This is a genomic window from Alicycliphilus denitrificans (genome assembly GCF_044792555.1).
GTDB lineage: Bacteria > Pseudomonadota > Gammaproteobacteria > Burkholderiales > Burkholderiaceae_C > Alicycliphilus > Alicycliphilus denitrificans_A.
On sequence record NZ_CP126238.1, the window covers coordinates 3,967,501 to 4,023,875 of the forward strand.

Here is a 56,375-nt window from a genome sequence, read left to right on the forward strand (position 1 = left end):
TGCGCCTCGGGCCCCATGCAGATGGCGGCGGTGATGGCGCTGAAGTTCAGCGCGAAGGCGCCAAAGGGCGCCAGTACCAGGGTTGCCAGGCCGGTCATGCTGATCAGGCGCGACACCGGCAGCTGGTAGCCGGTAGCGCGCATCACGGCCACGCCCGGCAGGTTTTGCGAGGCCATGGTGACGATGAACAGCGGCAGGGCCAGACTCATCAGCGCCTGCACGCTGAACTGCGGCGCGGTGAACACGGGGACGGCCAGTGCCAGGTGCACGGCGGACCAGCGCATTTGTCCGTTGAGCGCGGCCCAGGCAATGCCCACCGCCAGCGTGACCACGACGGCGTAGCGTGGCAACAACCGGCGCGCCAGCAGGTAGGCCAGCAACATCAGCAACACCAGCGGCAAGGCGGTCTGCAGGGCGGCAAAGGCCTGCATGCCAAAGCGTGCCAGCACGCCAGCGAGCAGGGCCGAGGCAATTTCCATGGGAATGCGGTTCATCACCCGCTCGAACCAGCCGGTGATGCCGGCCAGCGTGATCAGGAGCGCGCAGACCATGAAGGCGCCCACGGCCTCGCCCATGGAAAAGCCCCCCGCCAGCCCCGCCGTGGCCAGCACCGCTGCGCCCGGCGTGGACCAGGCCACCATGACCGGCTGGCGCAGGATGAGCGAGGGTACGAGCGAGCACAGTCCCATGCCCAGGCCCAGGGCCCACATCCAGGAGGTGATCTGCTCGGGCGTGGCGCCGAAGGCCTGGGCCGCCTGGAACACGATGGCCACGGAGCTGGTGAAGCCCACCAGCACGGCCACGAAGCCGGCCGTGGCGGCAGACAGGCTCAGGTCTTTGAAAAACTGCATGGCTGCGGATTGTGGCAACCCTGCCGCGACGGCACCGACAGGAACACTTCAATTTTCATAGCTTATAGCGCTTATGGACCAAGGATTAAAGCCGAAAAACATCTCAAATCTCCACCTTGGAGCCCAGCTCCACCACGGCATTGCTGGGCAGATTGAGGAATTCCGCCGCCGCGCTGGCGCTGTGGTGCATCTGCGCAAACAGCTTTTCGCGCCACAGCGCCATGCCCTTACCCAGCGTGGGTGTGACGATGTCGCGCGACAGAAAGTAGCTGGTCGTCATGGGGTTCAGATCCACGCCGCGCCCTTCGAGCAAGGATAGAGCCTTGGGCAGGTCATAGTCGTTCTTGAAGCCATAGTTCACGCTCACGCGCCAGCAGTCGCTGCCCAGGGCCTCGGCCTCCAGGCGTTTCTCCATGCCGATCCAGGGCACTTCATGGTTGTGCACGGTGACAAAGAGGTTTTGCGCATGCAGCACCTTGTTGTGCTTGAGGTTGTGCAGCAGGGCATTGGGCACGATCCCGTCGCGGGAGGTGAGAAACACCGCCGTGCCTTCGACGCGTGTCGGCGGCGCGATGAACAAGGCGCCCAAAAACTCCTTCAGGTCCAGCGCCGTATCCTGCAGCGCCTGGGTCAGCAGGGCGCGGCCGTCGCGCCAGGTCACCATCAGCAGGAACACCGCGCCGGCAATCACCAGCGGGAACCAGCCGCCATGGATCAGCTTGAGCAGGTTGGAGGACCAGAACAGGATGTCCACCGTGAAGAACAGCCCCGTGGCCCCCAGGCAGACCAACAGCGGCAGCTTCCAGGCATAGCGCACGACGAAGAAGGTGAGCACGGTGGTGATCAGCATGTCGGTGGTCACCGCAATGCCATAGGCCGCGGCCAGGTTGCCCGAGGAGCGGAACATGCCCACCGCCAGCACGATGAGCACGAACAGGCCCCAGTTCACGAAGGGCATGTAGATCTGGCCCTTGTCGTGCACGCTGGTGTGCAGGATCTGCAGGCGTGGCAGAAACCCGAGCTGTATGACCTGCTTGGTCACGCTGTACGCGCCCGAGATCAGCGCCTGCGAGGCGATCACCGCCGCCGCCGTGGCAAGCGCCACCAGCGGCAGCGTGGCCCACTCGGGGGCCAGGTTGAAGAACGGGTTCTTCACCGCCTCGGGGTCGGCCAGCAGCAGCGCGCCCTGGCCAAAGTAATTGAGCGTGAGCGCGGGCATGGCGATGGAGAACCAGGCCAGGCGGATCGGGCGCTTGCCGAAGTGCCCCATGTCGGCGTAGAGCGCCTCGCCCCCCGTCACGCACAGCACCACCGCACCCAGGATGATGAAGGTGATACCCGGGTTGTGCATGCCAAAGCCCCAGGCGTAATGCGGCGAGATGGCCCACAGAATCTCGGGATGCTTGGCAATGTGCAGCAGGCCCAGCCCAGCGATGGTGAAGAACCACAGCAGCATCACCGGCCCAAAGAACTTGCCTATGCCCGCCGTGCCCTTTTTCTGCACGGCAAACAGCGCGAACAGCACCAGCAGCGTGAGCGGGATCACGTACTTGGCCATCTCCGGCGACATGACCTCCAGGCCCTCCATCGCCCCCAGCACGGTGATGGCCGGGGTGATGACGCCGTCGCCATAGAACAGACAGGTGCCGAAGATGCCCACCAGCAGCATCCAGTGACGCAGCCTGGGCCGGTCGGCCACGGCGCGGGACGCCAGGGTGAGCATGGCCACCAGGCCGCCCTCGCCATTGTTGTCGGCGCGCAGCACCAGCACCACGTACTTGACGGAGACGATGACGGTGAGCGTCCAGAAGATGAGCGAGAGCACGCCATACACGTTGTCATGGGTGAACTGCACATGGCCGGTGGCGAACACCTCCTTGACGGTGTAGAGCACGCTGGTGCCGATATCACCGAAGACGACGCCGATGGCGCCAACGGTCAAGCCCGGGAGCGAGGATTTCGAGTTTTGCACGAACTGTCCCCGGTCGCAGCCAAGGGATCCTGGTAGGTAGGGTTGATGATTGTGCGCTGGCCCGGGGCGCCCTGTATAGCAGCAACGGCGGGGCAGCCGCCGTGGTAGCGGGGCTCAGTCGTAGACCTCGGCCTCCGGGTCCGTGGCCTCCAGCTCATAGCTGGCGGCCAGCATGGCCAGGCGCGCGATCACGCCATACATGTAGAACCGGTTCGGCGCGCTCACGCCCGGGCGTACGCCGGGCTGCGGCAGCTGGGTGCTGTGCTCGAAGGCCAGCGGCACGAAGCTGGCGCCGGGGGCGTTCAGGTTCTCTTCCACACCGCGCTCGGCATGCATGCGGTAGAAGCCCCCGACCACGTAGCGGTCCATCATGTAGACCACGGGCTCGGCCACGGCCTCGTGCACACGCTCACGCGTGAGCACGCCCTCCTGCACGATGACGTCATGCACCACCTGGCCGTCCTTGATCACGGCCATCTTGTTGCGCGTCTTGCGGTTCAGGTCTTCGATCTCCTTGGCGTCGTGCACCGTCATGATGCCCATGCCATAGGTGCCGTTGTCGGCCTTGACGACGGCGAAGGGCTTCTCCTTGATGCCGTATTCCTTGTACTTGCGCCGCACCTTGGCCAGCAGCACATCCACGGCGCTCGCCAGCGCCTCCAGCCCCAAGCCCTCGTTGAAGTCCACACCCTCACAGTGGCCGAACAGCGGATTGATGAGCCAGGGGTCTATGCCCAGCATCTTGCCAAAGCGCTTGGCCACCTCTTCGTAGCTCTTGAAGTGGCGGCTCTTCCTGCGCACGCTCCAGCCCGCGTGCAGCGGCGGCAGCAGGTACTGCTCGTACAGCTCTTCGAGGATGCCCGGCGCGCCGGCCGACAGGTCGTTGTTCAGCAGGATGGTGCAGGGGTCGAAGTTCTTCAGCCCCAGGCGGCGCTTGTTGCGTATCACCGGCTCCAGCGTCACCGTCTCGCCATGGGGCAGCGTGACGGTGGTGGTCTTCTTGATGTCCGGGCTGATGGAGCCCACGCGCACATTCAGCCCCGCCATGTTGAAGATGCGCACCAATTGCGCCACGTTGGCCAGATAGAAGGTGTTGCGCGAATGGTTCTCCGGGATGATCAGGAGGTTGCGCGCCTCGGGGCAGATCTTCTCGATGGCCGCCATGGCCGCCTGCACCGCCAGCGGCAGCATTTCGTCGGTGAGGTTGTTCCAGCCACCCGGAAACAGGTTGGTGTCCACCGGCGCCAGCTTGAAGCCGGCATTGCGGATATCCACCGAGGTATAGAACGGCGGCGTGTGCTCCATCCATTCCAGGCGGAACCAACGCTCAATGGCAGGCATGGAGTCCAGGATGCGCTGCTCCAGCTCGTTGATCGGGCCCGTGAGTGCGGTGACGAGGTGGGGAACCATAAAAAAACCTGATGATGCGGTCAAGCGCCGCATTGTAGGGACGCCGCGCCCGCCGCTACGTACGTAGTTCAACGGCGCCAGAACGCAGGCGAGAGCAGCGCCATGAAGCTCAGGATCTCCAGCCGCCCCAGCAGCATGGCCAGGGTGCAGACCCAGACCTGGAAGTCGGTGAGCACCGCGTAATTGGAACTCGGGCCGATCGTGCCCAGCCCCGGCCCCATGCAGTGCACGCTGGCGAGCACCGCGGAAAACGCCGTCAGCGGATCGAGGTCGGTGAGCAGCAGCACCATGCTCAGCACGATCACCGTGGCGCCGTAGACCAGCATGAAGGCCATGACCGAGAAAATCATGCGGCTGTCCACCACGCGAGCGCCCAGCAGCACCGGCTGCACGGCGCGCGGGTGCACCAGGCGCGTGAGCTCGCGGCGTGCCTGCTGCACCAGGATCAACACGCGCACCATCTTGATGCCCCCGCCCGTCGATCCGGCGCTGGTGGCCACACCCGACAGCAGCAGCATGAACACCGGCGCAAACACCGGCCAGGCCAGGTAGTCCTGCGTGGCGTAGCCCGTGGTGGTGGCTACCGACACCACGTGGAACAGCCCATGGCGCAGCGCAGGCAAAGGCTCGTACACGCCCTTGGCCCACAACAGCAGCGCCACCAGCAGCCCCCCGCCGATCAGCGCCGTCATGGTGGCGCGCACCTCGGGGTCGCGCCAGAAGCCCTGCCAATGGCCCTTGCGCAGCGCCACGAAGTACAGCGTGAAATTGCAGCTGGCAATCAGCATGAAGAACACCGCCGCCGCCTCCAGCAGGGGCGAATCGAAGAAGGCGAAACTGCTGTCGTGCGAGGACAGGCCGCCCAGGCTCACGGTAGTGAACATGTGCATGACGGCATCCATGGGCGCCATGCCGCCGGCCCAGAAGCACAGCGCGCACAGCACGGACAGCGCCGCGTACACGCTCCACAGGCCCTTGGCCGTCTCGGTCATGCGCGGGGTCAGCTTGGTGTCCTTGATGGGGCCGGCGGCCTCGGCCTTGAACAGCTGGCTGCCGCCCACCCCCAGCAGGGGCAGGATGGCCACGGCCAGGATCAAGATGCCCATACCGCCCATCCATTGCAAAAAAGTGCGCCACACGTTCACCGACAAGGGCAGCTCGTCCAGCCCCGACAGCACCGTGGAGCCGGTGGTGGTCAGGCCCGAGACGGCCTCGAAATACGCATGCGTGAACGAGATCGGCCGCCCGATCTGCGCCAGGGCCAGCCACAGCGGCAGGCTGGCGCACAGCGGCAGCAGCACCCACACCAGAGTCACCAGGATCACGCCATGGCGCGGCTGCAGCTCCTGGCGGTAGCCGCGCATGAGCCACCACAGCAGCAGGCCCGCGCCCAGGGTCAGCGCAATCGACCGGGGGTAGACCTGCCACACCGCCTCCCGCTGCCACCAGGACACCGCACCGGGCAGCGCCATGGCCAGCGCAAACATGCACATCAGCATGCCCAGCACGCGCAAGACGGGGAGTAAATCGCGCATGGCCCGCTGGCTCTAGAAAAACGTGGCGCTGACGCGGAACAGCTTTTCCACCTCGCGCACCAGGCGCTTGTGCGGCAGAAAGAACACCACATGGTCGTTGCTCTCTATCACCGTGTGGCTGCGCGGGATGATGACCTCGGGCTCCTGCTCCTGTGCCGCTGGCGCCTCGCCCTCGGCCGGCGGCGGCGCATCCGCATCGGGCAGGCCGCGCACGATCAGGCCCATGTGCACCTGGGGCGGCAAGGGCAGTTCCTCCACGCGCCGGCCCACCACGCGCGAACTCTTCTTGTCGCCGCGCGCCACGATCTCCAGCGCCTCGGCCACGCCGCGGCGCAGGCTGTGCACGGCCTGCACGTCGCCGCGCCGCGTATAGGCCAGCAGCTCGCCGAGCATGGCCTGGGCGGGCGACAGCGCAATGTCGATCTGCGTGCCGTGCATCAGCTCGGCGTAGGCCTGGCGGTGGATCAGCGCCAGCACGCGGCGCGCGCCCATGCGCTTGGCCAGCAGGCAGGACATGATGTTGTTCTCGTCGTCGTCCGACAGGGCCAGGAAGAAGTCCACCTCCTCGATGCCCTCCTCGGCCATCAGATCCTCGTCCGAGGTCTCGCCCTGCAGCACCAGCACCTCTTGCGGCAGGCTGGAGGCCAGGGCCACGCTGCGCTGCGCATGCGGCTCGACGACCTTGATGTGAAAGCGCTCCTTGTGCTCGGCCAGCGTGCGCGCCAGGCGCTCGCTGACCACGCCGCCGCCGGCCATCATGATGCGGCGCACCTGGCGCGGCGGCTGGCCCGGGCGCAGGCGCAGCGCCGCCAGCACCTGGGGCACGCGCTGCACCCCCGCCAGGGCGAACACCTCGTCGCCCGGCTCGATGCGCGTGGTGCCGTCGCAGGGCACGAAACGGTCGGGCTCGTCGGGAAAACGCCGGTAGATGGCGACGATGCGCACCGCCACGTCCGGCATCTGCTCGCGCAGCTGCCGGATCTCCTGGCCCACGGCCGGTGCGCCGGCACGTGCGCGCGTGGAGATCAGGCAGGCGCGCCCGCCGGCAAACTCGCGCACCTGCAGCGCGCCGGGGTATTCCACCAGCTTGGCGATGTAGCGCACCAGCGAGTCTTCCGGGCACAGGATGTGATCCACCGCAAAACCCTCGCGCGACAGCAGCGCGCTGCCGTCCTCGAAGCCGCTGGTGCGCACGCGCGCAATGCACTGCGGCACGTTGAACAGCATCTGCGCCACCTTGGCGCAGACCAGGTTCGTCTCATCCTGCGCGGCGCAGGCGATGAGCAGATCGGTATCGCGCGCGCCGGCCTCGGCCAGCACCTTCGGATCGATGCCGCTGCCGACCACGCCGCGCAGGTCCAGGCGCGCCTCCAGCTCGCGCAGGCGCTCGGCGTCGGTGTCGATGACGGTGATGTCGTTGTGCTCCGACACCAGGCTGGCCGCCGCGCTCTGGCCCACGCGGCCGGCGCCGAGGATGATGATCTTCATGGAGGCCCGCGCCGCTGGCGTGCGACAGCCAACCGTGCCAGCGTCATTGCGGCGCAAGCCGCAATCCACGCGGCTGGCCGTGCCACTGGATCCCGGCCTGCGCCGGGATGACGGCGCCTGCCATGCGTGCCATGAATCACTGCCGCACCTCGCCCTCGCCCAGCACCACCCACTTCAGCGAGGTCAGCCCCTCCATCCCCACCGGCCCGCGCGCGTGGAACTTGTCGGTGCTGATGCCGATCTCGGCGCCCAGCCCGTACTCGAAGCCGTCGGCAAAGCGCGTGCTGGCGTTGACCATCACGCTGGCCGAATCCACCTCGCGCAGAAAGCGCTGGGCGTGGCGGTGGTCGGTGGTCAGAATCGCCTCGGTGTGGTGGCTGGAATAGCGGTTGATATGCGCAATCGCCTCGTCCAGCCCCGCCACCACCTTGATGCTGATGATGGGCGCCAGGTATTCCTCACTCCAGTCCTGCTCGGTGGCATCCACCAGCTTTGCTCCTGAAACGCCAGCTAACAACGCTTTGCTCTCGGCGCAAACCCGCATTTCCACGCCTTTTTCGGCAAAGATGGCGCCGATGCGCGGCAGGAACTGCGCCGCCACGCCGCGCGCCACCAGCAGGCTTTCGCTGGCGTTGCAGGGGCTGTACTTCTGCGTCTTGGCGTTGTCCACCACGCGCACGGCCAGGGCGATGTCGCAGGGCTCGTCCACGTAGCTATGGCAATTGCCGTCCAGGTGCTTGATCACCGGCACTTTGGCGCCCGCGCTGATGCGCTCGATCAACCCCTTGCCGCCGCGCGGAATGATCACGTCCACGTACTCGGGCATGGCTATGAGCCGGTCCACCACCTCGCGGTCGGTGGTCTGCACCAGCTGCACGCCATGCTCGGGCAGGCCGGCCTCTTGCAAGGCCTGCACCACCAGGCGCGCCAGTGCCTGGTTGGAGGCTATGGCCTCGGAGCCGCCGCGCAGGATGCAGGCGTTGCCGCTCTTGATGGACAGGCTCGCTGCCTCGATGGTCACATTCGGCCGGCTCTCGTAGATCATGCCGAACACGCCGATGGGCACGCGCATCTGGCCCACGCGGATGCCGCTGAGCTGCTGCTTCATCCCGATGATCTCGCCAATGATGTCGGGCATGGCCGCCAGCTGCTCGCAGCCCTGGGCGCAGGTCTCGATCACCTGGGGGGACAGCTTCAGCCGGTCCACCATGGGCTCGGCCAGGCCGGCGGCGCGCGCGCGCGAAAGATCCCGCGCGTTGTCCACCTGCAGCGCCTGCACGTTCGCGCGCAGCAGCCGCGCCAGCGCCAGCAAGGTCTTGTTTTTGATAGCTGCCGGTGCCCGCGCCATAAGTGCTGAGGCCGTTTTTGCCTGTAAACCAAGCGACTGGGTGTATTCGGCGATGTTCAGAGCGTTCATGGGCGCGATTTTGACGCAGAACGCCACGCCGGCGCTGGCGCCGGGCTCTCAGCCCACGCGCCGCAGCCGCACGCGTGCGCCGGGCTCGGCGCGCACATGCTCGGTGCTGATGTAGCGCAGCGTGCCGCCGCCGTCCACGGCGCGCGCCTGCAGCGCCAGCTCGGACAGGGGGCCGCCCGCCGGGCCGGCCCAGTCCAGGCGGAACGTGCTGGCTGCGCCCGGCAGCGGCGCGGCCAGCTTGGCGACAAACTGCGCCAGCAGCGGCGCGGCCGCATCCTGGCACGCGACGTCGCGCAGCTCCACCGTGAGCGTCAGCTCAGCCCCGCCCGGCGCTGCGTCGCTGGGCCAGAGCACCTGTCCTTCTAGATGTGGCATCGTTGCGGCCTGGGCTGCTGGATTGGGTTGAATGGAGCCTGCGCCGGCGCCGCCCGGCAGCCAGCCGGTGCAGCGCATCCGCATGCGCCTGCGTGATGGGCAGCCCCGTGCGCGTCTCCACGAACAGCCATTGTCCTGCGGGATTGACCTCCAGGAAATAGTAGTCGCCGCGCGCATCCTGCTTCAGGTCGATCGCCCCATAGACCAGCCCCAGTCGCCGCATCAGCGCGCGCAGGCGCTCGGCCAGCGCGGCCGGCAGCTGCACGGCGCGCATCTTCGCCTGGCCTATCACCATGCGCATGTCCACCGGATAGTCGCTGTCGCGCGCGTCGATCTCGGCGGCAAAGATGGCGTCGCCGATCATGGTGACGCGCAGGTCCACGCCCCGGATGCAGCGCTGGAAGATCACCGGCGCCAGGCGCACCAGATCCAGCCGCGCCAGGTCTTCCTCCTCGACCAGCCGCGTCTCGCGCCAGTCCTCGATGCTCGCCAGGAACGGCTTGAACACCACGCCGGCGCCGCGCTGCGCCGCGCAGAAGGCGCGCGCGGCATCGGGCGAGGTGGTCACGCAGGTGGGCGGCAGCGTCAGCCCCACGGCGGCGGCCTGGGTCCACTGCAGGGGCTTGCGGTGCGCGGCGTCGTCGGCGCCGCGCGGGTTGATCCACGGCGCGGCTATCGAATCGAGCATGCCCAGCACGGCCTGCTCCGTCTCGCTGTGGGCAAACTGGCGCCGGTCGGCCGGCCCCACCGCCGGGTCGATCTCAAAGGCGCGCACGCGCCGCCACCACACGGCGTCCACCGCCGCCAGGTCGATGGGCGGCCCGCCCAGCAGGCGCAGCGACGGCGGCGCCTGGCCAGGCCAGTCGAAGGCCACCGGGCACCGGCCGGGAAAGTCCGACAGGTCCAGCCGGTGCACCGCCTCCCCGGCGGCGGCCAGGCGCTCGCACACGGCATCCGTGTGCTCCTCGCCCGGGTAGGAGACGACCAGGATCATGCCGGCCCCTCGCCGCCTCCCATGGCCTGCCAGGCCTCCAGGGCCTGCTCCAGCTCCTGCGCCAGCGCATCGGCCATGGCCTGGGCCTCCTGGTGCGCGGCGGCCAGCTGCTCCAGCTGCTCGGCCGCCTGCTGCAGCGCATCGCCCTGGCCGCCCAGCTGCGGCTGGCGGCTGGCCCCGGCCAGCACGAAGGGCGCGGCATAGTCGCCCCGCGCCGGATTGACCAGCGGGCCGGGGCCGGGGCCGATCGGATCCCTGCCAACCTCCTTGACCGTGACCTGATCGCGGATCGGGTCCTTGCCAACCTCCTTGACCGTGTCGCTGATCGGATCCTTGCGCACCTCCTTGACCGTGTCGCGGATCGGGTCCTTGCGCACCTCCTTGGCCGTGTCGCTGATCGGATCCTTGCGTACCTCCTTGATCGTGTCGCGTATCGGATCCTTGGCAATCTCCTTGACCGTGTCGCGGATCGGATCCTTGGCAATCTCCTTGACCGTGTCGCGGATCGGATCCTTGGCCACCTCCTTGACCGTCGGCCCCACATTCGGGTACATGGCCCGCACACCCGCAATGTCGCCGGCCGACAGCCCCGAGCGCTGCCCCATGGTCACGCCCGGCGGCAGCGCCACGCGCGGCACCAGCGTCGGCTGCCCGTTGGTCGAGAAGGCCGTCGCCGGGTAATGCATGATGGAGCCGAAGTCGTACGCGCCCAGGTCGTCGCCGTCCTGAATGTGCTGATTGAAGTTGTGCTGCATCGCCGGGTCGATATTGGCCCAGTTGACCTGCACGAACTGGTCGCGGTCCTCCCGGCTCTGCTCATGCCACAGGCCCACGGCATGGCCGATCTCGTGGATGGCATTGCCCAGCGTGCAGCCCGCGCCCAGCGTGATCGCCTGGGCGCCGCCGCGGCGGCCGACGAACGACGAGCAGCCGCCGCCGGGCACGAAGCGCACAAAGTCCGGAAACTGCGCGGCATTGGCCGCCGTGCGCAGCACGAAACGGATGGCGGTGTTGGCCTCCCAGTGCGCGATGGCGTCCGTGACCCGCGCCTGGTTGGGCAGGGCCGCATCGATCTCGTAGGGCACGCGGCCATTGGCCCAGCGGAACTGCACGCCATCCGGACTGGTAATGCCCACCGAGAACAGCACCAGGTTGCCCGACTCGTCGGCCTGCATGTCGGCCATGCTGCCCAGCACGATGTCGCCCTCGAAGATCGCCTGGCCATCGACATCGGCATAGTGCAGCCACTTGCCCGTGGTGCTGTTCAGGCCCCTGAGCCCCACGAAGGCCGTGCCCGCCAGCGGGCCCGAGCGGCATTCACATGGATCGTTGCCGGCGGATTTGTCGGGCTTGTCGGGCTTGTCGGGCTTACCGTTCTTGCGCGTTGCCATGATCAACCTCCTTCAGGCTTGTGTCCCAACACATAGTGCGCACCCACACAGCTGGCAAGCGCCTGGATACGCCCGGTTTGCCGCGACGGCAGGCCGCGGCAGGCCAGTTTCACGCGGGTAATTCGTTATCTCAAGCCGACATAGGTAACACCGCTGCAACAGGCGTATGCGGCGTTACTTGTCGCTGAACTTTTTGGCACGGTCCCATCCAGCCGCGCCGGCCAGGCAACTATTGCTTGGGGAAACCAGGCCGGCAAGCCACAGCTGCCGCCCCGCCTGCGGCAACGGCAGCTTTTTGCGCCGGGCTTGGAAAGCGTCGGCGGCCAATCGACCGCAGCAGTCCATTTTTGGCTTCGTCGCTCCAAGTCCGACAGGCTTAGCGCACGGCCGGCTGGCCCAGCCGGCACAGCTGCAGCGCCAGGCGCGACAGGGCCTGCCAGCCGTCGGTGGGCCAGTCGGGGGCCTTCAGGCCCTTGACGATGCCGTCCACGATGTGGGCCGAGCGCAGCAGGCGCGCCAGCTGCGCGTCGCTGGCCTGGGGCAGCAGGCGCTCGTACAGGCGCTCCTTGTTGCCCCAGATGCGGTTTTCGCGCAGTGCCATGGGCAGGGGCTTGCCGGCGTTCATGGCGTCCTTCACGCGCTTCAGGGCGCGGATGTCCTCTGCCAGCGCCCAGTGCACCAGCACCTCGGCCTCGCCCTCGGCCTGCAGGCCGTCGAGCATGCGCTGGGTGCGCGCCACCTGGCCGGCGAGCACGGCCTCGGACAGCTTGAACACGTCGTAGCGCGCGACGTTGAGCACGGCGGCCTCGACCTGCGCCCAGGAGAGCTCGCCCGCGGGGTGCAGCAGCGCAAGCTTTTGTATCTCCTGGTGCGCGGCCAGCAGGTTGCCCTCGACGCGGTCGGCAAAGAACTGCAGCGTGCGCTGGCCCTCCTCGCCCGCGGCCACGCGCTGGCCCTGGGCGGCCAGGCGCTGGGCGATCCATGCGGGCAGCTGGGCGCGCTCCACGGGGTCGATCTGCACGGTGGCGCCATGCGCTTCCAGGGCCGAGAACCAGGCGCCGGTCCTGGTGGCCTTGTCCAGGCGCGGCAGCAGCACGATGGTGAGGGTGCTGTCGTTGCCATCGGCCGCCTGGGCGATCTGCTGCAGCGCGGCAGCGCCGTCCTTGCCGGGCTTGCCCGAGGGGATGCGGATTTCGATGATCTGCCTGTCGGCGAACAGGCTCAAGGACCCGCCCGCGGCGAGCACGGCGCTCCAGTCGAAATGCGCGCCGGCCACGGTGAAGCTGCTGCGCTCGGTGTAGCCCTGGGCGCGCGCGGCGGCGCGGATGGCGTCGTGCGCCTCCTGCTGCAGCAGCGGCTCGTCGCCGTGCAGGGTGTAGAGCGGGCGCAGGCCTTTGTGCAGCTGGGCGCCAAGCTGGTTCAGCGGAATTTGAGCCAAATCGGCCTCCAACCCTTGTTCATCAAGCGCAAGGAGCTATCAGTAAAATAGCATCTCCAGTGCGTCACTGGGACTTTACAGCCGCCAGCCGGCGCATCAGCTGCTGTACCAGCTCGCTGCGCATGTTGCGGTACAGCATGGCCTCTTCGCCCTCCTTGGACAGGGCGATGGTTTCGTTGTAGCTGATGTCGCGCTGCTGCAGCAGCTCGGTCTCGCCAATCCATTCCTGGCCCTGCTGGCCGCGCAGGCGAAAGCGCAGGCGCAGGCGCAGCTGCAGCTCGCGCACCTGGCCGGCGGCGCTCAGGCCCACGGCGACACGCTCCTGCTGCTCGGAGAGCAGGTCCAGGATGGCCTCGGCCTGGGTCATCTGGGCGGCATCGGTGATCACCGTGAGCTGGCCGCCCGAGGCCTGCAGCTGGCGCACCAGCTCGCGTGCCAGCAGCGAGCCACCGGGGGCCTGCACGTACAGCGAGCGAAACGCGAACTGCGGCATGCCGCGCAGGCGAAAGCCGCAGGCCGCCAGCGGCGCGGCGCCCAGGGCCATGAGCAGGCTGCGTTTGCGCATGGCCTAGAGCACCACGTTGACCAGGCGCCCGGGCACGATGACGATCTTCTTGGGCGCCTTGCCTTCGGCGAACTTGTGCAGGTCGGGGCTGGCCAGCGTGGCCTGCTCGATGGCGGCCTTGTCGGCCGTGGCCGGCACGCGGATGGCGCCGCGCAGCTTGCCGTTGACCTGCAGCATCAGCTCCAGCTCGTCCTGCACCAGGGCAGCCGGGTCCACCTGGGGCCAGGCGGCGTCGAGCAGATCACCCAGCGCGCCGGCGTAGCCCAGGTCCTGCCACAGCGCGTGGGCGATGTGCGGCGTGGCCGGGTAGAGCACGCGCAGCAGGATGCCGAAGCCCTCGATCAGCGCCACCTGGGCGCCGGCGCTGTCCATGGCCTTGAAGTCCTCCAGCGCGTTGATCATCTTCATCGCGCCCGAGACCACGGTGTTGTACTGCATGCGCTGGTAGTCGTAGTCCACCTGCTTGAGCACGGTGTGGATCTCCAGGCGCAGGGCCTTGGCCTCCTTGCCGAACTGCACGTTTTTCAGGCTTGTAGCGCCCGCCAAGCTTGCGCTGACAGCTTCCTTATCGATAGCAGACAGCTTGACGCCAAAGTTCCACACGCGGCGCAGGAAGCGGTAGCTGCCCTCCACCGCCGCGTCGTTCCACTCCAGCGTCAGCTCGGGCGGCGCGGTGAACATGGTGTACAGGCGCGCGGTGTCGGCGCCGTATTTCTCGATCAGGTGCTGCGGGTCGACGCCGTTGTTCTTGGACTTGGACATGGTGCCCACGCCCTCGTAGTCGATGGGCGTGCCCACGGGCAGCAGGCCGTCGCCGCTCTCGGCGGGGTTCTTGAGCTTGGCACCGATGATCTTGCCGTCATCGCCCAGCACATGCTCCACGTCGTGCGGCCAGAAATAGTCCTTGGCGCCCTTGGCGGTGCGGCGGCTGTAGATGTGGTTGAGCACCATGCCCTGGGTCAGCAGGCGGGTGAAGGGCTCGTCGACCTTGACCAGGCCACGGGCTTCGGAATCTCCGGGGCCCTTCACCCGGATATCGCGCATGACCTTGGTCCAGAAGCGCGCGTACAGCAGGTGCAGGATGGCGTGCTCGATGCCGCCGATGTACTGGTCCATCGGCATCCAGTAGTCGGCGCCGCCGGCCACCATCTTCTGGTCGTTCTTCGCATCGCAGTAGCGCATGAAGTACCAGGACGAATCCACGAAGGTGTCCATGGTGTCGGTCTCGCGCCGCGCCGGCTTGCCGCAGCAGGGGCAGGTCACGCCGGCGTGGAAGGCCTCGCTCTTGACCAGCGGGTTGCCGCTGCCGTCGGGCACCAGGTCCTGCGGCAGCACCACGGGCAGGTCCTTCTCGGGCACGGGCTGGGGGCCGCAATCGGGGCAATGGATGATGGGAATCGGCGTGCCCCAGTAGCGCTGGCGCGAAATGCCCCAGTCGCGCAGGCGCCAGGTGGTCTTGAGCTCGCCCAGGCCCTTGGCGGCCAGCGCCTGCGCCACGGCGGCCACGGCGTCCTGGTGACTCAGGCCGCTGAAGTTGTCGGAGTTGATGGTGACGCCGCGCTCCTTGTCGGCGTACCAGTCCTGCCAGCGCTCATGGTCGAAATGCTCGCCATCGACCAGGATCACCTGCTCGATCTCGATGCCGTACTTGAGCGCAAAGGCAAAGTCGCGCTCGTCGTGCGCGGGCACGCCCATCACGGCGCCGTCGCCATAGCTCATCAGCACGTAGTTGCCGACCCAGACCTCGATCTGCTCGCCGCTCAAGGGGTGGGTGACGAACAGGCCCGTGGCCATGCCCTCTTTTTCCTTGACGGCCAGCTCGGCCTCGGTCGTGCCGCCCTTCTTGCATTCCTCGATGAAGGCCGCGAGCCTGGGGTTGCCCTGCGCGGCATGGGCGGCCAGCGGGTGCTCGGGCGCCACGGCGCAGAAGGTCACGCCCATGATGGTGTCGGCGCGCGTGGTGAAGACGTACATACGGCCGTCCTGGATCAGCTTGCCATCGGCGCCGCGGATGTCGTGCGTGAACGCAAAGCGCACGCCGGCACTCTTGCCGATCCAGTTCTCCTGCATCAGCCGCACCTTGTCGGGCCAGCCGGACAGCGTCGCCTTGTCGCCGCCGACCTGCACATGGTCCAGCAGCTCCTGGGCGTAATCGGTGATCTTCAGGTAGTAGCCCGGGATCTCGCGCTTTTCCACCGGCGCGCCGGTGCGCCAGCCCTTGCCGTCGATGACCTGCTCGTTGGCCAGCACGGTCTGGTCCACCGGGTCCCAGTTCACCACCTGGGTCTTGCGGTAGGCGATGCCCTTCTCCAGCATCTTCAAAAACAGCCACTGGTTCCACTTGTAGTAGTCGGGGTCGCAGGTGGCGACCTCGCGGCTCCAGTCGATGGCCAGGCCCATGGCCTGCATCTGCTGCTTCATGTAGGCGATGTTGTCGTAGGTCCACTGCGCGGGCGGCACCTTGTTCTTCAGCGCCGCGTTCTCGGCCGGCAGGCCGAAGGCGTCCCAGCCCATGGGCATGAGCACGTTGTAGCCCTTCATGCGCAGGCTGCGCGTGAGCATGTCGTTGATGGTGTAGTTGCGCACATGGCCCATGTGCAGCTTGCCGCTGGGGTAAGGCAGCATGGAGCAGGCGTAGTATTTCTTCTTGCCCGCGTCCTCGCTCACGCGGTAGGCGTCGCGGGCGTTCCAGTAGGCGTGCGCGGCGCGCTCCACCTCGGTGTGGTTGTATTTGTCTTGCATGGGAGCTGGGGAAAAGGTATTCGGGGGAACTGCGCTGCGGCGCAGCGGTCGCACTAGGAGTCGGTTGCGCCCAATTCTAGGCGTTCATCCCCCCTTCCACCCCGCATCGCCCGCCCACAAGGCCCGGCGCGCCCCGCCATTGAAAGGAGTTCTTTTTGACCGAGACCGCCCTCACGCTGCTGCCTTCCCTCAACCCCTGGATGCAGGCGGGCATTGGCCTGGCGGGCCTGCTGCTGCTGGCCTATGTCGTCCAGGCCGTGGCGCAGTACCTGCTGCTGCACACGGTGCCGCGCATCCGCGCGCACATGGATACGCGCTGGGCACGCGTGGTCTGGCACGACAAGGTGTTGCGCCGGCTGGCGCGCGTGGTGCCGTCGCTGGTGATACAGGCGGGCATTGGCGCCGTGCCGCAGCTGGACCCGGTGGCCTTTGTGGTGATCCGCAACCTGACCGTGGCGCTCACCGTGCTGCAGCTGGTGCGCACGCTGAACGCGCTGCTCGACGCGACCCTGCAGGAGCACGCGCAGGCGCCGGGCGGCGCGCCCACGAGCACGCGCTCCATCAAGAGCTATGTGCAGCTGGGCAAGCTGGCGCTGACCCTGGTGGGCGCCATCGTCATCGTGGCGGCGCTCATCGACCGCTCGCCGCTGATCCTGCTGTCGGGCCTGGGCGCGATGTCGGCGGTGCTGATGCTGGTCTTCAAGGACACCATCCTGTCGTTCACCGCGGGCCTGCAGCTGTCGTCCAACGACATGCTGCGCGTGGGCGACTGGATAGAGATGCCCCAGATGGGCGCCGACGGCGACGTGGTGGACATCGCCCTGCACACGGTGAAGGTGCAGAACTGGGACAAGACCATCACCACCATCCCCACCTGGCGCCTGATGAGCGAGAGCTACCGCAACTGGCGCGGCATGAGCGAGTCCGGCGGACGGCGCATCAAGCGCACGCTGCGCCTGGATGCCGCCAGCGTGCATTTCCTGGACGACGCGGACATCGAGCGCCTGGCGCGCATCGCCCTGCTGGCACCCTACCTGCAGGAAAAGCGCGAGGCCGTGCACGCCGCCAACGCCGCGCTGGGCCCAGGCGCCGCCGCGCCCGCCAACCTGCGCCGGCTCACCAACATCGGCACCTTCCGCGCCTACGTGCAGGCCTATCTGCGCGCCCACCCCGGCATCCACCAGGGCATGACGCTGATGGTGCGCACGCTGGAGCCCACGCCCGAGGGCGTGCCGCTGGAGCTGTACTGCTTCACCGCCACCACGGCCTGGGTGCAGTACGAGGCGATTCAGGGCGACATCTTCGACCACCTGATCGCCGTGCTGCCCGAGTTCGGCCTGCACCTGTACCAGAGCCCCACGGGCCATGACATACGCGCCGGCCTGCGGCAGCAGTCCTTGCAATGAAAATCATAGCTGCAGGCGCTTGCCAGCTGATGATTTAATACATATTTATGGATTTAACGCCGGCAGAGCAAGCGGCAGGCGCTCTTATTTTTGATATGGAGGCTGGGCCACGAAGCCAATGCGCTGCAGCCCCGCCGCCTGCGCCGCCCCCATGATCTGCACCACGCGCCCGTAGGGCACGGCCTCGTCGGCGCGCAGCTGCACCTCGGTGTCGGGGTTGTGCGCGGCGATCTGCCTGAGGCGCTGCGCCAGCGCCGCGGCATCCATGGGAGCCTCGTCCAGAAAGGCCTGGCCGCTGGCATCCAGCACCAGCACCACGGCGGCCACCGGCGCGCCGGGCTGGGCGCCCTCGGCGCGCGGCAGCTGCAGGCGGATGCTGCTGGCCAGCAGCGGCGCGCTGAGGATGAAGATCACCACCAGCACCAGCATCACGTCCACCAGCGGCGTGACGTTGATCTCGCTCATGGGCTGCGGGCCCGGGGTGCGTTCGAGGCGACCGAATGCCATGGCGGTCGCTCAGGTGGGCGGACCGGTATCGACGAGCAGCTCGCGCAGGTCGCGCGCGAAGCCCTCCAGGTCGGCCTCGATGCGGCCTATGACGCGGCCGAACCAGTTGTAGGCCAGCACGGCGGGAATGGCCACCGTCAGGCCCGCGGCGGTCATGATCAGCGCCTCGCCCACCGGGCCAGCCAGGCGCTCGATGCTGATCTGCTCGACCCCGGTCAGGGCCGTGAGCGCATGGTAGATGCCCCACACCGTGCCCAGCAGGCCCACGAAGGGCGCCGTGGAGCCCACGGTGGCCAGCAGCACCTGGCCGAACTGCAGCCGGCCCAGCACGTCATGCAGCGCATCGCGCAGCACGCGCGTGAGGCGCTGCGACAGGCTACCCTGGCTGGCGAGCGTGCCGCCGGCCTGGGCGTTTTCGACCTGCAGCGCCGCGCGCACCAGCGGCAGCAGCAGCGCCTCGCGGTCAAAGGCGGGCAGGCGTTCGGCCGCGGTGGCCAGGGAGCCGGCCTGCCAGAAGGCGGCCGTGCAGCGCGGCACATCCACATGTGCGCGGCGCATCAGGCGCAGCTTCCACAGGATGATGACCCAGCTGGCCACCGACATGGCCAGCAGCAGCGCGGCCGCGGCCTGCGTGACCGCATCGCCCTGGCGCAACCAGTGCAGGCCGTCCATGCTGGCCTTACTTGAGGTTCAAAACGTCGAACATGTCGAACAGGCCCGTGCGTCGCCCGGCCAGGTAGCGCACCGCGCGCAGGCTGCCCTGGGCGTAGCCGGCGCGGCTGCTGGACTTGTGCGTGATCTCCACGCGCTCGCCGGTGCCGGCAAACAGCACCGTGTGGTCGCCCACGATGTCGCCGCCGCGCACGGTGGCAAAGCCGATGCTGCCCTCCCTGCGCTCGCCGGTGTGGCCATAGCGCTCGTACACGGCGCGGTCGGCGAGCAGCGTGCCCTGGGCCTCGGCGATGACCTCGCCCATCTTCAGCGCCGTGCCCGAGGGCGCGTCCACCTTGTGCTTGTGGTGGGCCTCGATGATCTCGATGTCATAGCCCGTGGCCAGCGCCTGCGCGGCCATCTGCAGCAGCTTGAGCGTGACGTTCACGCCCACGCTCATGTTGGGCGCAAACACCAGCGCCACCCGGCGCGCGGCGGCATCCAGCTCGGCCTTCTGGGCGTCGGAAAAGCCCGTCGTGCCGATGACCATTTGCACGCCCAGCTCGGCACAAACGGCCGCATGGGCCAGCGTGCCCTCGGGGCGCGTGAAGTCGATGAGCACGTCGGCGTTCTTCAGGCCCTGGCGCAGGTCGGCGGTGATGGCCACGCCGCTCTGGCGCCCCAGGAAGGCGGCGGCGTCCTGGCCCACGGCGGGGCTGCTGGGCAGATCCAGCGCGCCGGCGAGCACGCAATCGTCGCTCGCGTCAATCGCCTCGATGAGCATGCGGCCCATGCGGCCGGAGGCGCCGGCCACGGCCACGCGGCGGGGAGCGGTAGTAGGGGTAGAGGTCATGTCGGCTCGCAGTCAAAAACGAAAACAGGTTGCGCGCCTCGGTCCCGGGGCACGGGGCACGCGGCGCACGCGCCTCAGCGGCGCGAGGCTTCCAGCGGCGGATAACTGCTGGCGGGCTGCGGCACGGGGGCCGCTGCGGCCGGGTTGGCCGGCGCGGCCTTGGGAAAGCGCGCCAACTGGGCCTCCGTGGCTTCGAGCTGCGGCACCTTGGCCTTGGTGCGCTTGGAGCTGAGCGAGGCCACGAATTCCGCCTCGGACGGCATCTCGTCGCCCTCGACACGCTCCATCACGTTGTCCTTGAAGAACACGGTGAGCTTGCGTGTCTGCGCCTGCACGTCCGGGCGCTTGAGGGTGAAGACATATTCCCAGCGGTCGCCGTGGAACAGGCTCACCATGAGCGGCGTGCCGAGAATCTCGCGCACCTGCTGGCGCCCCATGCCCGGCTGCAGCGCCTGCACCTGCTCGCGCGAGATGAAGTTGCCCTGCACCACGTCCACCTTGTAGGGCGTGACCATGCTCGACAGCCGCTCTCCGGTGCCCGCACAGCCGGCCAGACCAGCGGCCAGCACGGTGGCCAGCAACACAACGGCGCCCCGGCGGGCGCTCCAACAGGCGGGAGCAAACATGGGTTTAGGCATAGGGGATATGATCCGGGCCATTGTAGCGGCCGGGGCCTTGCGCACAGCCGGCAGGGCTCTCGCAGCTGATTTCGCCCTGGCACCAGAAAGATCTTGTCATGACGAATATCGAAGAACTCAAAAGCACCGGCCTCAAGGCGACACTGCCGCGCCTGAAGATTCTGGAGATCTTCCAGAAGGGCAGCCAGCGCCACATGACGGCCGAGGACGTGTTCCGCGTGCTGCTCGACGAGCGCTCGGACATAGGCCTGGCCACCGTCTACCGCGTGCTGACTCAGTTCGAGCAGGCCGGCATCCTGCTGCGCAGCAATTTTGAAAGCGGCAAGGCCATCTACGAGCTCAACGAGGGCCAGCACCACGACCATTTCGTCTGCACGGTCTGCGGCAAGGTCGAGGAGTTCTACGACGCCGAGATCGAAAAGCGCCAGAACCTCATCGCCAAGGACAAGGGCTGGGTGATACAGGATCACTCCATGGCGCTGTACGGCCATTGTGCCGACTGCGCCAGGAAACGCTGACGGCCCGCTTCAGCCGCCGCTCTCCATGGCGCGTCGGTGGCGATCCAGGAATTCCTGGTAGGTGTCGATGCCGCGCAGCTGCAAGATGGTGTTGCGCACTGCAGCCTCGACCAGCACGGCGATGTTGCGCCCGGCCACCACCTGGATCACCACCTTGAGCACGGGCACGCCCAGCACGTCCTGGGTCAGCGGCTCGTAGGGCAGGCGTTCGTAGTCGCGCTCCATGGTTTCCTTGCGCACCAGGTGCACGATGAGCTTCAGGCGCATCTTGCGGCGCACCGCCGTCTCGCCAAAGATGGCGCGGATGTCCAGCAGGCCTATGCCGCGCACCTCCAGCAGGTTTTGCAGCAGATCGGGGCATTTGCCCTCGATGGTGGTCTGGTTGATGCGATACAGGTCCACGGCATCGTCGGCCACCAGGCCCTGGCCGCGCGAGATCAGCTCCAGCCCCAGCTCGCTCTTGCCCAAACCGGATTCACCCGTGATCAGCACCCCCAGGCCCAGGATGTCCATGAACACGCCGTGCATGGTGGTGCGGTCGGCAAAATGCTTGGACAGATAGGCGCGCAGCACGTCAATGATGAAGGCTGCCGACTCCTGCGTGGCAAACAGCGGAATCTGTGCGCCCTCGCACATGGACACCAGTTCCTCGGGCGCGCTCTGCCCATCGGCCAGCACCAGCACCGGCGGCTCCAGCGTGACGATGCGCGCGATGCGGCGCGCGCAGTCCTCGGGCGTGGCATTGGTCAGGTAGGCAATTTCACGCTCGCCCAGGACTTGTGCACGATAGGGATGGATGTAGTTCAGGTAACCCACCAGATCGGCGCTGGAGCGCGCGGCACGCACGGCCACCTCGGTGAAGCGCCGCTCCGAGGCACTCAGCCCCGCGACCCACTGCCATTTCAGCAGGACGCGAAACTCCTCAAAAAGCACATCGGCGCTGACAACGTTGGGTTTCACGGCGGCCGATGGAAGGGTGCGGGCTCAGGCGCCCTGGGCAGACTGCCAGCCGGCGATCATGGCATGCAGGCTGGCGGCGTCGGTGCAGGACTTCAGGCGCTCGCGCAGGGCGCTGTCGCTGAGCAGCTCGGCGATTTCCGAGAGGATCTCCAGGTGCTTTTGCGTGGCCGCCTCCGGCACCAGCAGGAAGATCAGCAGCGCCACGGGCTGTTCGTCGGGCGCATCGAAGCCGATGGGGTGGTCCAGTTGGAATACCGCCGCCATGGGCGACTTCAGGCCCTTGATGCGGCCATGCGGAATAGCCACGCCATGCCCCAGCCCGGTCGAGCCCAGGCGCTCGCGTGCAAAAAGGCTGTCGGTGATCAAGGCCCGGGACAAGCCATGCTGGCTTTCGAACAGCAGGCCGGCCTCCTCGAACGCACGTTTCTTGCTTGTGGCATCGACACTCACAAGCACTTGTGCGGCAGGCAATATGGAAGCTAGTCGATTCATGGTCAGTAGGCCCGGATTATGCACGCCTAGCGAAAACCCTGAAAGTGTATCTGTCGGCAACAAAAAACCGCCCTGGGGCGGTTGCTGCGCCACGCCTGGAGGGCAGTGGCGCATCAGGAGTGCAGCAAGCACCTCAAGAGGCCGCGGCGGCCTGCGCGGTGGCGCGGCGCACGCCGGCCTGGTGATCCTGCAGACGATCCTTGTGGCGCACGATCATGCGGTCGAGCTTGTCCATCAGTTCATCGACCGCCGCATACAGGTCGAAATGGGCGCTCTCCACGAACAGGTCGCTGCCCTTCACATGCACCGTGCACTCCGCACGCTGGCGCTTTTCCTTTTCCTTTTGCTTCTCTACGGTCAATAGCACCTTGACATCCACCACCTGGTCGAAGTGGCGAATGATGCGATCCAGCTTGGACGTCACATAGCTGCGCAAGGCGGGGGTCACTTCAAGGTGATGACCGCTGATCGTCAAGTTCATAGACAAGCCTCCTGTGGCTCTCGGTTGAGAAAAATGCCGCCCCATGGCAAGCGGGGCGACCGGCGAAACCCAGTGCATTCACGCCTGGATTGACTATGCGCGCGCGCGCGCCGGAACGCAACGCGTTTCCCGCCCCCGGCGCACGGGATATGGCGCACAGATGCGAAACCGCCGTAAAAGCCTCACAATCGGCCGGATTTCCCCGCCGCCAGCGCCGCGACCGGCGCCGTGGCCGCGTCGCTAGAATGGCCTGTTTCGCCCCTGGCATTGGCCGGGCCACCTTTCTTTGCTTCTTTGCGCGCGCGTCCACCGCCATGACCCAGCCCAGCACCTCTGCCCTGCACACCTCCGCTCTGACCTCGCTGCCGTTGCTTGCGCGCGGCAAGGTGCGCGACAACTACGCCGTGGGGACAGACCGCATCCTGATGGTGGCCAGCGACCGGCTCTCGGCCTTCGACGTGATCATGGGCGAGCCCATCCCCGGCAAGGGCGAGCTGCTCACGCAGATGGCGCTGTTCTGGTTCGACAAGCTGGGCCACATCGTGCCCAACCACCTGACCGGCGAGGCGCCCGAGAGCGTGGTCACGCCGGCCGAGGCCCCCCAGGTGCGCGGCCGCTCCATGCTGGTGCAGCGCCTCAAGCCGATTCCGATCGAGGCCGTGGTGCGCGGCTATCTCGCCGGCAGCGGCTGGAAGGAGTACCAAGAGTCGCGCTCGGTCTGCGGCGTGCCGCTGCCGGACGGTCTGTCCAACGCCGCCAGGCTGCCGCACAGCATCTACACGCCGGCCGCCAAGGCGGCGATGGGCGAGCATGACGAGAACATTACCTTCGAGCGCACGGTGGAGATGGTCGGCCCCGAGCTCGCGGCCAGGATCCGCGACATCTCCATCCAGCTGTATGAGGCCGCCGCCGCCATTGCGCTCGAAAAGGGCATGATCATTGCCGACACCAAGTTCGAGTTCGGCCTGGCGCCCGATGGCAAGCTGGTGCTGATGGACGAAGTGCTGACCCCCGACAGCTCGCGCTACTGGCCGGTGGAGGGCTATGCCGAGGCCCTGGCCCGGGGCGAGAACCCGCCGAGCTACGACAAGCAGTTCGTGCGCGACTGGCTGGAGCAGGCCCAGGTGGGCGGCAAGCCCTGGGACAAGACCGCCCCGGCGCCGCGCCTGCCGCGCGAGGTGGTGGAAAAAACGGCCGCCAAGTACCGCGAGGCGCTGCAGCGGCTCACGGCCTGATTGCCCATCCTCCGAAGCACAAGGCCCCACGCGGGGCCTTGCGTTTTTTCAGCTCAGCACCACCGAGCTCAGGCGCCGGCGATAGGTCGCCAGCACCGGGTCCTCGGGCGGAATCTGGCCCTCGGCCACCTTGACCTTGGGCGGCTCGATGATCTCCAGGATGGCCACATAGGTCTTGCGCGCGGCCTCGTCGTTCCAGCTCTTGTCGCGCATCAGGATTTCCAGCAGTTCGTCCATGGCGTCCGTCCAGCGCTGCTGCGCCATGAGCCAGCGGGCACGGCCGAAACGCGCCTCGAAATCGCGCTTGTTGGCGGCAATTTTTGCATCAAACTGGGCCCCAGCACCCTCACCATAAGCGTTAATAGCTGCAAAATCGAGAGCATCCATCCAGGCCTTGAGCGCCCCCAGGCGACGCGAGCCCTCGGCCTTGGCAATCACGGGGGCAAAGGCCACCTTGGCGTCGTCCTCGCGGCCCAGCTGCAGCAGCAGCTTCACGTAGTCAAAGCGCGCCTCGTCGTTCGCCGGGTCGGTGGCCACAGCATGCTGCAGTTTTTCCAGCGCGCCCTCGGTGTCGCCGCCCGCCAGCGCCTCCTGGGCCTGCTCCTCCTGCTCCTCGGCCTGCAGCTCCTCGGCGCTGGGCAGGTGCTTGTCGAGAAAGGCGCGCAGCTGGCCCTCGGGCTGGGCGCCCGTGAAGCCGTCCACCGGCTGGCCGTTCATCATCAGCACGCAGGTGGGGATGCTGCGGATGCCGAACATCGAGGCCAGTTGCTGCTCCTGGTCAGAGTCGATCTTGGCCAGCTTGAAACGGCCGGCATAGGCCACCTCCAGCTTCTCCAGCACCGGGCCCAGCGTCTTGCACGGGCCGCACCAGGGCGCCCAGAAGTCCACCAGCACGGGCGTAGTCATGGAGGCGGCAACCACCTCGGTCTCAAAGGTTTCTAGGGTGACGTCGATCATGTGTAGGCAATCCCCGGTAAGGCGGCGGCGCGGCCTGCGCCGCTGTGGAAAGAAGGTCAGTGGTGATTCTCGGACATATTCGTCGCCCGGGCGCGCAATGGCGACAGGCACGGCCCATGCACAAAACGTAAAATCGCGGGTTTCCCCTGGCGAGCGCCGCGCGCGCACTCCTCACATGAACCCCATACAGATCGGCGTGGTCATGGGTTCCAGCAGCGACTGGGACACCATGCAGCACGCAGTTGCCATCCTTGAGCAGTTCGGCGTCGCGCACGAGGCGCAGGTGGTCTCGGCCCACCGCATGCCCGACGACATGTTCCGCTACGCCGAGGCCGCCGCCGGCCGCGGCCTCAAGGCCATCATCGCGGGCGCGGGCGGCGCCGCCCACCTGCCCGGCATGATCGCCGCCAAGACGGTGGTGCCCGTGCTGGGCGTGCCCGTGGCCAGCCGCCATCTGCAGGGCGTGGACTCGCTGCACTCCATCGTGCAGATGCCCAAGGGCGTGCCCGTGGCCACCTTTGCCATCGGCGCGGCCGGCGCGGCCAACGCGGCGCTGTTCGCCGTGGCCCTGCTGGCCAACCACGACCCGGCGCTGCGCGCGCGGCTGGAGGCCTTCCGCGCCGAGCAGACCGCCGCCGCCCGCGCCATGACCTTGCCACCGGTGGCCGCATGAACGCGGATATGAGTGCGGGCCAGGGCGTGATCCTGCCCGGCGCCACGCTGGGCGTGCTCGGCGGCGGGCAGCTCGGGCGCATGTTCGTGCAGGAGGCCCAGGCCATGGGCTACTTCACCGCCGTGCTCGACGCCGACGCCACCAGCCCCGCCGGCCTGGTGAGCCACCACCACATACGCACGGGCTACGAGGACGCGCAGGGCCTGGCCGAGATGGCCCGCCTGTGCGCGGCCGTGACCACCGAGTTCGAGAACGTGCCGGCCGCCTCGCTCGACCTACTGGCGCAGACCCTGCGCGTGTCGCCCGCCGGCAGCGCCGTGGCGATTGCCCAGGACCGCGCGGCGGAGAAGGCGCATTTCGTGCGCTGCGGCGTGCCCGTGGCGCCGCATGCGGTGATCGAGTCGCCCGAGCAACTGGCCGGCGTATCGGCCGACCTGCTGCCCGGCATCCTGAAGACCGCGCGCATGGGCTACGACGGCAAGGGCCAGGTGCGCGTGGCCACGCCCGCCGAGCTGGCCACCGCCTGGCAGGACCTGGGCCGCGTGCCCTGCGTGCTGGAGAAAATGCTGCCGCTGGCGCACGAATGCTCGGTCATCGTGGCGCGCGGCCAGGACGGCTGCATCGTGCACCTGCCCGTGCAGCGCAACCTGCACCGGGGCGGCATTCTGGCCGTGACCGAAGTTTATGACGAAAATCTGCCACCAGCGCAGGCTAGCCAAGCGCTGGAAGCTGCGAAATCTGTAGCAAACGGCCTGCGCTACGTGGGCGTGCTGTGCGTGGAGTTCTTCGTGCTGCAGGACGGCAGCCTGGTGGTCAACGAGATCGCCCCGCGCCCGCACAACAGCGGCCACTACAGCCAGGACGCCTGCGACGTGTCGCAGTTCGAGCTGCAGCTGCGCTGCATGACCGGCCTGCCCCTGGTGCAGCCGCGCCTGCACAGCCCCACCATCATGCTGAACCTGCTGGGCGACCTGTGGTTCGCCCATGGCGAGCAGCCCGTCGTGCCCGACTGGGCGCAGGTGCTGCAGCTGCCCGGCTGCCACCTGCGTCTGTACGGCAAGGCGCAGCCCAAGCGCGGGCGCAAGATGGGCCACCTGAACATCACCGGCGCCACGCCCGAGGCCGTGCGCGCCACGGCGCTCAAGGCGGCGGCGATCCTCGGCATCGCGCCGTTCTGAGCGAGGCCCGCATGCTGCTGGATGGACGCCTGGAGGCCTCGGTGCAGGCCGCCGCGCAGGCCCTGGCGCGCGGCGCGCTGCTGGGCCTGCCGACCGAAACCGTGTACGGCCTGGCGGCCGACGCCGACAACGACGCCGCCGTGGCGCAGATCTTTGCCGCCAAGGGCCGCCCCGCCAACCATCCGCTGATCGTGCATGTGGCCGACAGCAGCGCCATCACCCATTACGCCAAGGAGGTGCCGCTGTTTGCGCAGCAACTCATCGACGCCTTTTGGCCCGGCCCGCTGACGCTGATCCTGCCGCGCCTGCCGCATGCGGCGCGCGCCTCCACGGGCGGGCAGGACAGCGTGGGCCTGCGCTGCCCTGCGCACCCGGTGGCCCATGCCGTGCTGGCGGCCTGCCAGCGGCTTGAGCCTCCCGTGTGGGGCGTGGCCGCGCCCAGCGCCAACCTGTTCGGCAAGGTCAGCCCGACCACGGCGCAGCATGTGGCCGAGGCCTTTGGCGACGAGCTGCTGGTGCTCGACGGCGGGGCCTGCGCCGTGGGCATCGAATCGACCATCATCGACTGCACGCGCGGCCTGCCCGTGCTGCTGCGCCCGGGCAGCATCTCACGCGCGGACATACAGCGCGCCTGCGGCCTGCAACCGCTATCTAAAGAAGAGCTTCCAGCGCATACCCCTCGGGCCTCAGGCACACTTTTGGCCCATTACGCGCCGACGGCGCGCGTGCGCCTGATGGATGCCCGCCAGCTGCAGGCCGGCCTGGACCTGCTGGGCGCGGACGCCGCCCACCTGGCGGTGTACGCGCGCACGGCGCTGCGTTCGGCATCTCACAGCGTCCTCCTGCGCCGCATGCCCGACGACGCCGCCGCGGCCGCGCAGCAGCTGTTTGCCGCGCTGCGCGGCTTCGACGACGCGGGGGTGAAGTTGATCTGGATTGAAACCCCGCCCGACCTGCCCGCCTGGGAGGGCGTGCGCGACCGGCTGCAGCGCGCCGCGGCCGCGGGGTAAGGGCGCCGGATGAAGGCGCTTAAACTCTCGCACTCTTGAATTCGGAGAAATACATGGCAGCAAATTGGATGCGCCGCGGCTTCGTGGCCGCCGCCTGTGCCTCGGCCGCCCTGCTGGCGGCCTGCGGCTCCAGCAGCATCGACTCGGCCATCGCGCCATCGCGCTTCATCGCCTTTGGCGACGGCCTGACCGATGTGGGCCAGAAGGGTGCGAGCTACACCGTCAACGACGGCAGCATCAACAACTGGACGCTGCAGCTGGCCTCGCACTACGGCCTCACGCTCAAGCCCGTGTCGGCCGGCGGCCTGAGCTACGCCCAGGGCAACGCGCGCATCACGGCCACGCCCGACGCGGCCGGCAACGCCAGCACACCCACGGTGACGCAGCAGATCGACCAGTTCCTGGCCAACCCACAGTTCGCCAAGGACGACGTGGTGCTGATCAGTGCCGGCGCCAGCGACATCATCGCCGGCATGGCCGCCGTGCAGGCCGGCAGCATGACCGAGGAGCAGTACATCGCCGCCGCCGGCCAGGCCGGCAAGGATCTGGCAACCCAGGTGCGCCGGCTGTCGGACGCCGGTGCCAAGCAGATCCTGGTGACCGGCAGCTACGACCTGGAGCGCAGCCCCTGGGCCAAGGGCCTGGGCAAGCAGGCCCTGATCCACCAGGCCAGCCAGCGCTTCAACGATGACCTGAAGATCAACCTGGAGAAGCTGGGCAAGACCGTGCTCTACGTGGATCTGGCCTACTACGTGAACCTGTTCGAAGCCAACCCGGGCGGCTATGGCTTCAGCGACAGCAGCAAGCCGGTGTGCACCTCGGTGGATGCCGGCCCCGGCATAGGCATAGGCCCGGGCGAGGTGAATTCGGCCCTGTGCACCGCCGCCACCCTGGTGGCAGACGCAGACCCCGGCCGCTATGTGTTTGCCGACAAGGTCTACCTCACGCCGGCCGCCCATCGCCAGTTCGGCAACTACGCCTACGACCAGTTGCGCCGGCGCTGGTAAGCGCGGGCCCGGCCCGCCGCCGATCCCGCATCAGGAACGACTCCCGGCCGCCGCATGCGGCCAGTTGCATCAGCGCTCGTGCAAGGTCCAGTCCACCAGCGCGTCCATCACCGGTCGCGCCGCGCCGGCATGGGGATGGTTGACGATGGCCACCAGCACATAGCGGCGGCCGCTGGCGGCATGCACATAGCCGGCCAGGGCCGCCACGTCGCGCAGGCTGCCAGTCTTGAGGTGCGCCGCACCCATGGCCAGGGCCGGCCTGCGGCGCAGCGTGCCGTCTACTCCTAGGACCGGCAGCGAGGCCACAAACTCCGGCATCACCGGCGAGGCCCAGGCCTGCTGCAGCATGCGCGCCAGCGCCTGCGGGCTCAGGCGCGCCGCGCGGCTCAGGCCGGCGCCGTTGTCCACCACCGGCGCCTCCACGGCGCCCACGCGCTCGCGCCACCACTGGGCGAGCACGGCGTGCCCGCCGTCAAAGCTGCCCCGGCCGGCCTTGTGCAAGCCCAGTGTCAGCAGCAGTTGCTGGGTCATCACATTGTTGCTGTGCTTGTTGATGTCGCGCACCACCTCGGCCAGCGCCGGCGAGGGGTTGCTGAACACCGGCTGCAGCCCCGCCGGCACCTGGCCATCGCGCACCTGGCCCGTGAGCTGGCCGCCCAGCTCGCGCCACATGCCCTCCACGGCACGCGCCGCATAGCCGCGCGGATCGGCCGGCGCCACGGACCATTCACGCGCGCCGCAGCTTGCCGGGTAGACCCCCTGGAAGCCGATGCGCGCCGCATGGGCCAGCTCAGCGCGCAGGCCCGTGCGCCAGTCGCCACAGGCCGTGCCCGCAGGCGCCAGCGGCACGCTGGGGGCCAGCTCCACCTGCGCCAGCGGCGGCTCGTAGCGCACGCGCGCCACGCCGGCCGCGGCATCGGGCGTGAAACCCATGGCCACGGCCTTGTAGTTCAGCAGCAGGGCGTCGGGTGCGGCGTTGTAGGGACGCCAGGGCTCGCCATCGAACTGCGCCGCATCATGCGCGGGCAGCTCGAAGGCGCTGCGGTCGAGCACGATGTCGCCCTCGATCTGCGCAATGCCCAAGGCACGCAGGCGGCGCATGAGCAGCCACAGGCGCTCCACCACCAGCTTGGGGTCGCCCTGGCCCTGGATGTAGACGTTGCCGCGCAGGCTGCCGCCCTGGGGCATGGCATCCAGGTACACCGGTGTATCCCAGGTAAAGGCCGGACCGAGCAGGTCCAGCGCCGCATAGGTGGTCACCAGCTTCATGACCGAGGCCGGGTTCAGCGCCTGCTCCGCCTGGTAGGCCAGACGCGGGGACGCACGCCCATCGACCTCCACCACCACGGCCGACAGCGCCTCGCGCGGCAGGCCCGCACGCTGCAGGGCAGCCTCCACCGTGGCCGGCAGGGCCGATGGTCCCGCGGCGCAGGCCGACAGGCCGGCACCGGCCAGCAGTGCGCAGGCCGCACGGCGCAGGCGACGCCAAACCTGCACGAAGGAGGAAGACAACATGTGATCGAGTCTATCGCCCGCCCCGCAGGCCGCAATGGCTTGGCGCGCAGCCGATAATCATGCCCGCCATGCACCTGCTCGCCTTCGACACCAGCACCGACACCCTGTCCATCGCCGTACAGCGGGGCACGCAGCTGTGGACGCACAGCGGCGCGGGCGGTGCGCAGGCTTCGACCACCCTGATCCCCGCCATCCGCACGCTGCTGGCCCAGGCCGGGCTCACGCTCGCCGAGATCGACGCCGTGGTCTTCGGCCGCGGGCCGGGCTCGTTCACCGGGCTGCGCACGGCCTGCGCCGTGGCCCAGGGCCTGGCCTTTGGCGCGCGTGGCGGCCAGGGCGTGCCGGTATTGCCCGTCGACACGCTGCTGGCCGTCGCCGAAGAGGCGCGCGCCGAGCATGGCTGCACGCGCGTGCTGGCCACGCTGGACGCACGCATGAACGAGGTCTACACGGCCCCCTTCGAATGGCTGCCCGACGCCGCTGCGCCCGGGGGGGGGGCTTGGCGCGTGCCACAGGACTTTGGCCTGTGCGCCCCCGAGGCCGTGGCCGTGCCCGACGGCTGGACCCTGGCCGGCAATGCCCAAGCCGCGTATGGGGAGCGCCTGGCGCCCGGCGCACCCCAGGTGCCATCCCTGCCCACGGCCCAGGCCCTGCTGCGCCTGGCGCCCGCACTGCTGGTCGCGGGCAACGCCGTGCCCGCGGATGCGGCGCTGCCGCGCTACATCCGTGACAAAGTGGCGCAAACCACCGCCGAGCGCGAGGCCGCGCGCCGCGCCACGGCAGCCCAGCAGCCATGAGCGCCCTGCCCCAGCACCCCAACGCCCTTGAGGCCCGCTTCGAGGCCCTGACCCCGGCACGCCTGGACGCGCTCATGGCCATAGAGCAGGCCGTCTACAGCCACCCCTGGACACGCGGCAATTTTATCGATGCGCTGGCCGCCGGCAACCAGGCCCAGTTACTCGTGGCGGGCGGGCAGATCCTGGGCTACTTCGTGGCCATGCCCGGCGTGCAGGAGGCGCATCTGCTCAACATCACCGTGGCGCCGGCCTACCAGCGCCAGGGCTGGGCCCATGTGATGCTCGATGCCCTGGCCCTGTGGGCGCGCGGCCAGGGCGCGCAGTGGCTGTGGCTGGAGGTGCGCGCGAGCAACACGCGCGCGCAGCAGGTCTACGAGGCCCACGGCTACCAGCGCGTGGGCCTGCGCAAACGCTATTACCCGGCCGAGGGCGGCGAGCGCGAGGACGCCGTGGTCATGAGTCTGCCGCTATGAGCCTTAGCCTAGATGCGCGCCAACGCGCCATGCTGCAGGAGATGGGCGTCACCGTCTGGGCTGCGCCGCCGGCGCGTGCGGCCGCAACGCCCGCAAGCCCCAGCCCGCCGGCCGCCCGCACCACTGCGCCTGTCCCCGCACAAGGCCCCGGCACGGCAACTGCCGCCCCACAGGCGCCAGCACCCGCCCAACGGACGACGGCGCCAGTGGCCGGCACCCCAGCCACCGGCCTGCTGCTGCGCCCCCCGGTGGCGCTGTACCCGCAGGCCGACCCGGCTGCCACGCCGCCCGCGCTGGGCGCCAGCTGGCTGGTGGTGCTGGAGAGCCCCTCCCCCGCCGCCCCCCTGGCGGGCGACAGCGGCCGGCTGCTGGACAACATGCTGCGCGCCATGCGCCTGCACCGGCACCCGCGCTGCTTCGTCGCCACGCTGGCCCGGGCGGCCCCCGGCCTGCCGGCCGAGGGCGACCCACCCACGGCCGGCCTGCAGCAGGCCCTGGCCACGCTGCGTCCGTCCATGGTGCTGGTGCTCGGCCTGGGCGCCGCGCGCGCGGTGCTGGGCAGCCGCGAGCCACTGGGGCGCCTGCGCGCGGGCGTGCACCACCTGGCAGGGGACACGCCGGCCATCGTCAGCTACGACCCTGCCTACCTGCTGCGCGCCCCCGAGGCCAAGGCCGCCGCCTGGGCCGATCTGTGCCGGGCGCTGGCCCTGGTGCGGCCCGCGGCCTGACCCCCGCGCCGATCGGTGGCAGGTGCGATAATTCGCGGCTTTCACACACAGGACACCGATCCATGGAAACCTACCCCAGTTGGTAGCTTTCAGCCTCCCGGACTGCCGAGGGGCTGAAAGCACCCCAGCCCCTTCGCAGACAGCACAAAAACAACCGGGAGAGTGAGCCATGCTCAACATCTTTTCGCTCGCCAATGGCCGGCTGGTCCAGGAAGAAATCGATTCCCTGGAAGAGCTGGTGCGCTTCCAGCCGATCTGGGTAGATCTGGAATCGCCCACGCTGCAGGAAAAGCGCTGGATCAAGCAACACTACGGCCTGTCCATCCCCGAGGATGCGATGGACGAGGACATCGAGGAGTCAGCGCGCTTCTACGAGGAAGACAACGGCGAGCTGCACATCCGCAGCGACTTTCTGGTGGACGATGAGGAGGAGCCACGCTCGGTGCGCGTGGCCTTCATCCTGAACCAGCACAACACCGGGCTCAAGAGCTGCGGCGTGCTGTTCTCCATCCACGACGAGGACATCCCCGTGTTCCGCCTGCTGCGCATGCGTGCACGCCGCGCGCCCGGGCTGATCGAGGACGCCAAGGAGGTGCTGCTGGCGCTGTTCGACACCGACGTGGAGTATTCCGCCGACACGCTGGAGGGCATCTACGACGATCTGAAGAAAGTCAGCACCCAGGTGCTCGAAGGCCACATGACCGACGACTACGCCCAGCATGTGCTGGCCGACATCGCCTGGCAGGAGGACCTGAACGGCCGCATCCGGCGCAACATGCTGGACACGCGCCGCGCCGTGAGCTTCATGATGCGCAGCAAAATGCTCAACGCCGAGCAGTTCGAGGAAGCACGCCAGATCCTGCGCGACATCGAATCGCTGGACAGCCACACCCAGTTCCTGTTCGACAAGATCAACTTCCTGATGGACGCCACGGTCGGTTTCCTGAACATCAACCAGAACAAGATCATCAAGATCTTCTCGGTGGCCAGCGTGGCGCTGCTGCCGCCGACCCTGATCGCCAGCGTCTACGGCATGAACTTCAAGGTCATGCCCGAGCTGGAGTGGCAGTATGGCTACCCCTATGTAGTGGCGCTGATGGCGGCCAGCGCCGTGGTGCCCATGCTGTACTTTCGCAAGCGCGGCTGGTTGAAGTAAGCACATCCCCCTGAGCCGCTTCGCGGCGTCTGCTGGGATGGGTTGCGCCAGTTTTTAACCAAAATCAGCTAAAACGCTTACTAGATAAGCGTTAACAGCTACTATTTCGAGAGCGCCTTCAGCAGCCCATGCACGATGCCGTCGGCATAGCGGCTGGCCACATGCGTGACGAAGTGGGGGAAGTCCACATGCGCGCTGTCGTCGGCGCGGTCCGAGATGGTGCGCACCGCGGCAAAGGGCAGGCCGTAGTCGTGGCACACCTGGGCCACGGCGGCGCCCTCCATCTCCACGGCCAGCACCGCGTGGCCGGCCGCGGCGAGCGCCTGCCGCAGCGCGCCGGATTCGGCCGAGGTGGAGACGAAACGGTCGCCGCTGACGATCAAGCCCTGGTGCACGCGCGCCGCATGGCTGTGGCCCACGCCAGAATTTTCTGGATAAAAACCGCCTCCATCCATTACCAGATAATCGTTAGCAGCTTCAAATAGCATAGCTGACAGCGCGGCATCGCAGGACATGCGCGCTCTGCCATAGCCAGGCAGCTCCCAGCGCGGGAAGATGGGCGATGCATCCATGTCGTGCTGCAAGAAATCGCCCGCCACGACCACGTCTCCCACCTGAACGCCCTCGCCCAGGCCACCGGCCACGCCGGTGAAGACGATGCGCTCGACCCCCAGGCGATCGGCCAGCACCGTGGCCGTGGTGGCCGCTGCCACCTTGCCTATGCCCGACAACGCCAGCACCACGGGCTGGCCCTGCAGATGGCCGCGCCAAAAGGTGCGGCCCGCGTGCGTGATGCGCTCGGGCGCCCGCAGGGCGTTCATGAGACTGCCCTGCTCTTCGGGCAGGGCGCTGAGGATGGCGGTGGTCATGGGCAAGGCGGTGTACAGGGACAGGGGAGCCGCATTATCGCGGCTTGCCCGAAGCGCCCTCGCGCCCCTCACGAACCGGCCGCCAACCGCGCTTGGCAGCAAAACCACAGGCAAAAACAGATTTTGATTTTTCTCAAAGGCATAAAACCACTTCGGGCTCACCATGAGAAATAAGAACAAACAAATAGATACTCAAAAACACCAATAATTCCCGATCATTTCATTCGGTTTTCAACACCCTGCGCATTTCCGCTCATGCACCGTCCATTCAATGAATGGGCGCCGTATATTTGCCACATCAAATAAATGCCAGGGCATTATCAGCGCCCGCATGGGCATTTATTGAAGGCAAGATTTTGAACATCTCCAGCGCCATCGTTTACGCAAGGCCGGGCACGGATTCAGCGGTGCGTGAACAACTCCCCCTTATTCCCGGCGTAGAGGTTCACGCCGCCGCTGCGGACGGAAGAATCATTGCCACCATTGAGGCGGAAAACGACCGCGGCGCCATGGATACCTATGAAGCCATCGCCCGCATGGACGATGTCCTGAATATCGCCATGATTTTCCAGCAAACCGAATCCCACCCTGATCAGGAGTTAGTCAAATGCAAGTAACCCGTCGCGATCTCATCAAGGCGCATGCGGTCACCGCCGCCGCCACGGCCATTGGCGTGAGTGTTCCTGGCGCCCAGGCATTGGCCCAGTCGGCGGGCTCCGGTGACGATATCCGCTGGGACAAGGGGGCCTGCCGCTTTTGTGGCACGGGCTGCGGCGTGCTCATCGGCGTGAAGGACGGGCGTGTGGTGGCCACCCAGGGCGACCCCGACGCCCCGGTGAACAAAGGCCTGAACTGCATCAAGGGCTATTTCCTGTCCAAGATCATGTACGGCAAGGACCGCCTGACGCAGCCGATGCTGCGCATGAAGGACGGCAAGTTCGACAAGAACGGTGAATTCGCCCGCATCTCCTGGGACAAGTCCTTCGACATCATGGAAGAGAAGTGCAAGGCCGCCCTGAAGACGGGCGGGCCGCGCAACATCGGCATGTTCGGTTCCGGCCAGTGGACCATCTGGGAAGGCTATGCGGCCTCCAAGCTGTGGAAGGCCGGTTTCCGCTCCAACAACCTCGACCCCAACGCACGCCACTGCATGGCCTCGGCCGTGGCCGGCTTCATGCGCACCTTCGGCATCGACGAGCCCATGGGCTGCTATGACGACTGCGAGCACGCCGACGCCTTCGTGCTGTGGGGCTCGAACATGGCCGAGATGCACCCCATCCTGTGGTCGCGCGTGACCGACCGGCGCCTCACGGCCAAGCACGTCAAGCTGCATGTGCTGTCCACCTTCACGCACCGCTCGTGCGAGCTGGCCGACAGCGAGATGATCTTCAAGCCCCAGTCGGACCTGGCGATCCTCAACTACATCTGCAACCACATCATCCAGAGCGGCGCGGTGAACGAAGACTTCGTCAAGAAGCACGTGAACTTCCGCAAGGGCGTGACCGACATCGGCTACGGCCTGCGCCCCGGCCACCCGCTGGAGCAGGCCGCCGGCAACAACGGCTACCCCGGCCCGGACGGCAAGCCCAAGGGCGCGCCCGATGCCTCGGCGCCCATCAGCTTCGACGAGTTCAAGCAGTTCGTCGCCGAATACACGCTCGACAAGGCGCATGAGCTCTCGGGCGTGCCCAAGGACAAGCTCGAAGCGCTGGCCAAGACCTACGCCGACCCCAAGACCAAGGTCATGTCCTTCTGGACCATGGGCTTCAACCAGCACACGCGCGGCACCTGGGTCAACAACATGATCTACAACGTCCACCTGCTGGTGGGCAAGATCTCCGAACCCGGCAACAGCCCGTTCTCGCTGACCGGCCAGCCCTCGGCCTGCGGCACGGCGCGCGAAGTGGGCACCTTCGCCCACCGCCTGCCCGCCGACATGGTGGTGACCAACCCCAAGCACCGCGAAATCTCCGAGAAGCAGTGGAAGCTGCCCGCCGGCACCATCCCCGACTGGGTGGGCCTGCACGCCGTGGCCCAGAGCCGCGCGCTCAAGGACGGCAAGCTCAACTTCTACTGGACCACGACCACCAACAACATGCAGGCCGGGCCGAACATCAACGGCGAGATCTGGCCCGGCTTCCGCAACCCGGCCAACTTCATTGTGGTGTCCGACTGCTACCCCACGGTGTCCGCCCTGGCGGCCGACCTGATCCTGCCCTCGGCCATGTGGGTGGAAAAGGAAGGGGCGTTTGGCAACGCCGAGCGCCGCACGCAGTTCTGGCGCCAGCAGGTCAAGGCTCCGGGCCAGGCCAAGTCCGACCTGTGGCAGTACGTCGAGTTCTCCAAGCGCTTCAAGGTCGAGGAAGTGTGGCCCGCCGAGCTGCTGGAGAAAGCACCCGAATTCAAGGGCAAGACCCTGTACGACGTGCTGTACGCCAACGGCCAGGTGAACAAGTTCCCGCTAGCCGACCTGCAGAAGGGCTTCGACAACGACGAATCCAAGGAACTGGGCTTCTACCTGCAGAAGGGCCTGTTCGAGGAGTACGCCGAGTTCGGCCGCGGCCATGCGCACGACCTGGCACCGTTCGACGTGTACCACAAGGCGCGCGGCCTGCGCTGGCCGGTGGTGGACAACAAGGAAACGCTGTGGCGCTTCCGCGAGGGCTACGACCCCTACGTGAAGAAGGGTGAAGTGGTGAAGTTCTACGGCAAGCCCGACGGCAAGGCCTGGATCTTCGCCCTGCCCTACGCGCCCGCCGCCGAGATGCCCGACACCGAGTACGACCTCTGGCTCTCCACCGGCCGCGTGCTGGAGCACTGGCACACCGGCTCGATGACGCGCCGCGTGCCCGAGCTGTACCGCGCCATGCCCGACGCCTGGCTCTACATGCACCCCGAGGACGCCAAGAAACGCGGCCTGCAGCGCGGCGACACCGTCAAGGTGATGACGCGCCGTGGCGAGGTCAGCACCAAGGTGGAAACCCGGGGCCGCAACAAGCCGCCGCTGGGCCTGGTGTACATGCCGTTCTTCGACGAGCACCGCCTGGTGAACAAGCTCACGCTGGACGCCACCTGCCCGATCTCGAAAGAGACCGACTTCAAGAAGTGCGCCTGCAAGGTCGTGAAGGCCTGAGCCACCCGCCATGACCGCACCCGCCCCCGCCAAAGCCGCCGCGCGCCGGCAGTTCATCCTCGACACCACGAAGATGGCCTGCGGCATGGGCGTGCTCGGGCTGGGGCTGGGGCTGGTCAACAAGCAAGCCAAGGCCTTGCCGGCGGGCGCCATCCGCCCGCCGGGCGCAGGCAACGAGACCGACTTCCAGTCCGCCTGCATCCGCTGCGGCCTGTGCGTGCGCGACTGCCCCTACGACATCCTGCAACTGGCCACGCCGGCGCAGCAGGTGGCCACGGGCACGCCCTTCTTCGTGGCGCGCAGCAAGCCCTGCGAGATGTGCGAAGACATCCCTTGCGTCAAGGCCTGCCCCACGGGCGCGCTGGACCATGGCCTGACCGACATCAACCAGGCCAAAATGGGCCTGGCGGTGCTGGTGGACCATGAAACCTGCCTGAACTTCCTCGGCCTGCGCTGCGACGTGTGCTACCGCGTCTGCCCGGTGATCGACAAGGCCATCACGCTCGAAGTGCAGCACAACGAGCGCACGGCCAAGCACACCATGTTCCTGCCCACGGTGCACTCAGACCACTGCACCGGCTGCGGCAAGTGCGAGGCCTCCTGCGTGCTGGAGGTGGCGGCCATCAAGGTCTACCCCATCGCGCAGGCCAAGGGTGAACTGGGCGCGCACTACCGCGTGGGCTGGGAAGAAAAGCGCAAGGCCGGCCAGTCACTGGTGGAGGACAAGGGCCTGATCGACCTGCCCGACCGCATGCCCGAAGGCACTATCCTGCCCGGCCACTTCGACCCGGGCAGCAGCAAGGGGCTCCCCAGCCCCTTCGGCCCCGAGGGCAAACTCCCCGATGGAGCGCCGCGATGAAGCCCGCCCGGAGTGCCTTCGCCCGCGACGCCATCGACGCCAAGGGCTGGTGGGGCGCGCACCGCTGGCTGGTGCTGCGCCGCCTAGTGCAGTTCGCCGTGCTCGCGCTGTTCCTCGTGGGCCCCTGGTTCGGCTGGTGGATCGTCAAGGGCAACCTGAACTACAGCCTGACGCTGGGCACGCTGCCGCTGGCCGACCCGCTGGTGATGCTGCAGTCGCTCCTCGCGCGCCATGTGCCCGAGCGCAACGCCCTCATCGGCGTGGCCATCGTGCTGGCGTTCTACCTGCTAGTAGGCGGGCGCGTCTACTGCGCCTGGGTGTGCCCGGTGAACATCGTCACCGACGCCGCCAGCGCGCTGCGCCGCAAGCTCGACATCCGCGGCGGCGGCGACATGCCGCGCCAGACGCGCTACTGGATCCTGGCCCTCATTCTCGTGCTGGCGGCCACCACCGGCGGCATCGTCTGGGAGCTGGTCAACCCGGTGTCGCTGCTGCCGCGCGGCCTGATCTTCGGCATGGGCGCGGGCTGGCTGGTCATTGGCGGCATCTTCCTGTTCGACCTGTTCGTCATGAAGCGCGGCTGGTGCGGCCACCTGTGCCCCGTGGGAGCCTTCTACGGTCTGCTGGGGCGCGTCCGTCTGGTGCGCGTGTCGGCCCACCGGCGCGAGGACTGCAACGATTGCCTGGACTGTTTTACCGCCTGCCCGGAGCAGCATGTCATCCGCCTGCCGCTGAAGGGGGCAAGCAAGGGCGTGGGCCCGATGATCCTGGACAGCGACTGCACCAGCTGCGGGCGTTGCATCGACGTCTGCGCCAAGGACGTTTTCACCTTCATGCCACGCTTTGCCCCCGGCAAGGATGGCATACCGCGCGGCAGTGCAGCGCCTGAACAATGATTCCAAACACCTTTCACATGTGGAGAACCCCATCATGAAGATGCTAGTCAAACTCTCGCTGGCAACCCTGCTGTCCGTGGCTACATGCTGGGGCACCGCACAGACGGTGAGCAGCATCCGCGGCAGCGATGTCTCAACCGTGGACCAAGCCCCAGAGATCAAGAATTACCTGGGCAGCAAGCCCGGAGGGCATGCACTGATACAGCGCACGTTCGCGCAGCAGCCCCCGCTGATCCCGCACAAGGTGGACGGTTTTGACGACATCACCGCCGAGGACAACACCTGTCTGGACTGCCACATCCACAAGGAAGTGCGTGGCCAGAAGATCCCGCAGATCAAGGAAAGCCACCTGGTCAAGCCGATGAACGCCGATGCTCCACAGGTCCATAACTCGCGCTGGCAGTGCAATTCCTGCCATGTGCCGCAGATCGACGCCAAGCCCCTGGTGGAAAACGTCTTCAAGGGCAGCGCCAAAAAATAAAGCGGGCCGCTTTGAGCGGCCCGCCAGTCGTCTCTCCCCGGCCCTGCCGGGGCAGGATCACTTCTTGTCGCGCAGCTCGCGCCGCAGGATCTTGCCCACGGGCGTCTTGGGCAGCTCGGTGCGGAACTCGATCACCTTGGGCTGCTTGTAGCCCGTGAGGTTGGTGCGGCAATATTCGCGCACCTGGGCCTCGGTCAGCTGCGGGTCCTTCTTCACGATGACGAGCTTGACGGCCTCGCCCATTTTCTCGTCGGGCACACCAACCACGGCACACTCCAGCACGCCGGGTATCAGGGCCACCACATCCTCCACCTCGTTGGGGTAGACGTTGAAGCCGCTGACCAGCACCATGTCCTTCTTGCGGTCCACTACCTTGAAGTAGCCACGCTCATCCATGATGCCGATGTCGCCGGTCTTGAAGTAGCCATCCTCGGTCATGACCTTGGCGGTCTCATCGGGGCGCTGCCAATAGCCGGCCATGACCTGCGGGCCCTTGATGGCGATCTCGCCGGGCTGGCCGGTGGCCGAGATGTCGTGTCCGTCGTCATCGATGATGCGCATCCAGGTGCTGGGGATGGGCACGCCGATGGTGCCGGAGAACTCCTTGGACGTGACCGGGTTGCAGCTGACCGAGGGGCTGGTCTCCGACAGGCCGTAGCCCTCGCAGATGGGGCAGGCGGTCTTGTCCAGCCATAGCTTGGCCACAGCCGCCTGCACGGCCATGCCGCCGCCCACCGAGACCTTCAGATGGCTCCAGTCCACGGTGTTGAAGTCGGGGTGGTTGGCCAAGGCATTGAACAACGTGTTCACGGCGGGAAAGCTGTGGAAGCGCTGCTTGGACAGCTCCTTGAGCACCGCCGCGAAGTCGCGCGCATTCGGAATCAGGATCACCTTGCCGCCGGTGCGCATGGACAGCATCATGTTCACCGTAAAGGCGAAGATGTGGTACAGCGGCAGCGCGCACACGCTGGTGGATTGCTCGCCGGCCGGGATGCGCTTCATCACCGGCTCGTTCCAGGCTTCGGACTGCAGCACATTGGCGATCAGGTTGCGGTGCAGCAGCACGGCGCCCTTGCTTACGCCCGTGGTGCCTCCCGTGTACTGCAGCAGGGCGATATCGTCGGGCCCGAGATCGGGCTGCTGCAGCGTGGCAGCAGCGCCCTTGGCCAGCGCCTCATTGAAGCGCACCGCACCCGGCAGCTGATAGGGCGGCACCAGTTTCCTGACGCTGCGCACCACATAGTTGACGAGCATGCCCTTGAGGAAACCGAGCCGGTCGCCCATGGCGCACAGCACCACATGCTTGACGGCCGTGTTGGCAATGCAGGCCTGCAGCGTGGAGGCAAAGTTCTCGATGATGACGATGGCCTTGGCGCCCGAGTCCTTGAGCTGGTGCTCCAGCTCGCGCGGCGTGTACAGCGGATTCACGTTCACGACCACGAAGCCCGCGCGCAGCACCGCCGCCACGGCGATCGGGTATTGCGGCAGGTTGGGCATCATCAGGGCCACGCGATCGCCGCGCACCAGGCCCAGGCCTTGCAGGTAAGCGGCAAACTGGCGGCTCAGGGCATCAACCTCGGCATAGCTGATCTCCTTGCCCATGAAGCTATAGGCGGTGCGAGCGGCATAGTCACGAAAGGCCTGCTCCATCAGCTGCACCAGCGAGGTGTATTGCGTCGGGTCAATGTCGGCAGGTACGCCCTGCGGATAGGCCGCCAGCCATGGTCGGTCGGTCATCTCCAAGTCTCCTGGTAGTTTGAACGCATATGAAAGACCATACCGGCAAAACCAGCACGGTCGTGCTTTTTTATCGGCGGATTATGCCTCGTCATGCCTTGAGCGCACCCAGTACTTCGTCAAGCATTTTCTTGGCATCGCCGAACAGCATGCGGTTGTTCTCCTTGTAGAACAGCGGGTTGTCCACACCCGCGTAGCCCGAGGCCATGGAACGCTTCATCACGATGGCATGCCTGGCCTTCCAGACCTCAAGCACCGGCATGCCGGCAATCGGGCTGGCCGGGTCTTCGAGGGCGCTGGGGTTGACGATGTCGTTGGCGCCGATGACCATGGCCACGTCGCAATCGGGGAAGTCCTCGTTGATCTCGTCCATCTCCATCACGATGTCATAGGGCACCTTGGCCTCGGCCAGCAGCACGTTCATGTGGCCCGGCATGCGGCCGGCCACCGGGTGGATGGCAAAGCGTACGTTGATGCCCTTCTCGCGCAGGGTCTGGGTGATCTCGTACACCGTGTGCTGGGCCTGGGCCACGGCCATGCCGTAGCCGGGCACGATGACCACCTCCTTGGCCTCGCGCAGCATCTCGGCCGTCTCGACGGCGCTCACCGGCACCACCTCACCCTGCGGTTCGGCGGCCTCCCCCTTCTTGGCAGGAGCAGCGCCGCTGCCCGAGCCGAAGCCCCCCGCGATCACGCTGATGAAATTGCGATTCATCGCGTTGCACATGATGTAAGAGAGGATGGCGCCCGAGGAGCCCACGAGGGCGCCGGTCACGATCAGCAGGTCATTGCTCAGCATAAAGCCCGTGGCCGCGGCCGCCCAGCCCGAGTAGCTGTTGAGCATGGACACCACCACCGGCATGTCGGCCCCGCCAATGGCCATGACCATGTGCACGCCGAACAGCAGGGCGATCACCGTCATGACGATGAGCGGCAGCATGCCGGCCTGCACGTCATGGGCGTTCAGGAACTCGCGGCCGAACCAGATCACCACCAGCAGTGCGACCAGATTCAGCCAGTGGCGCGCCGGCAGCAGCAGCGGCTTGCCGCCGATCCTGCCGTTGAGCTTGCCGAACGCAATCAGCGAGCCCGAGAAGGTCACGGCACCGATCAGGATGCCGACGTAGATCTCTACCTCATGGATGGTCTTTTCCGCGCCCTGCAGCTGGATCGAGTTGTCCACGTAGCTGGCAAAACCCACCAGGCAGGCCGCCAGGCCCACCAGGCTGTGCATGAGTGCGACCAGCTCGGGCATCTGGGTCATCTTCACGATCTTGGCGGCGTAGAGGCCGATGCCGCCGCCGATCACCAGCGCGCCAACGATCCAGGCAATGCCCGAGGTGCCCACGCGCGGTCCGAACACCGTGGCCAGCACGGCCAACGCCATGCCGACCATGCCGAACAGATTGCCGCGGCGCGAGGTTTCCGGATTGGACAGCCCCCCCAGGCTCAGGATGAAAAGAATGGCCGCGCCGAGATAGGCGACGGTGGCGAGACTTTGGGACATGTTCTGTTCTCCTCGTAGTTCTTGTCGTTATTTGCGGAACATAGCCAGCATGCGGCGCGTCACGGCAAAGCCGCCGAACATGTTGACGGCCGTGAGAACCAGGGCGGCAAAGGCCAGCCATTGGATCAGCCCGTCAGGTCTGCCGGCCATGCCGAGCTCCGGCGGGGCAATCTGCACCAGTGCGCCGATGGCGATGATGCTGGAGATGGCGTTGGTCACGCTCATCAGAGGCGTGTGCAGCGCTGGCGTGACGTTCCACACCACCATGTAGCCGATGAAGCAGGCCAGCACGAACACCGTGAAGTGGCCCAGGAAGGCCGCGGGTGCATAGGCGCCAATCGCCCAGAACAGCACAGCCATCGCGGCAAAGACGATGCTGAGCGCCTTGGCGGACATGGGCGCGCCGGGGCCATGGCTGGATTTCTTCTCGGCCACCGGGGCCGCCGGCTTATGTGCCGGCGCCGGGGCGGCCTTAAGCGGCGGTGCGGGCCAGGTGATGGCCCCCTCCTTGATAACCGTGAGGCCGCGGATCGCCTCGTCTTCCATGTTCACCACGGCCCGGCCGTCCTTGGCCTTGCACAGCTCTTCGGCCAGGCGCAGCAGGTTGGTGGCATACAGTGTGGACGACTGCCTGGCCAGGCGCGAGGCGAGATCGGTGTAGCCGATGATGGTCACGCCGTGACGCACCACGGCCTCGCCGGGCACCGTGAGCTCGCAGTTGCCGCCCTGCTCGGCGGCCATGTCCACGATCACGCTGCCGGGCTTCATGCTCTGCACCATCTCGGCGGTGATCAGCTTTGGAGCCGGCTTGCCGGGGATCAGCGCGGTGGTGATGATGATGTCGGCTTCCTTGGCCTGGGTGGCGTACATCTGGCGCTGCGCCGCCTGAAAGCCCTCGCTCATGACCTTGGCGTAGCCGCCGCCGCCCGATCCATCCTCTTCGTAATCAACCTTGACGAATTCACCGCCCAGCGACTTGACCTGGTCGGCCACCTCGGCGCGGGTGTCGTTGGCACGCACGATGGCGCCCAGGTTGGCCGCCGTGCCAATGGCCGCCAGCCCCGCCACACCGGCACCGGCGATGAACACCTTGGCCGGCGGCACCTTGCCCGCGGCCGTGATCTGGCCGTTGAAATAACGGCCGAAGGCGTTGGCCGCCTCGATCACGGCACGGTAGCCGGACACGCCGGCGGTGGAGGTCAGCGCATCCATTTTCTGCGCGCGCGAGAGCGTGCGCGGCAGGCAGTCGATGGCCAGCACCGTGGCCTTCTTGGCCGCGAGCTGCTCCATCAGATCGGGGTTCTGGGCAGGCCAGATGAAATCTATGAGCATGCCGCCTTCGCGCATCAGGCCCACTTCTGCAGGATTGGGCGGGCGCACCTTGAGCACGATGTCCGAAGCCGCCCAGAGCGCGGCCGCATCAGGCAGCACCTGCGCCCCGGCAGCACGGTAGGCGTCATCACTGAAATTGGCAGCCTCGCCCGCCCCCGCTTCGACAGAAACCGTGAAGCCGAGCTTGATGAGTTTCTCGACAACGTCGGGCACGGTGGCCACGCGTTTTTCGCCAGGGAAGGTTTCCCTGGGCACGCCTATACGCTGCGCCTGCGGCGCGGGGGTGGTCTGCATGAGAGGTCTCCTCGAAGTTTTGCAATCGTTGCGCAAGCCCCGTGGAGGCTTGCAGGCGCTGCATGACAGAAGGCCGGTATGCTCCATGCCACACGCGCAGTCTGAACACAAGCTTACATGAAGAAACTTCAAGGCTTTACCGCCTGCGCTGATGCGGCAACATCTTCGAAAAAAAACGGCAGCCCAAAGGCTGCCGTTTTGCGCAGGGTGGCGGTACAGGTATCAGTTCACCACTTGGGCCAGTTCACCCGCAGCGTATTTTTGCGCCATCACGTCCAGCGCAATACCCTTGATCTTGCCGGCCTGGCCCTCGCAGCCGAATTCCAGGTAGCGCTGCTTGCACACCGCCTTGGCGGCCTCGCGCGCGGGCTTCATCCACTCGCGCATGTCGAACTTGTCGGGATTCTCGGCCTGGAACTTGCGCACCGCGCCGGTCATGGCCATGCGGATGTCGGTGTCGATATTGATCTTGCGCACGCCGTGCCTGATGGCTTCCTGGATCTCCTTGACCGGCACGCCGTAGGTCTGCTTCATCTTGCCGCCGAACTGGTTGATGATGTCCAGCAGGTCCTGCGGCACGGACGACGAACCGTGCATCACCAGATGGGTATTGGGAATGCGCGCGTGGATTTCCTTGACGCGCGAGATCGCCAGCACATCGCCCGTGGGCGGGCGCGTGAACTTGTAGGCACCGTGGCTGGTGCCAATGGCTATGGCCAGGGCGTCTAGCTGCGTGGCCTTGACGAACTGTGCGGCCTCCTCGGGGTCGGTCAGCATCTGGGCGTGGCTGAGCTTGCCCGCCGCACCAATGCCGTCCTCCTCGCCGGCCTCACCGGTCTCCAGGCTGCCCAGGCAGCCGAGCTCACCCTCGACGGTGGCGCCGACCCTGTGAGCCATCTCGACCACCTGACGCGTGACGCGCACGTTGTAGTCAAAGTCGGCGGGCGTCTTGCCGTCTTCCTTCAGGCTGCCGTCCATCATCACCGAACCAAAGCCCAGGTTCAGCGCACCCTGGCAAATGGCGGGGGAGGTGCCATGGTCCTGGTGCATGACCAGCGGGATATGCGGATAGGCCTCGGCGGCGGCGGCAATCAGGTACTTGATGAAGCTCTCGCCCGCGTATTTGCGCGCACCGGCGCTGGCTTGGAGGATGACGGGCGCGCCCACCTCGTCGGCTGCGGCCATCACGGCCTGCACCTGCTCCAGGTTGTTGACATTGAAGGCGGGGATGCCATAGCCGTTGTCGGCGGCATGGTCCAGGAGTTCGCGCATCGAGACAAGAGGCATGGCGGTGGATCCGTTCGAGGGGTTGGGAAAAAGCGGTTGTAACCGCTTGGTAACCCGTGATTTTACCCGGCCCTGCCGCACTGCCGTTTCCTATAACCCGCCGTGCCGCTTCAGTGAACGCGACAGATCTTCAGCATGTTGGTGCCGCCCGGCTGGCCCATGGGCTCGCCGCAGGTGATCACATACAGGTCGCCCTGCTGCACGATGTTGCGCATCTTCAGGTGGTTTTCCGCCTGCCCGAGGGCCGTGTCGCGGTCGGCGCTGATGTCCATGAGCAGGGGGCGCACGTTGCGGAACATGGCCATGCGCCGCTGCGTGGCCACCTTGGGGGTGAGCGCGTAGATGGGAATGTGGATACGGGTGCGGCTCATCCACAAGGCCGTGGAACCACTATCGGTCATGGCCACGATGGCCTTGGCGCCCAGGTGGTGCGCCGTGAACAGCGCCCCCATGGCCACGGACCGATCCACGCGGCCCGCGGTCTCGCCGTCGAAGTCGGCGTCGCGGTCCGGGTCCTCGGCGGCCTCGGCGGCGGCGCAGATCTTGGCCATCTCCTGCACCGTCTCCAGCGGGTACTTGCCGGCAGCGGTCTCGGCGCTGAGCATCACGGCGTCGGTGCCGTCAAGCACGGCGTTGGCCACGTCGCTGACCTCGGCGCGCGTGGGCACCGGGTTGGTGATCATGCTCTCCATCATCTGCGTGGCGGTGATCACGACCTTGTCCATGTCGCGCGCCATGCGGATCATCTTCTTCTGCAGCGCCGGCACGACCGCGTTGCCCACCTCCACCGCCAGGTCCCCGCGCGCGACCATGATGCCGTCGGAGACGCGCAGGATCTCCTCCAGGCGCGGGATGGCCTCGGCGCGCTCAATCTTGGCGATCAGGCCCGGCTTGTGGCGGTACTCCGCCGCCGCCACGTTGCACAGCTGGCGCGCCATTTCCATGTCGGTGGCATTCTTGGGAAAGCTCACGGCCACATAGTCGGCCTGGAAGCTCATCGCCGTCTTGATGTCCTCCATGTCCTTGGCCGTGAGCGCCGGTGCCGTCAGCCCCCCGCCTTGCTTGTTGATGCCCTTGTTGTTGGACAGCTCACCGCCGAGCTTCACCGTGGTGTGCACGGCCTCGCCACGCACGGCATCCACGGTGAGCACGATCAGGCCGTCATTGAGCAGCAGAATGTCGCCGGCCTTCACATCGCGCGGCAGCTCCTTGTAATCCAGGCCCACGCCCTGCAGGTCGCCGGGATCGATGCGCGAGGCGTCCAGGACGAAGGGCTGGCCCACCTCCAGATGCACGCGCCCCTCGGCAAACTTGCCGACGCGGATCTTCGGGCCCTGCAGGTCGGCCATGATGGCCACCTCGCGCCCGGCGCGCTGGGCGGCCGCGCGCACCATGGTGGCACGCTCCACATGGTCGCGCGCCTTGCCGTGGCTGAAGTTCAGGCGCACCACGTTCACGCCCGCTGCGATCATCTGCTCCAGCAGTTGCGGGTCGCTGGAGGCGGGACCCAGGGTGGCAACGATCTTGGTGGCACGGCGGCTTCGCATGGACATGTCTTTCTTTCCATTGGGATGTAATCGAGTTTCGATTTTTGCACAAAACGCGTTACATGCACGCCCTATTTCGTGCCCATTCGGGCCATGATGGCGTCAAATCTGGAATAAGAGATATGCGCGGAGCAGCACCGCCGCACATGACGGCTGCGCCCGGCCGATCGAACCTCACGCCGGCCCCGGTGCCGCCACGCAGAAAGACGGTCGGAGTCCTGATTTGCGCGCATGCCAATCGATATCATTTTTCGTAGCACAACACGCTTAATGGGTAAGCGCAAACCCCTATTTTTCCAATAAATTCAGGGCGAAGCGCTGCCGCGCGCAGCGGCGCTGGCGGCCAGTGAAAACCAGGGCCGTGCGGTGCTTTACTGCCGCATCAAGGCCTCGATCTCGCCCGCCTCCACGGGCACGCCGCGCGTCAGCAGCTCGCAGCCGTCCGCGGTGACGACGGCGTCGTCCTCGATGCGTATGCCGATGTGGTGGAACTGCTCGGGCACGCCCGGCGCGGGGCGCACGTAGATGCCGGGCTCGATCGTCAGCACCATGCCCGGGCGCAGGATGCGGCTGGGGCGGTTCAGTATGGCCTCGCCCGACAGCGGATCCTTGCGCTCGCTCACCTGGCCGACCTCGGTGGGCTCCACATAGCTGCCGCAGTCGTGCACATCCATGCCCATCCAGTGGCCGGTACGGTGCATGTAGAACTGGAAATAGGCGCGCGAGCCGATCACGTCCTGCACGCCGCCCACCTGGTTCTTGTCGAGCAGGCCCAGGTCCAGCATGCCCTGGGCCAGCACGGCCACGGCGGCGTCATGCGGGTCGTTGAAGCGGCTGCCGGCGCGCGTCACGGCAATCGCCGCCTTCTGGCTTTCCAGCACCAGGTCGTAGAGCGCGCGCTGCGGGCCGGTGAAGCGACCATCGGCCGGGAAGGTGCGCGTGATGTCCGAGGCGTAGCCGTCGAGCTCACAGCCCGCGTCGATCAGCACCAGCTCGCCGGCACGCACCGGGGCCTTGTCGGCGCGGTAGTGCAGCACGCAGGCATTCGCGCCCGCGGCGACGATGGAGCCGTAGGCCGGGTACTGCGAGCCCTGCTCGCGAAAGGCGTGCAGCAGCTCGGCGTCCAGGTGGTATTCGCGCACGTCTTCGCCGGCGCGCAGCATGCGGCTGCTGCGCTGCATGGCGCGCACATGGGCCTGGGCGCTGATGCTGCCCGCGCGCCGCAATATGGCCAGTTCATGTTCGTCCTTGACCAGGCGCATCTCGTCGAGCGGCAGGCACAGGTCGCCCTGCTGCGCCGGGCACAGGGCGCCATAGCGCACGCGCGCGCGCACCTGGTTCAGCCAGCCCTCCACGCGCGCGGCCAGGCCGCTGTGGGTGGCGAACGGAAACCAGACCTGGCCGCGGTTTTCCAGCAGGCGCGGCAGGCGCGCATCAAGCTCGGCCGTGGAATGCGCGGCGCTCACCCCCAGGGCCGCCACGGCCGCCTCGGGCCCCAGGCGATAGCCATCCCAGATTTCGCGCTCCAGGTCCTTGGGCTGGCAGAACAGCGTGGCCTCGCCCTCGGCGTTCAGCACCAGCCAGGCGCCGGGCTCGCTGAAGCCGGTCAGGTAATAGAAGTAGCTGTCGTGCCGGTACAGGTAGTCGCTGTCACGGTTGCGCGGGCGTTCGGGCGCAGTGGGGACGATGGCGATGCCGCCCGCGCCCAGCTGGGCCGCCAGGCGCGCGCGGCGTTGGGTGTAGATGGAGGTCATGCGCTATCGTACTGCCGCCGCGGCGCGCACGCCCGCCAACCCGCTCCGCTCAGGAGCGCTTGTTTTTGCGCTCCAGGAACGCGTTCATATGGTGCTGGGGCTCGCCGGTCTTGAAGGCCTCGCCGAACTCGGCAATGCTGTCGTCGATGGCGGCGTCCAGGCCCATGCGCTCCCAGCGCCGCAGCAGGCGCTTTTGCTGGCGCAGCACCACGGGGCCGATCTCGGCCAGTCCGGCGGCGATCTCCAGAATGCGCGCATCCAGCCTGTCCCTGGGCACGCACTCGTTGATCAGGCCCCATTGCTGGGCCTGGGTGGCGGGGATGTTCTCGCCCGTGAGCAGCAGCCAGGCGGCGCGCGCCGAGCCGATCTGCGCCGGCATCATCGCGGCGTGGATCACCGAGGGGATGCCCACCTTGACCTCGGGCATGCCGACCACCGCGTCATCAGCGGCAATGCGCAGGTCGCCGGCCATGGCCAGCTCCAGGCCGCCGCCCAGCGTGTGCCCTTCCAGACGCACGATCACCGGCACGGGGAAATGGCGCACGGCATTGCACAGGTCGCGCAGCGCGCTGATGAAGGTGCGCCCGCTGTCGGCCGTCAGCGTGGCCAGCTCCTTGATGTCGGCGCCGGCGATGAAGGCGCGCGAGCCCGAGCCGCGCAGCACCAGGCAGTGCAGTTCGGCGTTCTCGGCCAACGCGCCGAGCTGCGCCGTCAGCGCCTTGATCACGGGCGTGCTGAGCACATTCAGCGGGCCCGCGTCGGTGATGGTCAGGACGGCGGTGGTCGGTGTGGGGTAGGAAATTTCAGAATACACGGCTGTGCCACCTTTCACATTTTTTCGAAAGCTATGTCCTTGACCAGTCGGGCCCAGGCCTTGTTGGAGCGTTCCACCGTTTCCCGGAACTGCTGGGGCGTCTGGTAGTCCACGATGGCCGACTGCTGCTCAATGGTCTTCACCAGCTCCGGGTTCTGCAGCGCCTTTTTCAGCGCCGCGCTCAGCTTGCCCAGGATGGCGGCATCCAGGTTGGCCGGCGCGCCGATGCCATACCAGGACATGACGTTCATGGGCTTGAGGCCCACCTCGGCATAGGTGGGCACGTCGGGCAGGCTGGCCAGCCGCTTGGAACTGGAGACCGCCAGCGCGCGCAGCTTGTGGCCCGCAATCAGGCCGCCGGATGAGGGCATGTTGTCGAACACCACGTCGATCTGCCTGGCCATCAGGTCATTCAGCGCCGGGCCCAGGCCCTTGTAGGGCACATGGGTGATCTGCGTGCCCGTGGTGTTGCCGAACAGCGCACCGCTCAGATGACTGTAGCCGCCATTGCCGGACGAGCCGTAGTTGAGCTTGCCCGGCGCCTTGCGCGCGGCCTCCGCCACGTCCTGGGCGGTCTTGAAGGGCGAATCGATGCCGACCACCATCACGCCCGGCACGTTGGCGATGTTGCTGATGGGCGTGAAATCCTTCACCGGGTCATAGGCCGGCTTGGCGTAGACGTTGGGATTCACCGCGTGCGAACTCTCCACCATCATCACCAGCGTATAGCCGTCCGCGGGCTGCTTGGAGGCATGGAGCGAGCCGGTGCTGCCGCCGGCGCCGGGCTTGTTTTCCACCACGATGGACTGGCCCAGCGCCTCGCCCAGGTAGCGCGCCACCACGCGCCCGATCACATCGGTCGCGCCGCCCACGGCATAGGGCACGATCAGGCGCACGGGTTTGTCGGGGTAGCCGGCGGCCCAGGCCGCCGGCGCGGCGGCCGTGCACAGCGCAAGCGCGAGCGAGGTCTTCTTCACATACTTCATTCAAATCTCCTGTCGGTCGTAATGAGTGGATTCGGGCAATGCCGCAGGCCCGAGTACCGGTGGTGGTGTGGACTGCACGCCCTGGTCCATGGGCACCATGGGGTTGCGCACCAGCCTGAGCCGGCCCAGCTGCGGGTGCTCCACGGTCTGCAGCATCTGGCGGTGCTGCACCTGGGGGTGGGCAAACACCTGCTCCAGGTCGTTGATGCCGCCCCAGGAGATGCCGTTGGCGTCCAGCGCCCGGCCCAGCTCTGCCACCTGCCAGCACACCAGCTTCTCGCGCAGCAGCGGGCGCAGCCGCTTGATATGCGTAAGCCGCCCGGCATTGGTTGCAAAGTCGCTCTGGCTGTGCCAGTCGGTGCCCATCAGCCGGCAGAAGGCCGCGAACTGCGTGTCGTTGCCTATGGCCAGGATGATGTGCCCGTCGGCGCAGGCAAACACCTCGTAGGGCGCCAGATTGGGGTGGGTGTTGCCGCTGCGCACCGGGCTCTCGCCCGACACCAGGTAGTTGCTCGCCTGGTTGGCATTCATGGCCACGGCCACGTCCAGCAGGGCGATGTCCAGATGCTGGCCGCGCCCGGTGCGCCCGCGCTGCACCAGGGCCGCGAGCACGGCGCTGGTGGCGTACATGCCGGTCATCAGGTCCACCACGGCCACGCCCGCGCGCAGCGGGCCCGCGCCCGCCTCGCCGTCCTCTATGCCGGTGTAGCTCATCAGGCCGCCCATGCCCTGGAAGATGTAGTCGTAGCCCGGCCTGTGGGCGAACGGACCGCTCTGGCCGAAGCCGGTGACGGACAGGTAGATCAGGCCCGGGTTGAGCGCCGCCAGCGACGCATAGTCCAGCCCGTATTTGGCCAGCGTGCCGACCTTGTAGTTCTCCACCAGCACATCGGCGTCGCGGATCTGGCGCAGCAACCAGTCGCGGTCGGCGGCGTTGGCGAAGTCCGCCGTCACCGACTGCTTGCCGCGGTTGCAGGACAGGAAATAGGCCGCCACCTTCTCGCCCGATGCGGCCGTGACGAAGGGCGGCCCCCAGCCGCGCGTGTCGTCGCCCAGGCCGGGCCGCTCCACCTTGAGCACGTCGGCGCCCAGGTCCGCCAGGTTCTGGGTGCACCAGGGACCGGCCAGAATGCGCGACAGGTCCACCACCCGCACGCCTTGCAGTGCGTTCGCAAGCATCACATCTCTCCTACAACTCGGACGACAAAATGGCCGTGGCCTCGCTGGACAACACGCCGCCATTGCCATGTACCAGCGCCGTCTGCGCGCCGGCCACCTGCCTGGCCATGCCCTGGCCGCGCAGCTGCGTCACGGCCTCGATGATCAGGAACAGGCTGTACATGCCCGGGTGCACGCAGGACAGGCCGCCGCCGTTGGTGTTCATCGGGAAGGCGCCGCCCGGAGCGATGCGCCCGCCCTCGATGAAGGCGCCGCCCTCGCCCTTCTTGCAGAAGCCCAGGTCTTCCAGGAACAGGATGGGGTTGATGGTGAAGGCGTCGTACAGCTGCACCACGTCGATGTCGGCCGGCGTCAAACCCGCCTGTGCGAAGGCCTTGCGCCCCGACTCCACGGCCGGCGTCACCGTCAGGTCTTCCATGCACGAAATCTGCCGGTGCCAGTGCGCAAAGCCGCTGCCCAGCACGTAGATGGGTTGGGCGTGCAGCGCCTTGGCCCGGCTGGCCGAGCTGACGACGATGGCGCCCGCGCCATCGGTGACCAGGCAGCAATCGAGCGTGGTGAACGGGTCCGAGATCATCCTGGCGTTGATCACATCGTCAACGCTCAGGGGCTTTTTGGAGAACGCGTCGGGGTTGAGCTGCGCCCATTGGCGCGCGGCCACCGCCACCTCGGCCAGCTGCCGGCGCGTGGTGCCGTACTCGTACATGTGGCGCGCCGCGGCCAGGGCGTAGCTCGATACCGGGTTGAAGGCCTTGTACGGGTGCTCGTAGGGCTGGGGATCGAGCTCGGCGCGCATCTGGTTGATCTTCGAGCTGCTGGGCGCGCTACGCGGCGTGGCGCCGTAGCAGATCAGCACGTTCTCGCATTCGCCCGCGTCGATCGCCATCTGCGCGATCTTCAGGTCGGCGATGAAGGCCGAGCCGCCGAACATGGTGCTGTCGGAAAAGCGCGGCCTTATTCCCAGGTATTCCGCCATGCGCATCACCCACCAGGGCGAGGTCAGGCTGGAGGTGATGATGCCGTCGATATCGGACTTGCGCAGGCCGCTGCGCTCTATCGCCAGGCAGGATGCGCGGGCGATGATCTCCTGCTCGGTGGCGCCGCCGGCATGGCCCATGCCGGCCAGGCCCGTGCCCAGGATGGCGATGGAGCCGCGTGATGTACCCGTGCTCATGCCTGCACCTCCCGTTGCGTGAAAACCAGCAAAGGCCCCTCCTGCGTGCTGTCGATGCGGGCGCGCACGGCCAAGCCTATGCGCACCTGCTCCACCGGCATGTCCACCACGCGGCTCATGAGGCGCGGGCCTTCCTCCAGGTCCACCAGCACCACCGTGTAGTCGCCCTCCGCGCGGCGCACAATGGTCACCGAATACACCGTGCCATGGCCCGAGGGCGCGACCCACTGCAGATCCTGCGATCCACAGTACGGGCAGCACAGGCGCGGATAGAAATGGTGCCTGCCGCAGGATGTGCAGCGCGGGATCTCGAAGCGCCCCTCGGCCAGCGCGCCGAAGTAGCGCTGGTCGCAGGCCTCTGCGGTGGCCGATTGAGCTATGCCGATGCCGGACATGGGTTCACTCCTCGGATTTCACACCGGTCTCGGACACGACGCGTTTCCATTTGGCGACCTCGCCCGCCACGAAGCCGCGCGTCTGCGCCAGATCCATCACGCCCAGCGGCTCGCTGTACTGCAGGCGCAGGCGCTCCACCATCTCGGGCGAATTCATGATCTTGTTGATCTGCTGGTTCAGCAGCGTCAGCACCGGCGCCGGCGTGCCCGCGGGCGCGTACAGGCCGAGCCAGGTATAGACGTCGAAGTCCTTGAAGGCCGGTCCCGCCTCGCGCAGCGTCGGCAGCTCGGGGAACAGCTTGCTGCGCTCGGCCGCCATGTTGGCGATGGGGCGCAGCCGGCCCGAGGAGATGAAGGCCGACACGCTCATCGAGTCCTGCACCGCCATCGGGATCTGCCCCGCGACCGCGTCATTGGTCGCAGGCGCCGCACCCTTGTAGGGCACATGGTTGAACTGGTAGCCCGTGACCTTGCGCAGCCACTCGCCGCCCAGGTGGGTGGAGCCCGCGGCACCTGCCGTGCCGAACGGAATGTTGGACTGTGTCTTGGCCCAATCCAGGAATTCCTGGGTGTTCTTCACGGGCACGCTGGGATTCACCACGACCAGGTTGGGCGCACGGGCCAGCACGGCCACCGGCTCCAGGCTCTTCAGCGGGTCATAGCCCACCTTCTTCATCGCCGGGGCGATCACATAGCCGGTGGCGCCCACCAGCAGGGTGTAGCCATCGACGGCCTGCCGGGCCACGTATTCCGTGCCCACCTGGCCGGCCCCGCCCGGGCGGTTTTCCACGACGAAGGGCTGCTTGAGGTTTTGCTGCAGCTCCTTGGCCAGCGCGCGGCTGACGATGTCCGTCATGCCGCCCGGTGGAAAGGCCACCACCACCGTGACCGGCTTGGCGGGATAGGCGCCGCCCTGGGCATGGGCCGGCATGAGCGATGCGGCCAGGGCCGCGGCACAGGCCAGGCGCGCCTTGGCGTGCCGTGTGAAAGTGAAATCCATCCTTGTCTCCTTCTTGTGCTTGCCGACCGTGATGCCAGCGCCAGGCCAGTGTAGGAAGCACCGCCCCGTGGGGCCATCAGAAAGATTCGAAGGCTGCCTTGAAGGATTTGGAATGGCCGGCCCTGGCCTGCGGCTCAGCCAGGCGCGCGCGTCATGGCCACCTGCGGGTCTTCCAGCAGGAAGTTCACGAACTCGGTGATGAAGTCCGGAAAGCGAGCGTCCTTGCGCACGACCAGACTCAGCTCGCGCAGGGCCCAGGGCTCATCCAGCGCAATCACCGCGAGCTGCTCCGGCTGCAGCCGGCCGCCAAGCACGCTGCTGGGCACCAGGGCGATACCCACGCCCGCGGCGACCAGCGACAGCACGGCGTCAAAGCTGTGGGCATGCAGGCGTGCACGCACGGTCTTGCCCAGCCTTTGCGCGCTGTCGCGCAGGAACAGGTAGTTGCTGCTGCTGCGCGCCATGCAGACAAAGTCGAAATCCAGCGCCGCGCCCAGGCGCAGGCTGGACTGCACGGCCAGCAGATGATCGCGCGGCGTGACGATAACCAGACGATCCACGGCATAGGGATGGGTGACCAGCCCCTGCACTGCCGACGGACCGGCGAAGATGCCCACATCGGCCTCGCGCGCCAGCACCGCGGCCGGAATGGTCTCGCTCTGGCGCTCCTCGATCTCGGCATCGATGCCCGGATAGGCCACCAGGAAGCGCCCCAGGGTCGGCGTGACAAAGCCGTTCAGCGAGCTGCTGTTGGCCACCAGCCGCACATGGCCCTTGACGCCCGAGATGAAACGGCTGACATCGCCCTGCATGCGCGCTATGCCCTCGAACAGCTCGCGCACATGCAGCAGCATGGCCTCGCCCGCGGGGGTCAGGTCCATGCCGCGCGAGCTGCGCTCGAACAGCGCCGTGCCCAGCGCCTGCTCCAGGTTCTTGAGCCGGTAGCTCGCGGCCGACGGCGTGATGAACACGGCGGCGGCGGCCGCCGTCAGGCTGCGCGCCTGGGCAATTTCCAGGAACAGCCGCAGGTCCGAAAGTTCGTAGCGCATGGCGCTTACCGCGGCACGGCGGCGTTGAGCGCCGCCAGGCGCTCGGGCGTGCCCACGTCGGTCCAGCGCCCGGTGTAGAGCTCGCCCGTCACGCGCCCGGCGTCCATGGCGCGGCGCAAGAGCGGCGCCAGCGGCGCGGCCAGCCCCTGCGGATTGCCGGCGGGAATGTCGCACCAGGGCGGCGCGAACAGCGCGGCACGCAGCAGCGCGATGGTGCTGTAGGTGTGGCGCGGGGCCGTGCTGTCCGCGGGCAGGTTCACAGCCCGGCCGTCTGCCGACAGGCCGAAGTCGCCGCGCGGGTGGTGCGCCGGGTTCTGCACCAGCCACAGGTGGGCCAGTGCATCGCCCCGCGCAAAGCGCCGCGCGGCCTCGGGGTCGAAGCGGAAGTCCGGGGCGAACACATCGCCCGCCGCGAGCCAGAACACCTCGCTGGCCAGCAGCGGCAGCGCGCGCGCGATGCCACCGGCCGTCTCCAGCGCGCCGCCAAAGTCCAGGCCCTCGTGCGAATATGAAATTGATAGCTGTTTGCGCTTTTCCAGCAAGGGCTGATGGCCAAAATAGCTTGAAATCTGCTCTCCCAGCCAGGCCGTGTTGAGCACCACCTGCGCCACGCCGGCCTCGGCCAGGGCCTGCAGGTGCCAGGCCAGCAGCGGCCGGCCCTGCACCTGC

52 protein-coding genes (2 of these 52 only partly in view) are annotated in these 56,375 nt (G+C 67.4%); 16 read left to right on the forward strand and 36 right to left on the reverse strand.

The window, feature by feature from the left end; genetic code table 11:
- The 12 genes from P7644_RS18870 to leuS form a co-directional block, all read right to left on the reverse strand.
- A protein-coding gene (locus P7644_RS18870) for a benzoate/H(+) symporter BenE family transporter (RefSeq protein ID WP_404300779.1) crosses the window boundary here: on the reverse strand, positions 1-851 show its 5' portion. 352 nt of this gene lie to the left of the window's left edge; 851 of the gene's 1,203 nt are visible here — the first part of the coding sequence; it begins with the start codon at positions 849-851; the stop codon falls past the left edge of the window.
- Between the two features lie 103 nt (positions 852-954).
- Positions 955-2,823 (reverse strand): potassium transporter Kup, encoded by a 1,869-nt coding sequence (locus tag P7644_RS18875; protein ID WP_404300780.1) that lies wholly within the window; start codon positions 2,821-2,823, stop codon positions 955-957.
- Between the two features lie 114 nt (positions 2,824-2,937).
- Complete coding sequence (gene gshA, locus P7644_RS18880; protein WP_404300781.1) at positions 2,938-4,233, reverse strand: glutamate--cysteine ligase; 1,296 nt, start codon at positions 4,231-4,233, stop codon at positions 2,938-2,940.
- Positions 4,234-4,301: 68 nt separating this feature from the next.
- Entirely contained in the window at positions 4,302-5,768 is a 1,467-nt protein-coding gene (locus P7644_RS18885; RefSeq protein ID WP_404300782.1) for a TrkH family potassium uptake protein, read from the reverse strand.
- 12 nt (positions 5,769-5,780) lie between these two features.
- Positions 5,781-7,256 (reverse strand): Trk system potassium transporter TrkA, encoded by a 1,476-nt coding sequence (gene trkA, locus P7644_RS18890; RefSeq protein ID WP_404300783.1) that lies wholly within the window; start codon positions 7,254-7,256, stop codon positions 5,781-5,783.
- Between the two features lie 136 nt (positions 7,257-7,392).
- A complete protein-coding gene (locus tag P7644_RS18895; RefSeq protein ID WP_404300784.1) occupies positions 7,393-8,673 on the reverse strand; it encodes a glutamate-5-semialdehyde dehydrogenase in 1,281 nt (426 codons plus the stop codon).
- Positions 8,674-8,721: 48 nt separating this feature from the next.
- On the reverse strand, positions 8,722-9,027 hold the full coding sequence (locus tag P7644_RS18900; protein ID WP_404300785.1) for an S-adenosylmethionine tRNA ribosyltransferase: 306 nt from the start codon (positions 9,025-9,027) through the stop codon (positions 8,722-8,724).
- Positions 8,990-10,042, reverse strand: a complete 1,053-nt coding sequence (locus tag P7644_RS18905; RefSeq protein WP_404300786.1) for an MvdC/MvdD family ATP grasp protein — start codon at positions 10,040-10,042, stop codon at positions 8,990-8,992. The genes P7644_RS18900 and P7644_RS18905 overlap by 38 nt, the downstream gene beginning before the upstream one ends.
- Entirely contained in the window at positions 10,039-11,433 is a 1,395-nt protein-coding gene (legP, locus tag P7644_RS18910; RefSeq protein ID WP_404300787.1) for a Dot/Icm T4SS effector Zinc-dependent metalloprotease LegP, read from the reverse strand. Before legP ends, P7644_RS18905 begins: the two co-directional genes overlap by 4 nt.
- A gap of 376 nt (positions 11,434-11,809) precedes the next feature.
- Positions 11,810-12,871 (reverse strand): DNA polymerase III subunit delta, encoded by a 1,062-nt coding sequence (gene holA, locus P7644_RS18915; protein WP_404300788.1) that lies wholly within the window; start codon positions 12,869-12,871, stop codon positions 11,810-11,812.
- Between the two features lie 64 nt (positions 12,872-12,935).
- A complete protein-coding gene (gene lptE, locus P7644_RS18920; protein WP_404300789.1) occupies positions 12,936-13,436 on the reverse strand; it encodes an LPS assembly lipoprotein LptE in 501 nt (166 codons plus the stop codon).
- Positions 13,437-13,439: 3 nt separating this feature from the next.
- Positions 13,440-16,178 (reverse strand): leucine--tRNA ligase, encoded by a 2,739-nt coding sequence (leuS, locus tag P7644_RS18925; protein WP_404300790.1) that lies wholly within the window; start codon positions 16,176-16,178, stop codon positions 13,440-13,442.
- A 200-nt stretch (positions 16,179-16,378) separates the two neighbouring features.
- On the opposite strand from leuS, the gene P7644_RS18930 reads away from it, so the two are divergent.
- Positions 16,379-17,584, forward strand: a complete 1,206-nt coding sequence (locus P7644_RS18930; RefSeq protein WP_404303251.1) for a mechanosensitive ion channel family protein — start codon at positions 16,379-16,381, stop codon at positions 17,582-17,584.
- Between the two features lie 84 nt (positions 17,585-17,668).
- On the opposite strand, the gene P7644_RS18935 is transcribed toward P7644_RS18930, so the two are convergent.
- The 4 genes from P7644_RS18935 to P7644_RS18950 all read right to left on the reverse strand — a co-directional run bounded on the left by P7644_RS18935 (position 17,669) and on the right by P7644_RS18950 (position 20,221).
- The gene (locus P7644_RS18935) at positions 17,669-18,091 is read right to left on the reverse strand and encodes an ExbD/TolR family protein (protein ID WP_404300791.1); all 423 of its coding nucleotides are present in this window, start codon (positions 18,089-18,091) and stop codon (positions 17,669-17,671) included.
- 9 nt (positions 18,092-18,100) lie between these two features.
- Positions 18,101-18,763: a MotA/TolQ/ExbB proton channel family protein gene (locus P7644_RS18940; protein WP_404300792.1), complete on the reverse strand. Its 663-nt coding sequence runs from the start codon at positions 18,761-18,763 to the stop codon at positions 18,101-18,103.
- Positions 18,764-18,770: 7 nt separating this feature from the next.
- Positions 18,771-19,595, reverse strand: coding sequence for a 4-hydroxy-tetrahydrodipicolinate reductase (dapB, locus tag P7644_RS18945; RefSeq protein WP_404300793.1), 825 nt, complete (start codon positions 19,593-19,595; stop codon positions 18,771-18,773).
- 74 nt (positions 19,596-19,669) lie between these two features.
- Positions 19,670-20,221, reverse strand: a complete 552-nt coding sequence (locus tag P7644_RS18950; RefSeq protein ID WP_404300794.1) for an outer membrane protein assembly factor BamE — start codon at positions 20,219-20,221, stop codon at positions 19,670-19,672.
- Positions 20,222-20,331: 110 nt separating this feature from the next.
- On the opposite strand from P7644_RS18950, the gene fur reads away from it, so the two are divergent.
- The gene (gene fur, locus P7644_RS18955) at positions 20,332-20,751 is read left to right on the forward strand and encodes a ferric iron uptake transcriptional regulator (protein ID WP_404300795.1); all 420 of its coding nucleotides are present in this window, start codon (positions 20,332-20,334) and stop codon (positions 20,749-20,751) included.
- Positions 20,752-20,760: 9 nt separating this feature from the next.
- Here the strand turns inward: fur and hprK are convergent, their stop codons facing one another.
- The 3 genes from hprK to hpf all read right to left on the reverse strand — a co-directional run bounded on the left by hprK (position 20,761) and on the right by hpf (position 22,684).
- Positions 20,761-21,711 carry an HPr(Ser) kinase/phosphatase gene (gene hprK / locus P7644_RS18960; RefSeq protein ID WP_404300796.1) on the reverse strand — a complete coding sequence of 317 codons (951 nt, stop codon included), beginning with the start codon at positions 21,709-21,711 and terminating at the stop codon, positions 20,761-20,763.
- A gap of 24 nt (positions 21,712-21,735) precedes the next feature.
- Complete coding sequence (locus P7644_RS18965) at positions 21,736-22,203, reverse strand: PTS sugar transporter subunit IIA (protein ID WP_404300797.1); 468 nt, start codon at positions 22,201-22,203, stop codon at positions 21,736-21,738.
- Positions 22,204-22,336: 133 nt separating this feature from the next.
- Positions 22,337-22,684: a ribosome hibernation-promoting factor, HPF/YfiA family gene (gene hpf / locus P7644_RS18970; protein ID WP_404300798.1), complete on the reverse strand. Its 348-nt coding sequence runs from the start codon at positions 22,682-22,684 to the stop codon at positions 22,337-22,339.
- A gap of 314 nt (positions 22,685-22,998) precedes the next feature.
- Here hpf and P7644_RS18975 point away from each other — a divergent pair, with 314 nt between their 5' ends.
- Positions 22,999-23,919, forward strand: a complete 921-nt coding sequence (locus P7644_RS18975; protein ID WP_404300799.1) for a phosphoribosylaminoimidazolesuccinocarboxamide synthase — start codon at positions 22,999-23,001, stop codon at positions 23,917-23,919.
- 48 nt (positions 23,920-23,967) lie between these two features.
- On the opposite strand, the gene trxA is transcribed toward P7644_RS18975, so the two are convergent.
- Positions 23,968-24,876, reverse strand: a complete 909-nt coding sequence (gene trxA, locus P7644_RS18980; RefSeq protein ID WP_404300800.1) for a thioredoxin — start codon at positions 24,874-24,876, stop codon at positions 23,968-23,970.
- A gap of 175 nt (positions 24,877-25,051) precedes the next feature.
- Here trxA and purE point away from each other — a divergent pair, with 175 nt between their 5' ends.
- Genes purE through P7644_RS19000 form a run of 4 tightly spaced genes read left to right on the forward strand, consistent with a single transcriptional unit; the run spans position 25,052 to position 28,744 of the window.
- On the forward strand, positions 25,052-25,549 hold the full coding sequence (gene purE, locus P7644_RS18985; protein ID WP_404300801.1) for a 5-(carboxyamino)imidazole ribonucleotide mutase: 498 nt from the start codon (positions 25,052-25,054) through the stop codon (positions 25,547-25,549).
- An 8-nt stretch (positions 25,550-25,557) separates the two neighbouring features.
- Positions 25,558-26,727, forward strand: coding sequence for a 5-(carboxyamino)imidazole ribonucleotide synthase (locus P7644_RS18990; protein ID WP_404300802.1), 1,170 nt, complete (start codon positions 25,558-25,560; stop codon positions 26,725-26,727).
- A gap of 11 nt (positions 26,728-26,738) precedes the next feature.
- Positions 26,739-27,737 (forward strand): L-threonylcarbamoyladenylate synthase, encoded by a 999-nt coding sequence (locus P7644_RS18995; protein ID WP_404300803.1) that lies wholly within the window; start codon positions 26,739-26,741, stop codon positions 27,735-27,737.
- A gap of 53 nt (positions 27,738-27,790) precedes the next feature.
- On the forward strand, positions 27,791-28,744 hold the full coding sequence (locus P7644_RS19000; protein ID WP_404300804.1) for an SGNH/GDSL hydrolase family protein: 954 nt from the start codon (positions 27,791-27,793) through the stop codon (positions 28,742-28,744).
- A gap of 69 nt (positions 28,745-28,813) precedes the next feature.
- Here P7644_RS19000 and dacB read toward each other — a convergent pair whose 3' ends face one another.
- Positions 28,814-30,259, reverse strand: coding sequence for a D-alanyl-D-alanine carboxypeptidase/D-alanyl-D-alanine-endopeptidase (gene dacB, locus P7644_RS19005; RefSeq protein ID WP_404300805.1), 1,446 nt, complete (start codon positions 30,257-30,259; stop codon positions 28,814-28,816).
- 68 nt (positions 30,260-30,327) lie between these two features.
- Here dacB and tsaB point away from each other — a divergent pair, with 68 nt between their 5' ends.
- From tsaB to corA, 4 genes are all read left to right on the forward strand, one after another.
- Complete coding sequence (gene tsaB, locus P7644_RS19010; protein WP_404303252.1) at positions 30,328-31,056, forward strand: tRNA (adenosine(37)-N6)-threonylcarbamoyltransferase complex dimerization subunit type 1 TsaB; 729 nt, start codon at positions 30,328-30,330, stop codon at positions 31,054-31,056.
- Positions 31,053-31,529 carry a ribosomal protein S18-alanine N-acetyltransferase gene (rimI, locus tag P7644_RS19015; protein ID WP_404300806.1) on the forward strand — a complete coding sequence of 159 codons (477 nt, stop codon included), beginning with the start codon at positions 31,053-31,055 and terminating at the stop codon, positions 31,527-31,529. The genes tsaB and rimI overlap by 4 nt, the downstream gene beginning before the upstream one ends.
- Positions 31,526-32,257, forward strand: a complete 732-nt coding sequence (locus tag P7644_RS19020) for a uracil-DNA glycosylase family protein (RefSeq protein ID WP_404300807.1) — start codon at positions 31,526-31,528, stop codon at positions 32,255-32,257. Before rimI ends, P7644_RS19020 begins: the two co-directional genes overlap by 4 nt.
- A gap of 169 nt (positions 32,258-32,426) precedes the next feature.
- Entirely contained in the window at positions 32,427-33,413 is a 987-nt protein-coding gene (corA, locus tag P7644_RS19025; RefSeq protein WP_404300808.1) for a magnesium/cobalt transporter CorA, read from the forward strand.
- A 101-nt stretch (positions 33,414-33,514) separates the two neighbouring features.
- Here corA and P7644_RS19030 read toward each other — a convergent pair whose 3' ends face one another.
- Complete coding sequence (locus P7644_RS19030; RefSeq protein ID WP_404300809.1) at positions 33,515-34,282, reverse strand: 5'-methylthioadenosine/adenosylhomocysteine nucleosidase; 768 nt, start codon at positions 34,280-34,282, stop codon at positions 33,515-33,517.
- A 275-nt stretch (positions 34,283-34,557) separates the two neighbouring features.
- On the opposite strand from P7644_RS19030, the gene P7644_RS19035 reads away from it, so the two are divergent.
- The 5 genes from P7644_RS19035 to P7644_RS19055 are packed head-to-tail and all read left to right on the forward strand — an operon-like array spanning position 34,558 to position 39,651.
- A complete protein-coding gene (locus P7644_RS19035; RefSeq protein WP_404300810.1) occupies positions 34,558-34,899 on the forward strand; it encodes a chaperone NapD in 342 nt (113 codons plus the stop codon).
- Positions 34,890-37,415, forward strand: coding sequence for a nitrate reductase catalytic subunit NapA (napA, locus tag P7644_RS19040; RefSeq protein WP_404300811.1), 2,526 nt, complete (start codon positions 34,890-34,892; stop codon positions 37,413-37,415). The genes P7644_RS19035 and napA overlap by 10 nt, the downstream gene beginning before the upstream one ends.
- A gap of 10 nt (positions 37,416-37,425) precedes the next feature.
- Positions 37,426-38,274: a ferredoxin-type protein NapG gene (gene napG, locus P7644_RS19045; protein ID WP_404300812.1), complete on the forward strand. Its 849-nt coding sequence runs from the start codon at positions 37,426-37,428 to the stop codon at positions 38,272-38,274.
- A complete protein-coding gene (gene napH, locus P7644_RS19050; RefSeq protein ID WP_404300813.1) occupies positions 38,271-39,170 on the forward strand; it encodes a quinol dehydrogenase ferredoxin subunit NapH in 900 nt (299 codons plus the stop codon). Before napG ends, napH begins: the two co-directional genes overlap by 4 nt.
- Before the next feature lie 34 nt (positions 39,171-39,204).
- Positions 39,205-39,651 carry a nitrate reductase cytochrome c-type subunit gene (locus P7644_RS19055; RefSeq protein ID WP_404300814.1) on the forward strand — a complete coding sequence of 149 codons (447 nt, stop codon included), beginning with the start codon at positions 39,205-39,207 and terminating at the stop codon, positions 39,649-39,651.
- Between the two features lie 57 nt (positions 39,652-39,708).
- On the opposite strand, the gene P7644_RS19060 is transcribed toward P7644_RS19055, so the two are convergent.
- The 14 genes from P7644_RS19060 to P7644_RS19125 form a co-directional block, all read right to left on the reverse strand.
- Positions 39,709-41,388, reverse strand: coding sequence for a long-chain-fatty-acid--CoA ligase (locus P7644_RS19060; protein WP_404300815.1), 1,680 nt, complete (start codon positions 41,386-41,388; stop codon positions 39,709-39,711).
- Between the two features lie 91 nt (positions 41,389-41,479).
- Complete coding sequence (gene pntB / locus P7644_RS19065; RefSeq protein WP_404300816.1) at positions 41,480-42,895, reverse strand: Re/Si-specific NAD(P)(+) transhydrogenase subunit beta; 1,416 nt, start codon at positions 42,893-42,895, stop codon at positions 41,480-41,482.
- 27 nt (positions 42,896-42,922) lie between these two features.
- The gene (locus P7644_RS19070) at positions 42,923-44,521 is read right to left on the reverse strand and encodes a Re/Si-specific NAD(P)(+) transhydrogenase subunit alpha (protein WP_404300817.1); all 1,599 of its coding nucleotides are present in this window, start codon (positions 44,519-44,521) and stop codon (positions 42,923-42,925) included.
- Positions 44,522-44,743: 222 nt separating this feature from the next.
- Positions 44,744-45,808 carry a class II fructose-bisphosphate aldolase gene (gene fba, locus P7644_RS19075; protein WP_404300818.1) on the reverse strand — a complete coding sequence of 355 codons (1,065 nt, stop codon included), beginning with the start codon at positions 45,806-45,808 and terminating at the stop codon, positions 44,744-44,746.
- Positions 45,809-45,918: 110 nt separating this feature from the next.
- Positions 45,919-47,355, reverse strand: coding sequence for a pyruvate kinase (gene pyk, locus P7644_RS19080; protein WP_404303253.1), 1,437 nt, complete (start codon positions 47,353-47,355; stop codon positions 45,919-45,921).
- 371 nt (positions 47,356-47,726) lie between these two features.
- Positions 47,727-49,109: an aminopeptidase P N-terminal domain-containing protein gene (locus P7644_RS19085; protein WP_404300819.1), complete on the reverse strand. Its 1,383-nt coding sequence runs from the start codon at positions 49,107-49,109 to the stop codon at positions 47,727-47,729.
- A 49-nt stretch (positions 49,110-49,158) separates the two neighbouring features.
- Entirely contained in the window at positions 49,159-49,923 is a 765-nt protein-coding gene (locus P7644_RS19090) for an enoyl-CoA hydratase (RefSeq protein ID WP_404300820.1), read from the reverse strand.
- A 14-nt stretch (positions 49,924-49,937) separates the two neighbouring features.
- Positions 49,938-50,909, reverse strand: a complete 972-nt coding sequence (locus tag P7644_RS19095; RefSeq protein WP_404300821.1) for a Bug family tripartite tricarboxylate transporter substrate binding protein — start codon at positions 50,907-50,909, stop codon at positions 49,938-49,940.
- Positions 50,910-52,088 carry a CaiB/BaiF CoA transferase family protein gene (locus P7644_RS19100; RefSeq protein ID WP_404300822.1) on the reverse strand — a complete coding sequence of 393 codons (1,179 nt, stop codon included), beginning with the start codon at positions 52,086-52,088 and terminating at the stop codon, positions 50,910-50,912. It abuts the gene before it with no gap.
- Positions 52,089-52,098: 10 nt separating this feature from the next.
- Positions 52,099-53,262, reverse strand: a complete 1,164-nt coding sequence (locus tag P7644_RS19105; RefSeq protein ID WP_404300823.1) for a thiolase — start codon at positions 53,260-53,262, stop codon at positions 52,099-52,101.
- On the reverse strand, positions 53,259-53,657 hold the full coding sequence (locus tag P7644_RS19110) for a Zn-ribbon domain-containing OB-fold protein (protein ID WP_404300824.1): 399 nt from the start codon (positions 53,655-53,657) through the stop codon (positions 53,259-53,261). The genes P7644_RS19105 and P7644_RS19110 overlap by 4 nt, the downstream gene beginning before the upstream one ends.
- Positions 53,658-53,661: 4 nt before the next feature.
- Entirely contained in the window at positions 53,662-54,657 is a 996-nt protein-coding gene (locus tag P7644_RS19115) for a Bug family tripartite tricarboxylate transporter substrate binding protein (protein WP_404300825.1), read from the reverse strand.
- A 134-nt stretch (positions 54,658-54,791) separates the two neighbouring features.
- Positions 54,792-55,706: a LysR substrate-binding domain-containing protein gene (locus P7644_RS19120; protein ID WP_404300826.1), complete on the reverse strand. Its 915-nt coding sequence runs from the start codon at positions 55,704-55,706 to the stop codon at positions 54,792-54,794.
- Between the two features lie 5 nt (positions 55,707-55,711).
- On the reverse strand, positions 55,712-56,375 hold the 3' portion of the coding sequence (locus P7644_RS19125) for a nucleotidyltransferase family protein (protein ID WP_404300827.1). The gene runs 89 nt beyond the window's last position; only the last 664 of its 753 coding nucleotides appear in the window; its start codon lies off the right edge, out of view — the gene reads right to left on this strand; its stop codon occupies positions 55,712-55,714.

What these genes read in the sequence shown, in the direction of transcription:
- P7644_RS18885 (WP_404300782.1), bottom strand. Translation starts at nt 5,768, where the DNA reads ATGCGCGATTTACTCCCCGTCTTGCGCGTGCTGGGCATGCTGATGTGC.
- P7644_RS19120 (WP_404300826.1), bottom strand. Translation starts at nt 55,706, where the DNA reads ATGCGCTACGAACTTTCGGACCTGCGGCTGTTCCTGGAAATTGCCCAG.
- trxA (WP_404300800.1), bottom strand. Translation starts at nt 24,876, where the DNA reads ATGATCGACGTCACCCTAGAAACCTTTGAGACCGAGGTGGTTGCCGCC.
- P7644_RS19020 (WP_404300807.1), top strand. Translation starts at nt 31,526, where the DNA reads ATGAGCCTTAGCCTAGATGCGCGCCAACGCGCCATGCTGCAGGAGATG.
- tsaB (WP_404303252.1), top strand. Translation starts at nt 30,328, where the DNA reads ATGCACCTGCTCGCCTTCGACACCAGCACCGACACCCTGTCCATCGCC.
- P7644_RS18905 (WP_404300786.1), bottom strand. Translation starts at nt 10,042, where the DNA reads ATGATCCTGGTCGTCTCCTACCCGGGCGAGGAGCACACGGATGCCGTG.
- corA (WP_404300808.1), top strand. Translation starts at nt 32,427, where the DNA reads ATGCTCAACATCTTTTCGCTCGCCAATGGCCGGCTGGTCCAGGAAGAA.
- fba (WP_404300818.1), bottom strand. Translation starts at nt 45,808, where the DNA reads ATGCCTCTTGTCTCGATGCGCGAACTCCTGGACCATGCCGCCGACAAC.
- pyk (WP_404303253.1), bottom strand. Translation starts at nt 47,355, where the DNA reads ATGCGAAGCCGCCGTGCCACCAAGATCGTTGCCACCCTGGGTCCCGCC.
- P7644_RS19055 (WP_404300814.1), top strand. Translation starts at nt 39,205, where the DNA reads ATGAAGATGCTAGTCAAACTCTCGCTGGCAACCCTGCTGTCCGTGGCT.
- P7644_RS18930 (WP_404303251.1), top strand. Translation starts at nt 16,379, where the DNA reads ATGCAGGCGGGCATTGGCCTGGCGGGCCTGCTGCTGCTGGCCTATGTC.
- pntB (WP_404300816.1), bottom strand. Translation starts at nt 42,895, where the DNA reads ATGTCCCAAAGTCTCGCCACCGTCGCCTATCTCGGCGCGGCCATTCTT.
- P7644_RS19095 (WP_404300821.1), bottom strand. Translation starts at nt 50,909, where the DNA reads ATGAAGTATGTGAAGAAGACCTCGCTCGCGCTTGCGCTGTGCACGGCC.
- P7644_RS19060 (WP_404300815.1), bottom strand. Translation starts at nt 41,388, where the DNA reads ATGACCGACCGACCATGGCTGGCGGCCTATCCGCAGGGCGTACCTGCC.
- P7644_RS19035 (WP_404300810.1), top strand. Translation starts at nt 34,558, where the DNA reads ATGGGCGCCGTATATTTGCCACATCAAATAAATGCCAGGGCATTATCA.
- P7644_RS19100 (WP_404300822.1), bottom strand. Translation starts at nt 52,088, where the DNA reads ATGCTTGCGAACGCACTGCAAGGCGTGCGGGTGGTGGACCTGTCGCGC.
- dacB (WP_404300805.1), bottom strand. Translation starts at nt 30,259, where the DNA reads ATGTTGTCTTCCTCCTTCGTGCAGGTTTGGCGTCGCCTGCGCCGTGCG.
- P7644_RS19085 (WP_404300819.1), bottom strand. Translation starts at nt 49,109, where the DNA reads ATGACCTCCATCTACACCCAACGCCGCGCGCGCCTGGCGGCCCAGCTG.
- P7644_RS19070 (WP_404300817.1), bottom strand. Translation starts at nt 44,521, where the DNA reads ATGCAGACCACCCCCGCGCCGCAGGCGCAGCGTATAGGCGTGCCCAGG.
- P7644_RS18990 (WP_404300802.1), top strand. Translation starts at nt 25,558, where the DNA reads ATGAGTGCGGGCCAGGGCGTGATCCTGCCCGGCGCCACGCTGGGCGTG.
- napA (WP_404300811.1), top strand. Translation starts at nt 34,890, where the DNA reads ATGCAAGTAACCCGTCGCGATCTCATCAAGGCGCATGCGGTCACCGCC.
- purE (WP_404300801.1), top strand. Translation starts at nt 25,052, where the DNA reads ATGAACCCCATACAGATCGGCGTGGTCATGGGTTCCAGCAGCGACTGG.
- P7644_RS18975 (WP_404300799.1), top strand. Translation starts at nt 22,999, where the DNA reads ATGACCCAGCCCAGCACCTCTGCCCTGCACACCTCCGCTCTGACCTCG.
- gshA (WP_404300781.1), bottom strand. Translation starts at nt 4,233, where the DNA reads ATGGTTCCCCACCTCGTCACCGCACTCACGGGCCCGATCAACGAGCTG.
- leuS (WP_404300790.1), bottom strand. Translation starts at nt 16,178, where the DNA reads ATGCAAGACAAATACAACCACACCGAGGTGGAGCGCGCCGCGCACGCC.
- hpf (WP_404300798.1), bottom strand. Translation starts at nt 22,684, where the DNA reads ATGAACTTGACGATCAGCGGTCATCACCTTGAAGTGACCCCCGCCTTG.
- P7644_RS18995 (WP_404300803.1), top strand. Translation starts at nt 26,739, where the DNA reads ATGCTGCTGGATGGACGCCTGGAGGCCTCGGTGCAGGCCGCCGCGCAG.
- P7644_RS19110 (WP_404300824.1), bottom strand. Translation starts at nt 53,657, where the DNA reads ATGTCCGGCATCGGCATAGCTCAATCGGCCACCGCAGAGGCCTGCGAC.
- P7644_RS19000 (WP_404300804.1), top strand. Translation starts at nt 27,791, where the DNA reads ATGGCAGCAAATTGGATGCGCCGCGGCTTCGTGGCCGCCGCCTGTGCC.
- P7644_RS18965 (WP_404300797.1), bottom strand. Translation starts at nt 22,203, where the DNA reads ATGAATCGACTAGCTTCCATATTGCCTGCCGCACAAGTGCTTGTGAGT.
- P7644_RS19115 (WP_404300825.1), bottom strand. Translation starts at nt 54,657, where the DNA reads ATGGATTTCACTTTCACACGGCACGCCAAGGCGCGCCTGGCCTGTGCC.
- rimI (WP_404300806.1), top strand. Translation starts at nt 31,053, where the DNA reads ATGAGCGCCCTGCCCCAGCACCCCAACGCCCTTGAGGCCCGCTTCGAG.
- P7644_RS18935 (WP_404300791.1), bottom strand. Translation starts at nt 18,091, where the DNA reads ATGGCATTCGGTCGCCTCGAACGCACCCCGGGCCCGCAGCCCATGAGC.
- P7644_RS19030 (WP_404300809.1), bottom strand. Translation starts at nt 34,282, where the DNA reads ATGACCACCGCCATCCTCAGCGCCCTGCCCGAAGAGCAGGGCAGTCTC.
- P7644_RS18950 (WP_404300794.1), bottom strand. Translation starts at nt 20,221, where the DNA reads ATGTTTGCTCCCGCCTGTTGGAGCGCCCGCCGGGGCGCCGTTGTGTTG.
- lptE (WP_404300789.1), bottom strand. Translation starts at nt 13,436, where the DNA reads ATGCGCAAACGCAGCCTGCTCATGGCCCTGGGCGCCGCGCCGCTGGCG.
- P7644_RS19105 (WP_404300823.1), bottom strand. Translation starts at nt 53,262, where the DNA reads ATGAGCACGGGTACATCACGCGGCTCCATCGCCATCCTGGGCACGGGC.
- P7644_RS18940 (WP_404300792.1), bottom strand. Translation starts at nt 18,763, where the DNA reads ATGGACGGCCTGCACTGGTTGCGCCAGGGCGATGCGGTCACGCAGGCC.
- fur (WP_404300795.1), top strand. Translation starts at nt 20,332, where the DNA reads ATGACGAATATCGAAGAACTCAAAAGCACCGGCCTCAAGGCGACACTG.
- napG (WP_404300812.1), top strand. Translation starts at nt 37,426, where the DNA reads ATGACCGCACCCGCCCCCGCCAAAGCCGCCGCGCGCCGGCAGTTCATC.
- dapB (WP_404300793.1), bottom strand. Translation starts at nt 19,595, where the DNA reads ATGACCTCTACCCCTACTACCGCTCCCCGCCGCGTGGCCGTGGCCGGC.
- legP (WP_404300787.1), bottom strand. Translation starts at nt 11,433, where the DNA reads ATGGCAACGCGCAAGAACGGTAAGCCCGACAAGCCCGACAAGCCCGAC.
- napH (WP_404300813.1), top strand. Translation starts at nt 38,271, where the DNA reads ATGAAGCCCGCCCGGAGTGCCTTCGCCCGCGACGCCATCGACGCCAAG.
- trkA (WP_404300783.1), bottom strand. Translation starts at nt 7,256, where the DNA reads ATGAAGATCATCATCCTCGGCGCCGGCCGCGTGGGCCAGAGCGCGGCG.
- P7644_RS18895 (WP_404300784.1), bottom strand. Translation starts at nt 8,673, where the DNA reads ATGAACGCTCTGAACATCGCCGAATACACCCAGTCGCTTGGTTTACAG.